Genomic DNA, 57671 nt, shown 5'->3' on the forward strand with positions numbered 1-57671 from the left:
AACGGACACTTCCTTCAGGCCGCCTTCCAGCGGGCCCTCCGGGCGCTTCGTTCTTTCGTGTTTCAAGCTTATCAGATGTTTTCCGCTCCGTTTTCTGGAGTTTCATTTACCTGATCGGCTTTCGCCTTTCGGCGCTCCCGAACTCTACCAGAGTTTCTCGGGCCGTTTTCCGCGGTCATTCTCGAATTCGCATTCGAGAGACTTCCTGCGGGGCCGTCCCGTGGGGCAACCCGGAGAACATTACGCACCGGGCTGCCCCACGTCAAACCAGCCGCCGGAGGCTCAGACCTCGACGACGACCGGCAGGATCATCGGCCGGCGGCGGTAGTTGTCCGCCACCCACTTGCCGACGGTCCGGCGGACCAGCTGCTGGACCAGGCGGGGCTCCAGCACGCCGTCGCTCGCCGAGCGGTCCAGGGCCTCCTGGAGCTTGGCGGCGACCGGCACGAACGCGTTGTCGTCGATGCCGGAGCCGCGGGCCTGGAAGGTCGGGCCGCCCACGATCTTGCCGTTGGTCGAGTCGACCGCGACGAAGACCGAGATGAAGCCCTCCTCGCCGAGGATCCTGCGGTCCTTGAGCGAGGCCTCGGTGATGTCGCCGACCGAGGCGCCGTCCACGTAGACGTACCCGGCCTGTACCTTGCCGACGATCCGGGCGACGCCCTTCTCCAGGTCGACGCAGACGCCGTCCTCGGCGATGACCACGCGGTTGCGCGGAATGCCGGTGGCGATGCCCAGGTCGGCGGCGGCCCGCAGGTGGCGCCACTCGCCGTGGACCGGCATCAGGTTGCGCGGCTTGCAGATGTTGAAGAAGTACAGCAGCTCGCCGGCCGAGGCGTGGCCGGAGACGTGCACCTTGGCGTTGCCCTTGTGCACGACCTTGGCGCCCCAGCGGGTGAGGCCGTTGATCACCCGGTAGACGGCGTTCTCGTTGCCCGGGATGAGCGACGAGGCCAGGACGACGGTGTCGCCCTCGACGATGCGGATCTGGTGGTCGCGGTTGGCCATCCGGGACAGCGCCGCCATCGGCTCGCCCTGGGAGCCGGTGCAGATCAGCACGACCTCCTTGTCCGGCAGGTCGTCGAGCTGCTTGACGTCGACGACCATGTTGCCGGGGACCTTCAGGTAGCCGAGGTCGCGGGCGATGCCCATGTTGCGGACCATCGAGCGGCCGACGAAGGCGACCTTGCGCTTGTACTCGTGCGCGGCGTCCAGCACCTGCTGGATGCGGTGCACGTGGCTGGCGAAGGAGGCGACGATGATGCGCTTGTCGGCGTTCGCGAAGACGTTCCGCAGCGCGGCCGAGATGTCCCGCTCGTGCGGGATGAAGCCGGGGACCTCGGCGTTGGTGGAGTCCACCAGCAGCAGGTCCATGCCCTCTTCGGCCAGCTTGGCGAAGGTCGGCAGGTCGGTCAGGCGGCCGTCGAGCGGCAGCTGGTCCATCTTGAAGTCGCCGGTGGCCACGACCATGCCCGCGGGGGTGCGGACGGCGACCGCCAGGGCGTCCGGGATGGAGTGGTTGACCGCGATGAACTCGCAGTCGAAGGGGCCGATGCGCTCGCGCTCGCCCTCCTTGACCTCCAGCACGTACGGCCGGATGCGGTGCTCGGCCAGCTTGGCCTCGATCAGGGCGAGGGTCAGCTTGGAGCCGATCAGCGGGATGTCCGGGTTCTCCCGCAGGAGGAACGGGACGGCGCCGATGTGGTCCTCGTGCCCGTGGGTGAGGACGATGCCGTCGATCTTGTCGAGGCGGTCCCGGATGTAGGTGAAGTCCGGGAGGATCAGGTCCACGCCGGGCTGCTCGTCCTCGGGGAAGAGGACGCCGCAGTCGACGATCAGGATGCGGCCCCCGTATTCGAAGACCGTCATGTTGCGGCCGATCTCGCCGAGACCGCCGAGCGGGGTGATGCGGAGGGCGCCCTCCTTCAGGGCCGGGGGCGCGCCGAGTTCGGGGTGCGGGTGACTCAAAAGACTCTCCTCACGACGCACGCCATATGCCCGGGGTCCTCCCCCTGAAGACATATGGCGTGCGTACTCAGTGTCGTTTTTCCTACTGGGTCGGTGCTCTCGCGCCGTCGGTCCGGTCCAGCGGCGGGCCCGTGAGGGTCCGGCGAGCCGGGGCGCGCACGTCTTCGTCTGTTACAGGTGTACCCCGCCGGCGGCGAGATCCTTCGTCAATCGTGCGATCTCCTCGGGAGTCGCGCCGACCAGCGGCAGCCTCAGCGGGCCGGCCGGCAGTCCCTGGAGCTCCAGCGCGGCCTTGGCGAGGATGACACCCTGCGTGCGGAACATACCGCTGAACACCGGGAGCAGGCCCTGGTGGATCGCCGTGGCCTTGGCCACATCGCCGGCCAGGTACGCCTCGATCATCGCACGCAGTTCGCCGGCCACGACGTGTCCGACGACGCTGACCACTCCGGCGGCTCCGACCGACAGCAGCGGCAGGTTGAGGATGTCGTCGCCGGAGTACCAGGCGAGGTCGGAGCGGGCGATGGCCCAGGCGGCCGCGCCGAGGTCGCCCTTGGCGTCCTTGTTGGCGACGATCCGCGGGTGCTCGCCGAGGCGGACCAGCGTCTCGTGGCTCAGCGCGACGCCGCTGCGGCCCGGGATGTCGTAGAGCATGACCGGCAGCCCGGTGGTGTCCGCGATGTGCACGGTGTGCCGGTACAGGCCCTCCTGCGGGGGCTTGCTGTAGTACGGCGTGACGACCAGCAGGCCGTGGGCTCCGGCGGCCTCCGCCTGTCGCGCCAGCTCGGCACTGTGGTGGGTGTCGTTGGTGCCGACGCCGGCCACCACGTGGGCGCGATCCCCGACCGCCTCCACCACGGCGCGGACGAGCTGGGCCTTCTCGGCGTCGCTGGTGGTCGGGGACTCACCGGTGGTGCCGTTGACGACGAGGCCGTCGTTGCCGGAGTCCACGAGGTGCGTGGCGAGGCGCTGGGCGCCGTCGAGGTCGAGTCCGCCGTCGGCGGTGAACGGGGTGACCATCGCGGTCAGGACCCGGCCGAACGGCGTCTGGGGGGTGGAGGTCGGAGCCATGCGTCCAAAGCTACTCGTAGGCGGTGGGGCGGTACCCACACCGGTCCAGTGTTCGGACAGGGGCATACCACGCGAAGCGGCGGAAACAGGCGGTGACATGGGATTCCGGTGCTGCCCGCTCGGGGGTTCGGGCAGCACCGGAATCCGTGTTCATGAATGTAGGGAGCAGCTAGAAAAGCCGCAATCCAGACATGCGTGACACTCCGCCCATATGCCTATCGTCCCAGGTCAGGGAGCGACCCGGCCGTGCTTCTCGAAGGCCGCATGGGTGAGCGGCATGAGCCGCGCCCACTCCTGCTCCATCTGCTCGGCGACCATCTCGATCTCGCGCTGCGGGAAGGACGGCACCGCCGAGTGCTCCCGCTTGGTCCGCAGCGACAGGAAGTGCATCAGCGAACGGGAGTTGCAGGTCGCGTACATCGAGGAGAACAGGCCGACCGGCAGCACCGCCCGGGCCACCTCGCGGGCCACGCCGGCCGCCAGCATCTCCTGGTAGCGCGCGTAGGACTCGCGGTACGCGGCCTCCATCGCCTCGGTGGTGGTCCTGTGCTGCTCGGGGGTGCCGTCGACGAACTCGTAGCGGCCCGGGCGGCCCTGCTGGACGAGCTTGCGCTCCTCCGCCGGAACGTAGAAGACCGGCTGCAGCTCGCGGTAGCGGCCGGACTCCTCGTTGTAGGACCAGCCGCTGCGGTGCCGGTGGAACTCCCGGAACACGAAGATCGGCGCGCTGATGAAGAAGGTCATCGAGTTGTGCTCGAAGGGGGTGCCGTGCCGGTCCCGCATCAGGAAGTTGATCAGGCCCTTGGACTTCTCCGGGTCCTGCTGGACCGCCTCCAGGGACTGCTCCCCCGCGGTCGAGACGCGGGCCGCCCAGATGACGTCCGAGTCGGCGGCCGCGCTGCGGACCAGCTCGACCGTGACGTCGCTGCGGAAGCTGGGGGCCGTCGGTTGGTCGCTCACGCGTTGCTCCTTGCGGGTTCGGTGCTGTGCAGCTTGATGGCGTGCTGCATGGTCTTGCGGGCGCGCGGGGTGTCGCCGGCGTCGGCGTACGCGACCGCGAGGCGGAACCAGACCCGCCAGTCGGCCGGCGCGGCCTCCGCCTCGGTCTGCCGGCGGGCGAACACCGCGTCGGCCGAGGCCCGGTCGATCCGCCCGCCGGTGGTGCGCTGGAGCTCGTCCACCGGCAGGCCGCCCTCGGCCTCCAGCTCCCGGGCGAGCTGCTCGCTGGCCCGGCCGAACCGGATGGTCTGGCGCAGGAACCAGACGCCGATCACCGGGATGACGAAGGCGCACAGGCCGATGCCGATGCCGAGCGGCTTGCCGGTGGCGACCAGCTGGACGCCCTCCCCGACGCAGAGGAGGGCGACCAGCAGCAGCACGCCGGACAGGACGAAGAATCCGGTACGGGACGTCATGCCGGGCTCACAGGTCCAGGAAGTGTTCGAGGCCCAGGGTGAGCCCCGGCGTCTCCACGACCTTGCGCACACCGAGCAGGATGCCCGGCATGAAGCTGCTGTGGTGCAGCGAGTCGTGCCGGATGGTGAGCGTCTCACCGGTGTCGCCGAACATCACCTGCTGGTGGGCGAGCAGCCCACGCAGCCGGACGGCGTGCACCGGCACCCCGTCCACGTCGGCGCCGCGGGCACCGGGCAGGCTGTGGGTGGTCGGGTCCTGCTGCTGCGGGCGGCCGGCCTCGGCGCGGGCGGCCGCGATCAGCTGCGCGGTACGGGTGGCGGTGCCGCTGGGGGCGTCGGCCTTGCGGTCGTGGTGCAGCTCGACCACCTCGACCGACTCGAAGTACTTCGCCGCGGTCTGGGCGAACTTCATGCCGAGCACCGCACCGATGGAGAAGTTCGGCGCGATCAGCAGGCCCAGCTCGGGGGCCTGGTCGAGCCAGCCGCGGACGGTGGCCAGCCGCTCGTCCGTCCAGCCGGTGGTCCCGGTGACCACGTGGATGCCGTGGTGCAGGCAGTAGTCGAGGTTGCCCATCACCGAGTCCGGGTGGGTGAGTTCGACGGCGACCTGGACGCCGGCCTCGGTCAGCTCCGCCGGCTCGGACCCGCGGCCCAGGGTGGCCACCAGTTCGAGGTCCGGCGCGGCCTCGACGGCCTTGACCGCCTCGGAGCCGATCCGACCGTTGGCACCGATCACGGCGACACGCAGCGTCATAGCGAAATGTCCTCTCACACCAGCAGATCGGCGAGCTTGGCGGCCCGCTTGTCGTTGACCGGTCCGATCAGCGCCAGCGACGGCCGGTACGCGCCCAGCACATCACGGGCCACCGCGTGGACGTCGTCCAGGGTCACGGCCGCGATCCGCGCCAGCATCTCGTCCACCGACAGGTGGTGTCCGTAGCTCAGCTCGGCCTTGCCGATCCGGTTCATCAGCGAGCCGGTGTCCTCCATGCCCAGCACGGTGGAGCCGGAGATCTGGCCGATCGCGCGCCGCAGCTCCTCTTCGGTGATGCCCTCGGCGACCACCTTGGCCAGCTCCGCGCGGCAGATCCGCAGCACCTCCTCGACCCGCTTGGGCTGGCAGCCGGCGTAGATGCCGAACAGGCCGCTGTCCGCGTAGGACGAGGAGTACGAGTACACCGAGTACGCCAGGCCGCGCTTCTCCCGCACCTCCTGGAACAGCCGGGAGCTCATCCCGCCGCCGAGGGCCGCGTTGAGCACGCCCATCGCCCAGCGGCGCTCGTCGTGCCGCGGCACCCCGGGCACGCCCAGCACCAGGTGGGCCTGCTCGGTGGAGCGGTTGAGCACCTCGACCCGGCCGGCCGTGCGCAGCGCCTTGACGCCGCGGCGGGCCTCGGCGGGGGCCGCGTCGGAGCGGGCCAGCACCGCCGCGAAGGCCTGCTCGACCTGCTTGACCACCGTGTGGTGGTCGAGGTTGCCGGCGGCCGAGACGACCAGGTTCTCGGGCCGGTAGCGGCGGCGGTAGAAGCCGGCGATCTGCTCCCGGGTGAGCACCTTGATGGTCTCCTGGGTGCCCAGGATGGGGCGGCCGAGCGGGCCGCTGCCGAAGATCACCTTGGCGAACAGGTCGTGCACCACGTCGCCCGGGTCGTCCTCGGCCATCGCCATCTCCTCGAGGATGACGCCGCGCTCGGCGTCGACGTCCTCGGAGCGGATCAGCGAGCCGGTGACCATGTCGCAGACCACGTCGATGGCCAGCGGCAGGTCGGTGTCCAGGACCCGGGCGTAGTAGCAGGTGTTCTCCTTCGCGGTGAAGGCGTTCATCTCACCGCCGACCGCGTCCAGGGCAGCCGAGATGTCCAGCGCGCTGCGCCGCGCGGTGCCCTTGAAGAGCAGGTGCTCCAGGTAGTGGGTGGCGCCGTTGAGCTGCGGGGTCTCGTCCCGCGAGCCGACGCCGACCCAGATGCCGAAGGTGGCTGAGCGCACCGTCGGCAGGGTCTCGGTGACGACCCGAAGGCCGCCGGGGAGGACGGTGCGGCGCACCGTGCCGGCGCCGTCGGCGCCCTTGAGCAGGGTCCGGGTGGAGCCGGGGCGCTGCTTCGCCGCCGGGGCCTGAGCCACGGGGGGTACCTCCAGAGGAAACACGCGTGGGAACGCATGGACGAACGCGGGGGCAACAGGGTGCGGCCCGCACGCCGGGAGGCGTACGGGCCGCAAGGGTCAGCTAGCGGCGCTTCACTCGGAAGCGGTCTCGCCGGCTTCCTCGCCCTCGACGACGGGGATGAGGGAGAGCTTGCCGCGCGGGTCGATCTCGGCGATCTCGACCTGCACCTTGGCGCCGACACCGAGGACGTCCTCGACGTTCTCGACGCGCTTGCCGCCGGCCAGCTTGCGGATCTGCGAGATGTGCAGCAGGCCGTCCTTGCCCGGCATGAGCGAGACGAACGCGCCGAACGTCGTGGTCTTCACCACGGTGCCCAGGTAGCGCTCGCCGACCTCCGGCATGGTCGGGTTGGCGATCTGGTTGATCGTGGTGCGGGCGGCCTCGGCGGCCGGTCCGTCGGCGGCACCGATGTAGATGGTGCCGTCGTCCTCGATCGTGATCTCGGCGCCGGTGTCCTCCTGGATCTGGTTGATCATCTTGCCCTTGGGGCCGATGACCTCACCGATCTTGTCCACCGGGATCTTGATGGTGATGATCCGCGGGGCGTTCGGGGACATCTCGTCCGGCGTGTCGATGGCCTCGTTCATCACGTCGAGGATGTGCAGACGCGCGTCCTTGGCCTGCTTCAGCGCGGCGGCCAGCACCGACGCCGGGATGCCGTTGAGCTTGGTGTCCAGCTGCAGGGCGGTGATGAAGTTGCGGGTACCGGCGACCTTGAAGTCCATGTCGCCGTACGCGTCCTCGGCACCGAGGATGTCGGTCAGCGCGACGTAGTGGGTCTCGCCGTCGATCTCCTGGGAGATCAGGCCCATGGCGATACCGGCGACGGCGGCCTTCAGCGGCACACCGGCGTTCAGCAGCGACATGGTGGAGGCGCAGACCGAGCCCATCGAGGTGGAGCCGTTGGAGCTCAGCGCCTCGGAGACCTGGCGGATGGCGTACGGGAACTCCTCGCGCGAGGGCAGCACGGGGATGATCGCCCGCTCCGCCAGCGCGCCGTGGCCGATCTCGCGGCGCTTGGGCGCACCCACGCGGCCGGTCTCGCCGACCGAGTACGGCGGGAAGTTGTAGTTGTGCATGTAGCGGCGGCGCGTCTCCGGGGAGAGCGTGTCCAGCTGCTGCTCCATGCGCAGCATGTTGAGGGTGGTGACGCCCAGGATCTGGGTCTCGCCACGCTCGAACAGGGCCGAGCCGTGCACGCGCGGGATGGCCTCGACCTCGGCGGCCAGGGTGCGGATGTCGGTGACACCGCGGCCGTCGATGCGGACCTTGTCCTTGATGACGCGCTCGCGGACGACCTTCTTGGTCAGCGCGTTGTAGGCGGCGCTGATCTCCTTCTCGCGGCCCTCGAACTCGGGGAGCAGCTTCTCGGCGGCCAGCGCCTTGACGCGGTCCAGCTCGTTGTTGCGCTCCTGCTTGCCCGGGATGGTGAGGGCCTGGGCGAGCTCGTCCTTGACGGCGGCGGTCAGCGCGGCGAGGACGTCGTCCTGGTAGTCCAGGAAGACCGGGAACACGCCGGTCGGCTTGGCGGCCTGGGCGGCGAGCTGCGACTGGGCGGCGCACAGCACCTTGATGAACGGCTTGGCGGCGTCCAGACCGGCGGCGACGACGTCCTCGGTCGGCGCCTCGGCGCCGCCCTCGACCAGCTTGATGGTCTTGTCGGTGGCCTCGGCCTCGACCATCATGATCGCGACGTCGCCGTCCGGCAGGACGCGACCGGCGACGACCATGTCGAAGACGGCCGACTCCAGCTCGCTGTGGGTCGGGAAGGCCACCCACTGGCCGTTGATCAGCGCGACGCGGACGCCGCCGATCGGGCCGGAGAACGGCAGGCCCGCCAGCTGGGTGGAGGCGGAGGCGGCGTTGATGGCCACCACGTCGTACAGGTGGTCGGGGTTGAGCGCCATGACGGTGCAGACGACCTGGACCTCGTTGCGCAGGCCCTTGACGAAGGACGGGCGCAGCGGGCGGTCGATCAGGCGGCAGGTGAGGATCGCGTCCTCGGAGGGCCGGCCCTCACGACGGAAGAACGAGCCGGGGATGCGGCCCGCGGCGTACATGCGCTCCTCGACGTCCACGGTCAGCGGGAAGAAGTCGAAGTGCTCCTTCGGCTGCTTGGACGCGCTGGTGGCCGACAGCACCATGGTGTCGTCGTCCAGGTAGGCCACGGCGGAGCCGGCAGCCTGACGGGCCAGACGGCCGGTCTCGAAGCGGATGGTACGGGTGCCGAAGGAACCGTTGTCGATCACGGCCTCGGCGTAGAACACGTTCTCTTCCACCTGGAAGATCTCCTCTTTCGTACGTCTCCGGGAGAGCGTCCCCGCGCTGCCTGCCTGCCGGCTGGCCCTGGCCCTCCTGGCAAGGAGGACGGCAGTCGGGCCGGTCTTCGATCGAAGCCTCCGGGGTGCTCCGCTCGGTCTGCGGGGCTTCCGGGGGCCACTACCGAGGACCGGCGCCTCACGGCTGCCGGGCCGGGACGGGCGGTCCGCGTCTGGACGCTCTCTCGGATGCGGGCGGCTTCCGTTTGAAGCCTTCGGCCCGCGGGGGGTTCGGGTTCGTCTGCCCGGGTGGCGCGCTGGTGCGCCATCACCGGGCATGCCCACAACCCTACGGTGCAATCCTCGGCCACCTGGGGAGGTACGCGCGAGTTGTTATGTCCGGGCGCCGCGGCTCGGGGTGTCCGCGGCATACGCGCGAGGGGCGGCTCCCCGGTGTGGGGAGCCGCCCCGAGCGGCGGTCTTAGCGGGCGCCACCGGCGGCACCGCGGCGGATGCCCAGGCGGTCGACGAGCGTACGGAAGCGCTCGATGTCCTTCTTGGCCAGGTACTGCAGCAGGCGGCGGCGCTGGCCGACCAGGATCAGCAGGCCACGACGCGAGTGGTGGTCGTGCTTGTGGATCTTGAGGTGCTCGGTCAGGTCCGCGATGCGGCGGGAGAGCATGGCCACCTGGACCTCGGGGGAACCGGTGTCGCCCTCCTTCTGGCCGAACTCGGCGAAGATCTGCTTCTTGACGTCAGAGGCGAGAGCCACTGCAACTCCTTCAGGGTGTACCGAGCGGTCCTGGTCGACAACACAGGACTCATGAGGACTCGGTGTCGTGACGGAGCGCGGCCGGCGGTCTGCGACCCACCGGAGGCGGACACACGGCTGCGCTCGAAGGCCAAGGGTACCAGTGCCGCCCACCCGGCCGGTCGGCGGGCCGGACGGGCCGAACGGGGCGGGCGGCACGGGCCGGCCGGTCAGCTGGTGGCGCCGCGGACCAGCCGGTAGACGTCCAGGACGGCGAGCGCCAGCGGGACGAGCGAGATCAGGGTCAGGCTGTCGACCAGGTCCAGGATGCGCCCCCAGAACGGGGAGACGCCGAGCCGGGGCACCACCAGCGCGATCGCGGCGAGCAGCGCCGCGCCGAACGCGATGGAGGCGGCCAGCCAGACGGTGCGCAGGTCGACCTCGGCGGAGCTGGCGGCGCGCAGGATGAACTGCGGGGTGTGCAGGGACAGGCCGATGATCAGCAGGGCCAGACCGAGCAGCCCGGCGATGGTGAGGCTGAAGACCTGCGCGGTGTAGCGGAACAGCCGGGCGCGCAGCATCGTGGCCAGGCCCAGGGCGAGCGCGAGCAGCTCGGGGAACGTCCGGTCGGTGAAGCCGAGGACGGCGCAGGAGCCGACCACGACCGCGGCGCAGCCGCCGACCAGGCCGACCAGGACCTCGTGGCCGCGGCGGGCCTGGTGGGCGATCCGCTCGTACTGGACGGCCTCGGCGCGCTCGGCCTCCTCGTCGTAGTCGCGGCTGCGGGTGCGGGTCTGGCCCGGTGCGCTGAAGCCGACGGGCAGCCGGGCGAAGCGGGCGGAGAGGCCGGGCAGGAAGCCGACGGCCGCGACGGCGGTGATGCCGGTGACGGCGGCGATGTGCCCGGCGGGGGTGTCCGGCAGCAGGACGGCGGCGAAGGTGGCGAGCGCGCCGGCGGCGGCGACCAGGGCGGCGGCGACGAACACCGCGTCCTTCTCGGGGAGCAGTCCCACCAGCAGCACGGCGACCACCAGGACGGCGACGCAGCCGGCCAGGAACTGGAGCCGGCCGGGGCCGTCCCACGGGTGGGCGACGGCGAGGACGCCGCTGCCGCCGATCATGGCGTGCGGCAGGGCGCCGAGGCCGAGCGCGAGGGCGGCGTGGGCGTCCTGGTAGACCCGGGCGCGGACGCCGGCCAGCGCGGTGAGGACGACGGCGGTGACGCCGGCCAGGACGCCGGGCAGGCCGTGCATGTCGTGGCGCAGGTCGGCGAACCAGAGCGCGAAGCCGAGCAGGACGAGCAGCAGCGCGGCGCCGATCAGGCCGAAGGCCCGCATGAGTTCGGCGCTCCAGAGCCGGCGGTCGGTCTCGACGGCGCTGGCGATCGCGTCGGCGACGTCGTCGTAGACGGCCGGCGGGAGGGACTCGGCGAAGGGGCGCAGCGCGAGCAGGTCGCCGTCGCGGACCTGCTGGGCGGCGAGCGGCAGGCCGCTGTCGAGGACGGTGCCGTCGCGGCGCACCAGGTGGAAGCCGGTGGGCGCGCCGTCGGGCTGGCTCTGGTTGGCCAGGCGCAGCACCTCGGGGTAGACGTCCGCGAGCGGGACGTCCTCGGGCAGGGCGACGTCGATCCGGCGGTCCGGGGCGACGACGGTGACCCGGCAGTAGCCGGTCGCGGCGGTGTTGCTCATCGCCGCACCTCGGTCCTTCGACGCACTGGGCGCTCCCCCTTGTTGACGGTGCCGCGGCACGGCGGCGCTCGGTGTGGCAGTGGAACCGGCCCGACCGGGCCGCGAGTTGGCGCGGCGTTACCCTACCCGCTCGGTTCGTGCCCGGCCCCGGTGCGGGCCGGGCCCCCGGCGGGGGGTGCGGCCGCGGGCCTGGCGGGCGGTGCGGGGGCGACCGTTAGGATCGGCCCCTGCGCGCGGTACGGGGGGCGGCGCCGTGTGGCGCGTCCTCGCCCTGGCGAAACCCGTACGAGCCGTACGAGTCGTACGAGTCCAGTTGCGTGAGGGCTGATGCCGAAGTGATCGATCGACGCCGCGGGGTGGATGACACATGGGTGTGATCACGGTCAAGCGCCCGGGCCGGGCCTATCCGCCGGCGGTGCCGGACGAGCCGGTGGAGCTGGTGACCCCGCCCGAACTGCCCCGGCAGGGCGGCGAGGACTGGCTGATGAGCATCCTCCCGATGCTCGGCATGGGCGGCTCGGCGGTGTTCTTCTTCGCGCCGGGCGCGGCGGCCCCGATGAAGGTCATGGGCGGTCTGATGGTCGCCTCGACGGTCGGCATGGTGCTGGCGCAGATCATGCGGGCCCGCAAGGGCGGTTCGACCGCGATGGCGGACGAGCGGCGCGACTACCTCAAGTACCTGCAGCAGATGCGCCGCCAGGTGCGCCGCACGGCGGAGCGCCAGCGCGGCGCGCTGCTGTTCCTGAACCCGGCGCCGGACCAGCTGTGGTCGATCGTGGCGGACGGCCGGCGGCTGTGGGAGCGCCGCACCGGGGACGGCGACTTCGCGCAGATCCGGGTGGGCCTGGGCCCGGTTCAGCTGTCGACGCCGCTGGTGGCGCCGCAGACCGCGCCGATGGACGAGCTGGAGCCGCTGTCGGCGGCCGCGATGCACTCCTTCCTGAAGGCCCACGGCACCTTGCAGGACCTGCCGCTGGCGGTGTCGCTGCGCGCCTTCTACCACGTCACGGTGTGCGGGGACGCGGACTCGGTGTACGGCAACGTGCGCGCGATGATCGCCCAGCTGACCACCCTGCACTCGCCGGACGACCTGCTGGTCGCGGTGGCCGCGGCGCCGGGCGCGGCGGAGGAGTGGGAGTGGACCAAGTGGCTCCCGCACAACCAGCACCGCAGGGAGGCCGACGGCGCGGGCTCGCGCCGGCTGATCGCCACCGACCTGGGCGAGCTGGAGTTCCTGTTGCAGGACGAGCTGGCCGGCCGCCAGCGGTTCGTGCGGGACGCGGCGCCCGCGCCGGACCAGCCGCACCTGGTGGTGGTGATGGACGGCGCCGGGGTGCCGCCGAACTCGCTGCTGGCGAGCCCCGAGGGCGTGCAGGGGGTGACCGTCATCGAGGTGGTGCCGGGCGACCTCGACGAGCCGAGCGGGCACCTGATGGTGACGGTGAGCCCGCAGGAGCTGGTGCTGCGCTCGGCCTCCGGGGCGACGTACACCGGCACGCCGGACCTGCTCTCGGTCTGGCAGTCCGAGGCGCTGGCACGGCAGTTGGCGCCGTACCGGCTCTCGGCCGGCGGGGACGACGAGCCGCTGCTGTCGAACCTGGACTTCACCGACCTGATGAACTCGGGCGACCCGGGCTCCTTCGACGTGACGCGCAGCTGGCGCCCGCGCGCCCAGCACGAGCGGATGCGGGTGCCGATCGGGGTCGGCGCGAACGGCGAGCACGTCTACCTGGACATCAAGGAGGCCGCGCTGGAGGGCATGGGCCCGCACGGCCTGTGCGTGGGCGCGACCGGCTCCGGCAAGTCGGAGCTGCTGCGCACCCTGGTGCTGGCGCTGGCGATGACGCACTCCTCGGAGATCCTGAACTTCGTCCTCGCCGACTTCAAGGGCGGCGCGACCTTCTCCGGCATGGCGGACATGCCGCACACCTCCGCGGTGATCACCAACCTGGAGGGCGAACTCACCCTGGTCGACCGCATGCGGGACGCGATCGAGGGCGAACTGCACCGCCGCCAGGAGCTGCTGCGCTCGGCGGGCAACTACGCCAACATCCACGAGTACGAGCGGGCCCGGGCGGCCGGCGCGGCGCTGGACCCGCTGCCCTCGCTGGTGCTGATCATCGACGAGTTCTCCGAACTCCTCACCGCCAAGCCGGACTTCATCGAGATGTTCATCCAGATCGGCCGGATCGGCCGGTCGCTGGGGGTGCACCTGCTGCTGGCCTCGCAGCGCCTGGAGGAGGGCAAGCTGCGCGGCCTGGACACCTACCTCTCCTACCGGATCGGTCTGCGCACCTTCTCGGCGGCCGAGTCGCGGGCGGCGATCGGGGTGCCGGACGCCTACCACCTGCCGCCGGTGCCGGGCGTCGGGTACCTCAAGTTCGGCGAGGACGTGATGGACCGGTTCAAGGCCGCGTACGTCTCGGGGCCCTACCGGGCGCCGGGGCAGCAGCGGTCGACCGGCGGGCGGCGGGTGAACGCCCGCCCGGTGCTGTTCACCGCGGCCCGGGTGGAGCCGCCGGAGCCGGCGGTGGAGGAGGAGGCGCCGCTCGCCCCGGAGCAGGACGACGCGCTGGTCGACACCGTGCTGGACGTGTTCGTGCAGCGGATGACGGGCCAGGGCCCGGCCGCGCACCAGGTGTGGCTGCCGCCGCTGGAGGAGGCGCCGAGCATGGACCACCTGCTGCCGCCGCTCCAGGTGGTGCCGGAGCGCGGGCTGACCGCGCCCGGCTTCCCGGCGGGCCGGCTGCGGGTGCCGATCGGCATCGTGGACAAGCCGCGCGAGCAGAAGACCGACGTCCTGGAGGTCGACTACGCGGGGGCGGCCGGCCACGGCCTGGTCGTGGGCGGCCCGCGCTCGGGCAAGTCGACGGTGGTGCGCACCACGGTGGCCTCGTTCGCGCTCACCCACACCCCGCGGGAGGTGCAGTTCTACCTGCTGGACTTCGGCGCGGGCAGCTTCCAGTCGCTGGCCGGGCTGCCGCACGTCGGCGGGGTGGCCGGGCGCCTGGACGTCGACAAGGTGCGCCGGATGGTCTCCGAGGTGCACGGGGTGCTGAACCGGCGCGAGGAGCTGTTCCGGGCCGCCGGGATCGACACCATCGGCACCTACCGGGCCCGCCGGGCGGCCGGGCAGCTGCCGGACGAGGCGTTCGGCGACGTGTTCCTGGTGATCGACGGCTGGAACACCTTCAAGCAGGAGTTCGAGGTGCTGGAGCCGGTGATCGGCGACATCGCCCAGCGCGGCCTCGGCTACGGCGTCCACCTGGTCATCACCGCGGCCCGGTACGCGGAGGTGCGCCCGGCGCTGAAGGACCTGCTGCAGAACCGGACCGAGCTGAAGCTCGGCGACCCGATGGAGTCCGAGGTGGACCGCCGGGTGGCGCAGAACGTCCCGCCGCTGGCCGGGCGCGGCATCACCCCGGAGCGGCTGCACTTCCTGTCCGGCCTGCCGCGGCTGGACGGCTCCTGCGCGGTGGACGACCTCCAGCACGGGGTGGCCGGCCTGGTCGCCGCCGTCGACGGGGCCTGGACCGGGCCGCGCGCGCCGCAGGTGCGGATGCTGCCGGCCGTCCTGGACGGGAACTCGCTGCCGAAGGGCTTCGAGCGCCCGGAGCGCGGGATCGCCTTCGGCGTGGACGAGGCCGAGCTGGCACCGGCCTTCGTGAACTTCGAGACCGACCCGCTGTTCATCGTCTTCGGCGACACCGAGTCGGGGAAGTCGGCGCTGCTGCGGATGCTGGTCAAGCAGATCACCGAGCGGTACACCCCGGACCAGGCGGGCATCGTGGTCGGCGACTACCGGCGCGCGCTGCTGGGCGCCGTGCCGCCGGAGTACCTGGTGGAGTACGCGGCCGCGCAGCCGGCCATGGCGGCCATCGTGGACATGCTGCGCGGGGCCTGCGCGCGCCGCCTGCCCGGCCCGGACGTCACCGCCGAGCAGCTGCGCAACCGCAGCTGGTACAGCGGCAAGGACATGTTCGTGATCGTGGACGACTACGAGCTGGTCGCGACGGGCTCGGGCAACCCGCTGGCGCCGCTCGCGGAGTTCCTGCCGTTCGCCCGGGACATCGGCCTGCGGGTGATCGTGGCCCGCAGCGCGGGCGGCGCCGGCCGCTCGCTGTACGAGCCGGTGCTGCAGCGGATGCGCGAGCTGGGCGGGCAGGGCGTGATCCTCTCCGGCAACCGGGACGAGGGCGCGCTGCTGGGGACGGTCAAGCCGATGCCGCTGCCGCCGGGGCGCGGGGTGTACGTGTCGCGCCGGGCGACCGGCGGGCAGATGGTCCAGACGGGCTGGCTGCCGCTGGTGTGAGGGCACCGGCGCACCGCGCCGGCGGCTACGGACGGTGATCGAGGGGTCTGGCTCGCGGGAGCCCGGCCCCTTTCGCGTCCCAGGTGTCGAAACGTTACCTAGATCTTTCCGGCGCGGGGCTGCGGTTCCCGCACCCCGCCCGGGGGTTGCGGCCGCACAGGGGGGCGCCTGGGCGTATCGCCGTCCGACTCCACGGACACCTTTGAAAGGTGGCTTGCAACACTCTGTTCACCTTGGATTCAGTTGCAATGTGGCAGAGGTAACAAGTCGGGCAAAGCTCGCAATGACCGTACGTGATCATCGGATCGCATGTCTATGCCCTTCCGCGCAACGGATTCCGAAGCATTTCGGCCATTGACGCAATCAATACGCCCAGGTTCCATTGCGACCCAGGAGCGACCCCACCAGAACCCCGAGCAGACAGCCAGCGGAGGCGATACCGCTCCCACCCACAGGACCGCACAGAGCCGATCGGAAGCCACATGACCGACACGCTTCGCCCGCCACGCGCCGCGACCCCCGCGACGGCCGACACCGCCGTCGCCGCCGCGCCCCAGCAACTCAAGCGCTCGATCGGCGTGGTGGGCGGCACCCTGCTCACACTGTCCTGCGTCACCCCGGCCTCCACGCTCTTCGTGATCGTCCCGGAGCTGTTCTCCAGCATCGGCAGCGCCACCGCCCTGGCCATCGCCATCGGCACCGTGCTGTGCGTCGCCGTCGCGTTCTGCTACTCCGAGCTCGGCACCCTGATCCCCAGCGCCGGCGGCGAGTACGCGATGGTCGGCACCCTCGCCGGGCGGCTGGCCGGCTGGCTGGTCTTCGTGCTCTCGCTGATCGTCGTGATGATCGTCCCCTCGGTCATCGCCCTCGGCACCGCCGACTACCTCGCCCCCGTGCTGCACCTCGACAAGGCCATGACCGGCGCCGCCGTGATGCTCGCCGCCACCCTGGCCGGCCTGCTCGACCTGCGCGCCAACGCCTGGCTCACCGGCGTCTTCCTGGTGCTGGAGGTCATCGCGGCCGGCGTCGTCTCCGTGCTCGGGTTCTCCCACGCCAACGGCGACGCCCCCAGCCTGCTGCACGGCGTGGTCACCGGGGACGGCGGCGCCACCACCACGGTGAGCATCGGCGCCATCGTCGGCGCGCTCGGCATCGCCCTGTTCATCACCCAGGGCTTCTCCACCGCCGTCTACCTCTCCGAGGAGCTGGAGAACCCCCGCCGCAACGTCTCGCGCACCGTGCTGTGGACGCTCGGCATCTCCTCCGCCGTCATCCTGGTCCCGGTCGTCGCCATCACCATGGGCGCCCCCGACCTCCAGACCCTGAGCTCCGGCGACATCTCCGGCATGGTCACCGCCTGGAGCAACTCCGCGGTCGGCACCTTCATCAGCCTCTGCGTCGCGCTGGCGATCATCAACGCCGGCATCGTCATGGTCATCCAGAACTCCCGGGTGCTGTTCGCCTCCGCCCGCGACAAGGCCTGGCCCGAGCCGGTCAACAAGGCCTTCGGCACCCTCGGCCGGTTCGGCTCCCCGTGGGTCGCCACCCTGGCCGTCGGCCTGCCCGGCGCCGCGCTCTGCTTCGTCAAGGGCGCACTGCTCAGCAACATCACCGGCGTCGCCGTCACCGGGATGTACCTGCTGGTCGCGATCGCCGCGCTGCTCTCCCGCCGCGCCCACCACAAGCACGCCGCCGCCTGGCGGATGCCGCTGTGGCCGGCCGTCCCGGTGGTGCTGATCGCCGTCCTCGTCTACGTGATGACCCAGCTGGACACCGAGCCCCTGCTGTGGACCGGCGGCATCACCGCCGCCGCCACCCTCTACTGGCTGTTCTACCTGCGCCCCCGCCAGGACACCCGCTGGGTGATCAGCCTCCCCGAGGACCAGCAGCCCTGACCCCCACCCCTCCCCCACACGGCAGTGCCCCGGGCTCCCCCTCGCCCGGGGCACTGCCACGTCCGCACCGCTACTTCTTCAGCTTCCACACCGGCGCGGTGGCGATCGCCTTCAGCTGGTCGTTGCTCAGCGCCGGGGTGCTGCGGGTCGCCGGGGTCTGCTGGGTGCCGCTGTTGAACGCGCTGATCACCACCCGCAGGCCGTCCGCGTGCAGGGTGTCGACGGTCCACATGCCCGGGTTGGAGCCCCGCTTGCCGACCACCACCCTGGTGCCGTCCGGCTGTGCCCGGGCACTGCCGAACAGCTCCTCCTTGGTCTTGTCGTCGCGGGACCAGTCCTGCACGTTGATCTCCACCATGGACTTGCCCTTGCCGTCGTCGACCACGAAGTTCGCGTAGCCAGGCTGTCCCCCGGTCTCCGTCTCGGTCAGCCCGGACGGCAGCAGCTTGGCGACGATCGCCAGGATCTCGTCCTTGCCGTACTCCTTGCCGTTGTCCGGCCCCGGCTCCGGCCGCGGCTCGGGGAACTTGGCGATGATCCCGTCCCAGGCCTTGTCGGTGACGACCGCCCTCAGCTGCTCCGGCGACAGCGGCGGCGTCCGGCGGCTGTCCGGTGCGCCCTTCTCCGCCTCGGCGTTCCACTCCGTCAGCTCGATCACGCGGCCGTCGGCGCCGCCCAGCCAGGCGGACCACCTCTTGGTGCCGGCCTGCTTGTTCGGGTACTCGTAGCCCTGGAACAGGGTCAGCTTGCCTCCGCCCGGCAGGCCCGCGCTGGTGCAGGCGTCGTACGGGACGAGCTTCCGGTCCGGGCAGCCGTTCTCCGTCAGGACCGGGCTGCCGGCCCCGACCCGGTTGACCGAGACCGCCATCGCGGCCCTGCCCCGACCGTCGTCGAAGACCAGCGTGCCGCCCTGGCGTTGGCCGGCGTTCTCGTCGCTGGTCCGGCCGCCCGGCAGCAGGCCCCGCAGGGTGGCCAGCACCTCCTCGCCGGTGACCTCGCCCGGCTCCGCGGAGGAGGCCGCCGCGACCGGGGCCGCCGAGCCGCTCCCGCTGCCGCCGGCGGTGCTCGGGGCGGCCGCGGGCACCGCACTCGGGCGCGGCGAGGAGCCGGTGAGGTACACCGCGCCGGTCCCCACCAGGGCCAGCGCGGCCGCGCCGCCCACCACCGCGGCGGTCGAGCGGCGGCGCCAGCGTCGGCGTCCGCGCTGGTACCCGCCCGCGAGCAGGTCGGACGGCTCGGTGCGGAAGCCCTCGCCCGTACGGGTGAGGGCGTAGAGAAGATCGTCCTCGAACTTGTCCGGTTCGGACATGGGTGGTCACCGTCTCCTTGCATCACGAAATTGCGTCACGGGTTGCGTCACGGGTTGCGTCACGGACTACGAGCAGTGGTCAGCGGGCGGCGAGCTCGGCCAGCGAGTCGCCGAGCAGGCCGCGCAGCCGGGCCAGCGCCCGGGTGGTGCGGGTGCGGACCGCCCCCGGGGAGGAGCGCAGCACCTCGGCGGTCTCCGCGACGCTGCGGTCCTCCCAGTAGCGCAGCACCAGGACGGCGCGGTCCTTGGGCGGCATCCGGCCGAGGGCGTCGAGCAGGGTCATCCGCAGCGCGCCGTCCGCCTCCCGCGCCTCCGACTCGGGCACGGCCCCGATGGGGCGCTCGGTGCTGGAGCGGCGGCGCTGCTGGGCGAGGAAGGTGCGCACCATCACCGTGTGGGTGTAGGCGGCCGGGTTGTCGATCCGGTTCCGGCCGCCGGTCCAGGCGCTGCGCCGCCAGAGCACGTACATCCGACTGAGGGCCTCCTGGACGAGGTCCTCGGCGTAGTGGGTGTCGCCGCTGGTCAGCAGGCAAGCCGAGCGGTACAGGTGGCCGGTGCGGCCGGACACCAGCTCCAGGAACCCGGCGTCCTCGGCCTCCCGGCCCGCCCCGATCCACCCCATGCCCGCCGCTCCCCCGTGTCCGTGCTCCCCGACACTTCTTGGATGCGGTGAGCGGCCCACGACGTTACAGCCGTTCCGGAGGATTCTTCCGCGCACCCCCCCCCAGGCACCGGTCGGGTGCTGCGCACACGGATCAGTCGGCGGACCTGCGGCGCAGGTCGCGCAGGACGACGCCGCCGCCGATGAGCAGCGCGACCAGCAGCGCCCCGATGCCGAGGACGTACGTCGCGGTGCGGCCGTCGCGGTCGGCCTGGGTCTCGCCGAGGCCGACCGGCCGGGGCACGATCGGGGCGGCGGCCAGTCGGACGGGGGCGTCCGGGGTGGCGGTGAACGGCGCGCTCTCGGGGGCCTTGGTGACGGCTCTGACCGGGTCGACCACGCCCCAGCCGATGAACCGGTCCGGATCGCGCTGGGTGCGCTGGGCGGTCTGCTCGATCCAGGCCCGCACCTGGGCCGGCTTCCAGTTCGGGTGGGCGCCGACCAGCAGCGCGACGAGCCCGGACACGTACGGGGCGGAGAAGCTGGTGCCGTTGTCGACGCACTGGCCGCCCCTGGGGACGGTGGAGAGCATGTCGACGCCGGGTGCGGCGACCTTCACGAAGGAGCCGTACTGGGAGAACGGGGCGCGCTCGTTGTTGCGGTCGGAGGCGCCGACGGCGAGCACGGTCGGGAACGCGCCGGGGTAGGTGTCACCCTCCTTGCCGTCGTTGCCGGTGGAGGCGACCACCACGACGCCGCTGTCCTCGGCGGCCTGGACGGCGGCCTTCAGCTCCTGGTACCCGCCGAAGCCGGCGGCGCCGGCACCGCGGACGTCCTGGGAGATGTTGATGACCTTGGCCTTGGCCCTGACCGCCTCGTTGACGGCCTGGACCAGGGTGGAGACGTCGCCGTTGCCGTCGCTGTCGTTCTGGCGGATCGACAGGACGGTGGCGTCGGGGGCGAGCCCGACGAAGCCCGTCCGGTCGTAACGGCGGGCGGCGATGATGCCGGCCACCTTGGTGCCGTGGCCGACCGGGTCCTCCTTGGAACTGCCCGGGACCTTCTCCTTGGTCTCCCGGTTCACCACCAGGTTGGAGCCCTCCAGGACCTTGCCGGCCAGCTGCGGGTTCTGGTCGTCCACGCCGGTGTCGATGACCGCGACGGTCACCCCCGCGCCGGTGGTCCGACCGCCCTGCCACAGCTCGTCCAGCAGCAGGCGCTGCAGCGACCACGGCACGGTCGGCACGTCGGGCGCGTTCTTCGGGCAGTCGCCCGCGGCGGCCAGCCCTGGTCCGCTGTCCGCGTGCGCCGGGGCGGCGAGCGGGCCGCCCAGCACGGCGAGCGCGGCCAGTGCCGCGGCCGCCTTCCGGTACCCGCGTCCGGACACCCTGCCACCCCTCATGTCGTCCACCCGTGCCGCGCGCCGAAGGGCGGGTGCCCGGAGTCCGAGCACCCGCCCCCTCACGTTCCCGCTGGGGAACGCGTGGTCAGCTGTTCCCCCACAGCTTGGCGTTGTTGTTCTCGGTCGTCCGGTAGCTCTGCGCGGCGCCGTCCAGCGAGGAGGCGATCTGCGTGCAGACCTTCTGCAGGTCGGCGGCGCGCGCGTCCCACTGGGTCTGGTGGGCCTGGTAGCCCTGCTGGGCCGCGCCCTGCCAGCTGGACGCGATGCGGTTGACGTCGCCCTTGAGGTCGTTCAGCAGGTGGTCGATGCGACCGGCCGAGGCGCGCACTTCCTCGGCCGCGTGGTGGACGGTCTCGAAGTTGACGAGGATGTGGTCGGACACGATGTCTCCCTTGACGAGGATGCGGAGCACCCCGCGCTCAGCCGCGGGCGCCCCACCGAGCGGAAGGTCGGAACAGAACGGTGATCAGCGCGGTGCGGCTGATCAGCCCTGGGCGTTGGAGAACAGCGCCTTCTGCTCTTCCTCGGTGCTCGCGTAGTGCTTGGTGGTCAGCTCGATCGCGTGCTGGATCGCGGTCAGCGACTCCTTCAGCTTCGCGATGTCGGTGTTGACCTGGTCCTGCAAGGCCTTGTAGGCGTTCGCCGCCTGGCCCTGCCAGCCGCCGGTGATGCCATCGACCGTGCTGATGAGCTTCTGCCGCTCAGCCTCGATCTTCCCGATCGCGTCCTCGATCCGCTTGGCGAAAGCCAGCATCTCCTGAGCCGTCATCGTGAACTGACCCTGAGCCATGCTCCACCATCCCCCATGAGACAGACATTGCGTGTACGGAGGGCAGCGCGGCCCGACCGTCCCATCACCCTAGTGATGTCCAGGAGCACTGTAGTCGGCACACGCAGCTCACCCAACACCGAACTCGGCGCAGTTACCAGACCATGACACTGAGGCCAATTCCGTTGCCGGGCTTGGTCGATCATGCGTTCTGCGGCTGGGCGGCACTCTTCGCCGTCAGCGGCGGGCCGGCCGGGACGAGGTCCGACCACTCGTGCGGCACCGGGAGCGGCTGGAGCTCCTTGTAGCCCAACCGGGCCTGGTTGGCGCCCGATTCGTCCTGCGGCGGCTGCTGGTCCGGCGTGGTGGCGCCCGGCTGCGGGGTGGGCGTCTTCGGGGCGCCGCCCTGGCCCGGCTGCGCGCCCTGGCCCGGCTGTCCGCCCGCACCCGGCTGCGCGCTCTGGCCCGGCTGCGCGCCGGGCGGGGTGGTGACGCCGCGACCACCGTCGCCGTTGGCCGGCACCGAGTAGCGCAGACCGGTCTCGGTGATCAGGAAGTCGGTGCCGGAGCCGCCCGCCGCGTTGTCCAGCGCGCGGTAGAAGAGGCCGTGCCCGGGCGTCACGTACGCGGCGCCCGCGCCGTTGTTGTACGGCGCCGGGTAGGACGTCCCGGCCCAGACGCTGCGCCGGGGCGTGCGGCCGTCCTCGGCGACGCCGTCGAAGGTGCTGCACACGACCAGGCGCGCGTCCTGCCGGTCCTGCCAGTTGTTGGCCGGCGCACCGGACTTCAGCGGCCAGTCGTCCCCGGTGCTCGGCAGCCGGACGTCGTTGCCGAGCTTGGCGTGGTCGGCCGGGGTCATCTCGTCGCTGCGCGGCCGCGTGTCGCCGTCGTACTTGTAGAGGTCCTGGTAGTCCGGGTTCTGCCGGATCAGCTCCGCCTGGAACGGCGTCACCAGGTAGAGCCGGTCCTTGCCGACCACGTAGTGGCGGTCCTGGTAGTGCACCAGCCGGCCGATCCGGCGGTCGGCCTGGTTGCCCAGCTCCACCGAGGAGTTGGGGTTCGGGCTGTCCGCCACCCCGTCGACCTTCGGGAAGGTGATCGGGCTGCCGGTCACCAGGGTGTCCAGCCACTCGCGCTTGACGCGCTGCGGCACCGCGTTGGGCCCGAAGACCGCGGTGATCAGCGACTTGCGCTCCTTGTCGTCCGCCTGCGGCGAGCCGATGCCGTGCTTGCGGCCCTGCGCGTCGACCAGGAACACCTTCGCGTCACCCGGCCTGGCCGCGGGCTGGCCCGGCGCCGGCTGCGCGGAGACCTGCTGCTCGTCCGCCTGCTGCACCAGCAGCAGCTGGTCCTGGCCGAGCATCCGGTCCTTGCCCGCCAGCGCCGCCGCGTCCGGGCCCGCCGCCACGAACACCGCCTGGTTGACGGTCTCCTGCTTGTCGTCCGAGCCCGGGCGGTCGCAGACCGACCACTTCATCGGCTTGTCCGCGTTGTCCCTCGTCGGCAGCTTGTCCGGCGCGTACGGGATGCCGATCGTCGGGCCGTGGTTGGGGTAGCTGTCGAGCACCCCGTCGTCGACCACCACCACCTTGGCATCGGCCGGCAGCACCAGCCGCGCCGAGGACATGTTGAGCACCTGGTGCAGCCGCTTGGTCCGGCCGTCCGGGTCGGTCAGCACCACGTACCGGGTGGTCGACTTCTTGCCCTGGACGACGTTCTTGCCGTCGTCCCAGTGCAGCGGCGCACTCGGCTTGAACACCCCCCACAACCCGAACCCGGCGACGATCACCGCCCCCGCCAGCACGCTCGGCAGCACCGCCTTCACCGGGCGCGGCGCGTCCTCGTCGCTGCCGCCGCCACCGGGCAGCAGGAACGCCCCCACCGTGCGCTTGCGGGCGAAGGTGTACGCGTTCAGCTCGTCCCGGCGCGATGCCATCCTCGTCGTCCCCCTCGTCAGACACTGTCGGACCGGCCTGCACCGCCCCCCGCACCCGCCGGGCGGGAACCCGTACGAACCCTCTACGATGCGGCAGCAGACGGTGAGTACGGTACGGGTACGGTCCGCGCACCGGCCAGCCGGGCCGCGGCAACTGATCAGAGAGGGTCACCCGGGGGATGCCAAGCCAGACCGCTCCAGGACGCCGCGGACCGGCAACGGGCGGGAGGTCGCGCCGCTCCGGCCGGGCGCAGCGCGGCGGCCCCGCGTCCGGGACCGCGCCCGGGCAGCCACTGCCGCCCGCCGGCGAGAGCAGCGGCCGTGACGAAGGCGGTCGCGGGCCCGTCCTGCTCCGGATCAACCCCCGGCCCGGGCTGCTCGGCGGCCGGCTGAGGCTCCAACAGCTCGTCCTGGTCGAGGTCGCGGCCGCGCTGGCCGCGGTGGGCTGGACGATCAGCCGGCCGGTCGCCGCCGGCTTCGGCGCGGTCTCGCTGGTCCTGGTGGTGCTCGCCGTGATCCCGCTGCGCGGCCGGACCATCCCCGAACTGCTACGGGTGCGCGCCGCCCTCAAGTCCCGCCGCCGGCGGGCCCGCGGCACGCTGCCGCCGGCCGGCACCGACCCGGCGCTGGCCCCCGCCCTGGAACTCGAACCGGCGCTGCGCACCTGCACCCACGCCACCGAGGCCGACCTGGGCGGCCGCCCGGTCCGCCGGGAGACGGGCATGGTCGGCGACGGCACCTTCCTCAGCTCGGTGCTGCTCGTCCAGGCCAAGGACCAGCCGCTGCGTCCGGTGCGCACCGCGCTGCCGCTGCCCCTGGACGTCATCTGCTCGGCGCTCCAGGTCGACGACATCACCCTGGAGTCGGTGCAGCTCGTCCAGCACACCCAGCCGGCCCCGGCCCCGCACCTGCCCGAGCAGTCGCTGGCCGCCCGCGCCTACCGGGAGCTGCCGGACGGCACCGCCACCCCCGGGCTGCGGCTGACCTGGGTGGCGCTCAAGCTCGACCCGGAGCGCGCCGCGGCCGCCGTCCGGGCCCGCGGCGGCGGCGAGGAGGGCGCCCGCAAGGCGCTGCAACGGGTGACCGACCAGCTGGCCGGGCGGCTCAACAGCGCCGGGTTCAACGCGACCGTGCTGGACGAGCGCGAGCTGATCGCCGCGCTGGCCATCTCCACCTGCGCCAACCCGCTCGCGGTGGCCGGGCGCCAGGGCACCGGCAGCGGCGGCGGCACCACCCGCCGCACCCAGGAGGGCAGCCGGTTCTGGCGGATCGACGACCGCTGGCACAGCACCTACTGGATCTCCCGCTGGCCGCAGCTCAGCCGCCCCGGCGGCTCGCCCGGCCGGATCGCCGCGCCCGACCTGGTCAACCTGGTCACCGGCTCCCCCGCGCTGGCCAGCACCTTCAGCCTGACCGCCGGGCGCGGCACCGGCGGCTCGGTGACCGTCAGCGGGCACCTGCGGGTGACCGGGCGCAGCGAGAGCGAGGTGACGCAGGTCGGCCGCCAGGTGGAGGCGCGGGCGCAGGGCGCCGGACTCGGCCTGGTCCGGCTCGACCTGGAGCAGGCCCCCGGGGTGCTCGCCACCCTGCCGCTGGGAGGAGCGTCCTGATGGCGTACCAGACCTATCCGGCCCCCGGCCCGCAGCACGGCGCCGAACGGCCCCGGGCGCGGTCCCGGATCCTGCCCGGCTTCGGGCTGCGCGGCCCGCGCCGGGAGAAGCACGTGCTCGACGCCGCGGACCTCGGGGCGCTGGCCTTCCCGGTCGGCGACGACGGCGTGGTGATCGGCGTCGACCCGCAGGGGCTGCCCGCGGTGCTCGGCCTGTTCCGGCCCAGCGCGTACGACCTGGTGCTGGTCGGCGGCGTGTGGACGGCGCAGGTCATCGCGCTGCGGGCGGCCGCGATCGGCGCCCGGGTCGCGGTGGAGACCGCGCGCGGGCAGCTGTGGGGCCCGCTGGCGCAGGCCGCGGGCGGCGGGCAGCCGTGCGTGACGGTCCACCAGGTCGGCCGACTCGGCCCGCAGGGCGCCTCGGTGGCCTCGCCGGTCCTGGTGGTGCGCGACCTCGGCGCCCGCCCGCCGCGCAGCCGGCTCTCCGCCGCGCCCTGGCAGACCACCCTGACCCTGCTGCCGTACCTGGGCCCGAACGCGGCCCGGGTGCTCAACGCGGCCGACCTGGTGGGCGTGCAGCGGGTCTCCCCGCAGGAGGCGGAGCTGACCGGCCGGGTGCTGTCGCTCCCGCCGGAGGACGTCGCCTCGCTGCCCACCCTCGGCGACGACCTCACGCTGTGGGCCACCCGGATGCGGCGCCAGTACGTGCGGGCCGTGGCCGGGCAGGCCGAGCAGCAGGTTCTCGGCGGTCCGCGCCGGATGGACTGAGCGGCGGCGCCGGGCCCGGGGGGCCGCTCCGGATCCGACGCCGCCTTCAACGGGGGTTGCCGCACGGCCTAGTCTTTGATGCGGCAACGGCACCGCTGAACAAGCGGCGGCGAACACGAGGGAGCCCTAGTGAGCAGCGATCGGGACGGCGTCTACGTCGGCGACAACGCGGCAGAGGACGACGACGACTGGTCCGACGCGCCCGACTACACTCCCCCGTCCTGGTACGTGCAGACGGACGCCTCGGCGGCCCCGGCGGTGCAGGCTCCGACGGCCCCGGCCCCGGCCCCGGCCGTGCAGGCTCCGACGACGGCGCAGGCTCCGCAGGCCGCCGCTCCGGCGCCGGTGCCCGCCCAGGCTCCGGCCCCGACGCCGGCTCAGGCGCCCGTTCCCGCGCAGCCCGTACCCGCGCCGCCCGTGCCGCCCGCACAACCCGTCCAGGCCGAGGCGCAGCACGTCCCGTTCCCGGCGTCCGCCCCTGCCCAGACCCCCGCCCCCGCGTTCGAGCAGCGACCGGCCGTCGCCCCGGGCTGGCCGGCGGAGGTCCCGGCGCAGCCGCAGCCCGCCCCGGCCCCGCCGCAGACGTACCCGCAGCCGTACCCGCAGACGTCCGCGCAGCACCTGCCCCCGCAGCAGCCGCTGCCGCCGCAGGACGCGCAGTCCGCCGCCGCGTGGGCCGCCCAGCAGGCCGCCGCCCAGCCGCAGCCCGCACAGCCGCAGCAGCCGGCCCCGCAGGCCGCGCCGGTGGATCCGCGCCAGGGCGGCTGGCCGCAGCCCCCCGCCTACCCGCAGTCGGCCCAGCCCCAGCCGCACGAGTACCAGCCGTTGCTGCCGGGCTCGCCGCACGAGCAGTCCGGCGGGGTGCAGCCGTGGCCGCCGCAGAGCGCCGTCGCACCGCCGCCGGTCGCGTTCCCGCATTCCGCCGCCCCGCAGCCGCCCGTGGCGCACGGTGCGCCACTCGGCTACACCGCCGCGGTCGAGCTGTCCTCGGACCGGCTGCTGCGCAGCCAGCCCAAGCAGCAGCGCCAGCAGCCGCGGTTCCAGTTCGGCGGCAAGGCGGCGGCCGCCGAGAAGTCGCGCAAGCTGGAGATCATCCGCACCCCGGTGCTGAGCTGCTACCGGATCGCCGTGATCAGCCTCAAGGGCGGGGTCGGCAAGACCACGACCACCACCGCGCTCGGCGCGACCCTGGCCAGCGAGCGCCAGGACAAGGTGATCGCGATCGACGCCAACCCGGACGCCGGCACCCTGGGCCGCCGGGTCAAGCGCCAGACCGGCGCGACCATCCGCGACCTGGTGACGGCCATCCCGCACCTGCGCAGCTACATGGACATCCGTCAGTTCACCTCGCAGGACCTCAACTCGGGCCTGGAGATCCTGGCGAACGACGTCGACCCGGCGGTCTCGACCACGTTCAACGACTCGGACTACCGCCAGGTCATCGACGTGCTGGGCCGCCAGTACCCGATCGTCCTGACCGACTCCGGCACCGGCCTGCTGTACAGCGCGATGCGCGGGGTGCTGGACCTCGCCGACCAGCTGATCATCGTCTCCACCCCCAGCGTGGACGGCGCCTCCAGTGCCTCGACCACCCTGGACTGGCTCTCCGCGCACGGCTACGCGGACCTGGTGCAGCGCAGCATCACGGTGGTCTCCGGGGTGCGCGAGACCAGCAAGCTGATCAAGGTCGAGGACATCGTCGCGCACTTCCAGACCCGCTGCCGCGGGGTGATCGTGGTGCCGTTCGACGAGAGCCTGGCGGCCGGCGCCGAGGTCAACCTCGACATGATGCGGCCCAAGGTCCGCGAGGCCTACTTCGAGCTGGCCACCCTGGTCGGCGAGGACATCGTCCGGGCCCAGCAGGCCGCCGCCCAGCAGTCCGGGTGGCAGCAGCAGGCGCAGGCCACGCCGTACCCGCCGCAGCCACAACCGCAGCCACAGCCGTATCCGGGTCAGGCCGGTCAGGCCGCTCAGCCCGCCCCCGGGGCGCCGTGGGCGCCGCAGCCCGGCCAGGCCCCGCCGCCGCCCCCCGGCTACGGCTACCCGCAGCAGCCGCCCGCCCCCACGGCCTGGCCGCAGCCGGGCGCCCAGCAGCAGCCGGCCCCGCAGCCGGGCCCGGGCTACGGCTACCCGCCCGCCCAGGGCCAGCCGCCGCAGCCCGCCCCGCCGTCCCCGCCCGCCTCGCCGTCCCCGCCGGACGGCTACCAGCCGCCGCCCGGCTACGGCCACCCGCCGCAGCCCCCGCAGTGACGCCGAAGGGCCCGCCGACCAGGTCGGCGGGCCCTTCCCCGTGCTGCGGCAGTGCTCAGACGCCGTCGGTCAGCTCGCGGGCCTGCTTGACGTCGTCGGCCATCCGGTCGAGCAGCGCGTCGATGGAGTCGAACTTCTCCATCCCGCGCAGGTAGGCCAGGAAGTCCACGGCCACGTGCAGCCCGTACAGGTCCAGTCCGACCCGGTCGATGGCGTACGCCTCGACGGTGCGGGCGGTGCCGTCGAAGGTCGGGTTGGTACCGACCGAGATGGCGGCGGGCATGCGCTCGCCGTCGGCGGTCAGCCAGCCCGCGTACACGCCGTCGGCCGGGATCGCGCTGTGCGGCACGGTCTCGACGTTGGCGGTGGGGTAGCCGAGCTCGCGGCCGCGCTGCGCTCCGCGCACCACCACGCCCTCGACCCGGTGCGGGCGGCCCAGCACCTCGCCGGCGCCGGCCATGTCGCCGGTCTCGACCAGCCGCCGGGTCAGGGTGGAGGAGAACGGCTCGCCGGCCCCGGCGGCGCCGCTCACCTGGAGGTCGACCACCTCGACGTCGAAGCCGGCCGAGCGGCCCAGCTCGGTGAGCAGCGCGACGTCCCCGGCGGCCCGGTGCCCGAAGCGGAAGTTGGGGCCCTCGATGACGGCCCGGGCGTGCAGGGCGTCGACCAGGACCTGCTGGACGAAGGTCTCCGGCGACTCCTGGGACAGCTCCGGGGTGAACGGCAGCACCAGCACCGCGTCCACGCCGAGGCCCGCGATCAGCTCGGCGCGGCGCGCCTGCGGGGCGAGCAGCGGCGGGTGGCTGCCCGGGCGGATGACCTCGCGCGGGTGCGGGTCGAAGGTCACCACCACCGCGGGGAGGCCGAGTTCGCGGGCCCGCTCGACCGCCCGACCGATGATCAGCTGATGCCCGCGGTGCACCCCGTCGAACGAGCCGATGGTGACGACGCTGCGTCCCCAGTCAGCGGGGATCTCCTCCAGGCCACGCCAGCGCTGCACCCTGACCGCTCCTTGTTCCGTACGGCGCGTACCCTCTGTACGCTCAAACGCTCAAACCCGAACCCCTATAGCGTGCCATGCGCCTGCTCCTGCTCCGGCACCGGAATACGGGTTGGGCGCACCGGCGGGTGCGCGGCGCGCCCGGGCACGGTCCGCTCCGCCTCGGCGGCCGCGTACTGCGGGTCGCGGCCGGCCGCCGCCAGGGCCCGCATCCGGGCCAGCCGGGGACCGTCCGGCGCGGTCGGGGCGGCGTCCCGCGGCCACTGGGCGAGCAGCTGCGCGAACGCCGCCGAGCGGCCGGCGCAGCGCACCAGCAGTTCGTCCGCGCCCGGCAGGCCGGGGGTCGCCCGGGCCAGCACCGCGCGGGCCCGGGCCGGGTTCTCGGCCGCGCAGTGCTCGGCCAGCCGTTCCACGGCCGCGGTCAGCACCGCCGGGTCGGTCTCGATGGCGAGCAGGGTGTCCAGCAGTTCGCAGCGCAGCGCGTCCGCCGCCGGGTCGGCCACCGGGACGGACAGCACCTGGGCGAACGGCCGCCGCACGCCCGCCGTCCGGGCGGCCAGCGCGCCGCCGAGCAGCACCCGCAGCTCCAGCCGGGCGGCCGGGCCGCCGGTCGCGGCGCGCTCCAGGCGGCGGCCCAGGTAGTCGACGGCGACCGGGCCGGCCAGGGCCGGGTGCTCGCGCAGCAGCCGGGCGGCCAGTTCGGCGCCCCGCCGGGTGGCCACCGGGGTGCGGGCGTCGGCGAGCACCCGCAGGGTCTCGGCGGCGGCCGCGCCGGGGGACGCCAGCCGGTCGGCGAGCGCGGCCAGGACGGGTTCCGGGTCGCTCTCCAGGGCGGGGGCCAGCGCCCTGGGGGTGAGGAAGGCGTCGCCGCCCGCCCGGTGCAGGGACAGCGCGGCGGGGAGGTGCTCGGCCCTGGTCGCCGGGTCGCCGACCAGCAGGGCGAGGGCGGCGCCGTGCAGGCCCGGTTCGTCCTCGCGGGCGAGCAGGGTCAGCGCGGTGAAACGCAGCAGTCCGGCGGCGGCGCCGACGGCGTGCGGGGCGGCGTGCAGGGCGTGCACGGCGGCGGCGACGTGCCGCTCGGGCCGCCCGTCGTGGCTCCAGCGGTCCACCGCCCGGCAGAGCGCGGAAGGCTCCTCGGTGGCGAGCACGGTGAGCAGTGCGTCCGCCCTCGGGTGCGCGGCGTCGGCCAGGGCGTCGGCCAACTCGTCCAGGGCGAGCCGGCGGTGGGCGTGCAGCAGGTCGTGGGCGAGGTCGGCGACGGTGTGCCCGGGGCGGCCGGGCAGGCCGCGCGGATCGTCGAACCAGGCGCAGAGCAGCGGGAACACCGCGACGGGGTCGGCGCGCAGCCGTTCGGCCACCGCGCCGAGGAACGGCTGCCCGGGCCCGTCGGCGGCCACCAGGCGGCGCAGCAGCGCGAGTTCGGCCTCGGCGGGCAGGCCGAGGCCGGTCCAGAACGCCGGGCCGAACGCGCCGAGCCCGTCCGCCGGGAGCGCGTCCAACCCGCCCTCGGCGACCGCCCGTTCGGCGATCCGACCGGCCAACTGGTCGAGCAGCGCCCGGTGTTCGGCCGGATCGGGGCTGGCGGCCAGCCCGGCGGCGAGCAGCCGGCCCGCCCACCAGGCCGGTTCGCTGCCGGGCGGGCGCAGGTCCAGGGCGCGCCAGAGCCGGTGCAGCCACGGGTCCAGGGCGGGTGCGCCCCAGGTCTCGGCCAGTCGGCGCAGCGCGGCGGCGACCGGGCCGATCCGGTGCCGGGGGACGCCGCGCGGGGAGCCCTCCGCAGGCGCGCCCTCCAGCCCGTTCGCGGGTGAGGAGGGCGTGTCCGCGGCCTCGCCGAGCAGCAGCCCCAGCGCGGCGTCCAGGTCCAGGTGCAGGCCCTGCAGCCAGTCCGCGAACTCCCCGTGCGCGAACCGGAATCCGGGCCCGGCCGGGACGAACAGGCCCTCGGCGAGGACGGCCGTGCCCCAGCCGCCGGCCGCCGGGAACAGCTCCTCGAAGGCGGCCCGGCCCAGGCCGCCCGGCCCGGCGCCGAGCATCCGCCGGGCCGCCTCGTGCACCCGTCCGGCCACCGCGGCCGCCAGCCGCCGCACCCGCCCGTGGGAGGGCCCGGCCGGGCGGGCGGAACTCCGGCGGTGGGCGCCCGGGCGGCGCTGCCGGCCGTCCTCGACCAGCCGCCCGGCCACCCGCAGGCAGCGCAGGTCCAGGTAGGCGGCGAACAGTTCGCCCCGGCGGGCCGGCTCCCCGCGCAGGCCCTCCGCCCACAGCTCGCCGGCCAGCCGGACGGCCAGCGGGTGCCGCGCGTCGGCGTCGGCCGGCCAGCCCGGCGGCAGCCCGTAGCGGCGGCGCACCCGCTCGGCCGCCTCGGCGGGGAGCGGGCCGAGCCGGTGCCCGGCGAGGCTGGGGGCGCCCGGGCCGCCGCCGTCCATCCGGACGGTGGGGGCGCTGGCCAGGTCGCCGCCCGGCTCCGGCGGGTTCGGGTACCGGACGTGGCCGGAGCCGCTGCCCCACTTCTCGGCCGCCAGCCGCACCCAGGCCTCCTCGCCGCAGGCGGTCAGCAGCCGCGCCCCGCAGCCGGTCAGCCAGTCCCCCGCGCCGCGCAGCCAGCGCGGGTCCAGCGGCGCCGGGGCCTCCTCGGGGCCGTCCAGGACCACCAGCAGCGGCCGCCCGGCCGCCGCGCACAGCGCCGCCACCGGTTCCGGCGCGGGCGCCGGGATGCCCAGCTCGGCCGCGACGGCGGCCAGCGCCCGTTCCACCGGGGCGGCGAGCGAGCGGTCCTCGGCGCGCAGGTCGGCGCCGCGCAGCCAGAGGGTGGGCAGCGGCCGGGCGCCGCCGGCGCGGCGGGCGGCGAGGGCGGCGAGTTCGGTGGAGCGCCCGCTGCCGGGGGCGCCGACCAGGGCGGTGACGGTGGCCTGCGGCTCGTCCCCGGCCAGTCCGTCGGGCCGGTCGACCCGGTCGGCGGCGAGCCCGGCGACCCGGCCCGGGCCGGCCCCGGCGGCGGCCAGCTGGGCCGCGGTCAGCCGCAGCACGCCGGCCAGGTTGAGCGCGGGCCCGTAGCCGGGCACGGCCGCGCCGTTGCGCGCCAGCAGTTCGGCCAGCGCCGGCGCGACCGCGACCGCGCCGCCGCCGGCCGGCACCGCCGGGAGCGCGCCGCCGTGCTGCGGCCCGCGCAGCGCGGGCACGGCCAGGGCCACCACGGCGCCGCTGCGGGCGTCCAGCACCGGCGAACCGGCCGGCACCGCGACGCCGGCGACCACCGGCGGGTCGAGCAGCAGCACCCCGCCGACCCCGCCGCACCCGGCACCGGCGGCACCGGCGGCACCGAGCAGACCGCAGCGCAGCGCCACCACCCGCCCGTCCTCGCCGGCCAGCGCGGGCAGCAGCACCGCGCGCCCGGCCCCGAGGGCCGCGACGGGCAGCGGCGGCACGGGCAGCCCGCCGACCGCGTCGGTGCGCAGCAGGGCGAGCCCGTGCTCGGGCAGCGGCAGTACGGCGTCCGGGCCCAGCACCCTGGTCTGCCCGCCGGGGGTGTGCAGGACGATCCGGTCCAGGCCGGTGACGCTCTCGTGGGCGGTGAGGACGGTGCCCTGCGGGTCGGCGACGAACCCTAAGCCGTGCAGTCGCCCGTTGAGGTCGCGGATCCGCAGCAGGTACCGCCCCGGATCTCCCGCCACGCCGTCGCCGTCCAGGAATCCCGGCATTCGCACTGCCCTCCCCGCAGGCCGGACGGCCCGGGGGCGGGCTCGTCACGGCGACCTGCTCGCCGCCGGGGAGCCTGCCCGCCCGGGAGGCGGCCCCACCGCGCCTGCGCCGCTCACCACGGGCGTTCACCTCGCGCGCTCCCCCGGGCGGGTGACCCCTCCCTCGCCGGAACGAACCCCCGGACCTCGCCGGAACACCCCCTGAACGAGCGAAGCCCCTCCCGGGACGCCCCCCGAACGAGCGAAACCCCCGCCGGAAGACTCCCGACGGGGGTGACGCGTGCGCTGCGGGGAGTCAGCCGACGAAGACCGCGACCGGCTTCGCCTGCCCGCCCGTCTCCTCGACCAGCGCGAGGAAGCGCCCGTCCGGCCCGAACACCGCGATCGGCCCGTCCACGCCCAGCCCGGGCGCCTTGAGCCGGGCACCGTGCGACAGCTTCTCCGCCGCCGACTCGTCCAGGTCCCAGCGCGGGAAGGCGGCGGCCGCGGCCTCCCCGATCGGCAGCACCTGCAGCCCCGTCGGGGACTCGCCGGTGACCGCGGCCTCCAGCTGCTCCAGGGTGTGCGCCGACTCCACCGAGTACGGCCCGACCCTGGTGCGCCGCAGCGCGGTGAGGTGGCCGCCGACGCCGAGCCCGGCGCCCAGGTCACGGGCCAGCGCCCGGATGTAGGTGCCGGAGGAGCACTCGACGGTCACGTCCAGGTCGATCACCGGCGTGCCGTCCTCGGCGAGCGCCGCGCGCTGCCCGTGCACGGTGAAGGAGTGGATCGTGGTGGGCCGGGCCGCGAGCTCGAAGTCCTCGCCCTCGCGCACCCGCGCGTACGACCGCTTGCCGTCGATCTTGATCGCGCTGACCTTGGAGGGCACCTGCATGATCTCGCCGGTGAGCGCGGCGATCCCGGCGTCGATCGCCTCCCTGGTCACCCCGTCGGCCGGGGCGGACGCGGTGACCTCGCCCTCCCGGTCGTCGGTGACGGTGGTCTGGCCGAGCCGGACGGTCGCCTCGTACGTCTTGGCGGTGAGCATCAGGTGGCCGAGCAGCCGGGTGGCCCGCTCGACGCCGATCACCAGTACGCCGGTGGCCATCGGGTCGAGCGTGCCGGCGTGCCCGACCTTCCGCGTCCCGGCCAGCCATCGCAGCTTGGCGACGACCCCGTGGGAGGTGATGCCCTCGGGCTTGTCGACGATCACCAGGCCGTCCGGGCCGGTGCCTTTGCGCTTCATCAAGTTCTTTCTCTAAAAAGCGGTCAAGAGATGATCAACGTACCGGTCGCAGCGCGCTCCGGAACCGTTCGACCACCGCGGCCACGTCCTCCCGGGCGCTGAACCCGGCCGCGAAGACGTGCCCGCCGCCACCCAGCTCCGCGCAGGCGGCGGCGACGTCCACCGCGCCCTTGGAACGCGAGGAGCCCCGCAGCGTGCCGTCCGGGTCCTGCTTGAGCACCAGTGCCACCTCGGCCTCGGCCGGGCGGCGCAGGATGTCGATCAGCCCCTCGATCTCCTCGACCGTGACGCTGAACAGCACCAGGTCCTGGTACGGCACCCAGGTCCACACCAGGCCCAGCCCGCCGGCCGCGTCCGGCTCGTAGACGGCCCGGTCGAGCGCGCCCGCGAGCACCTTGAGGTAGCCGAAGGAGGAGGTGTCCCACAGCTGCCGGGAGATCAGGTCGTGCCGGATGCCGGTGGCCAGCAGCCGCCCGGCGAGTTCGTGGGTGGCGGGCGTGGTGGCCCGGTACTTGAACGAACCGGTGTCGGTGGCGACGCCGGTGTACAGGCAGGTGGCCAGGTCCTGGTCGAGTTCGACGCCGAGCCGGCGCAGCAGTTCGTCGACCAGGACGGCGGTGGCCGGCGCGGTCGGGTCGATCAGCTGGTGGGTGCCGAAGCCCGGATTGGAGGCGTGGTGGTCGATCACCACCAGCACCGGCGCGGCGAAGGCCTTGCCGTGCAGCAGGCCGAGCCGGCTCTCCGCGGCCACGTCGAAGCACAGCACCAGCTCGGGGACGTCCGGCACCTCGACGGCCGGCACGATCAGCTCCTGGCCGGGCAGGAAGGCCAACGACTCGGGCACGATCTGCGGGTCGTCGCCGAAGGAGACCCGCACCCGCTTGCCGAGCCCGCGCAGCGCCAGCGCGGCCGCCAGCGAGGAGCCCAGGGCGTCGCCGTCCGGGCAGATGTGGCAGATCAGGTCGATCGAACGGGCCCGCCCGATCTCCGCCACCACCTGCTGCCAGAGCAGCTCGAAACCGCTCTCCTCGGTGCGCGGCCCCGGGAGCGCCACGAGGGCGTCCTCCACCGTGCTGGTGGAAGACGCCCCCGTGGTCGAACCGGCTCGCGAGGCGGCCTTCGCCGGCTCACCCGCCATGACTACTCGTCCTCGTCGTCACGCTCGGCCGCCGGAACCTTGTACGGGTCCGCCTCGCCGGCGTAGGTCGCGCCCGCGGCGGTGGTGCGCACCGCCGCGTCGATGGCCTTGGCCCGGTCGAGCAGGTCGTCGATGTTCCGGGCGTTGTCCGGCAGCGCGTCCGCGACGAAGGTCAGCGTCGGGGTGAAGCGCACCCCGATCTTGCCGACCTCGGAGCGGATCACGCCCTTGGCGCTCTCCAGCGCGGCGGCCGTGGCCTCGCGCTCGGTCTCGTCGCCGAAGACGGTGTAGAAGACGGTGGCCTCGCGCAGGTCCCCGGTCACCCGGGTGTCGGTGATGGTCACGAACCCCAGTCGCGGGTCCTTGATCCGCCGCTCCAGGGTCTGGGCGACGACCACCTGGATGCGGTCGGCGAGCTTGCGCGCCCTTGCGGTGTCGGTCACGTTGCCTCCTCGTGCAGTGGGTCCGGCATTCGGGTGAGCTACGCACCCTTCGGGGCCCACGCCCCAAAGTACCGGCCCGCGCCCGGCCTTGCGGGCGCTCTGGGTCCTGATCCGTGTGAGAACGGCGACTTCCGCCGATCGTCTCCACGGCTCTCATTCGTCGTCGTCGTTGTGGTACCTCCTCCTCGCGGAGAGGAGCTGCACCTCGGGGCGGCCGGCGACCAACCGCTCACAGCTGTCCAGGATCTCGGTGACGTACCCGGCATCGCCGGCCACCACCGCGAGGCCGATCTCGGCCCTGCGGTGCAGATCCTGGTTCCCGGTCTCGGCAGCGCACACGCTGTACTTGCGCTGCAGTTCGGCCACGATGGGCCGCACGATCGAACGCTTCTCCTTGAGCGAGTGGACGTCGCCCAACAGCAGGTCGAAGGTGAGTGTTCCCACGAACATGTATGACAGGTCTCGCCGACCTGGAAGGCCTCGGGGGGGCAGCCCTGAACCGGGCTGCCGGTGCTACGTCTGAACGCTGCTGCATCTCGACTACCCCGGACCCTACACAGCGAGACCGGGGCCGGTCGACGGAAATACCACCCGTCGACCGGCCCCGGCTTTCACCGACTACGAACGCGGCTTCTCGCGCATCTCGTAGGTCTCGATGATGTCCTCGACCTTGATGTCGTTGAACGACCCCAGGGTGACACCGGCCTCGAAGCCCTCGCGGACCTCGGTCGCGTCGTCCTTGAAGCGGCGCAGACCCTCGATGGTGAGGCTCTCCGCCACGACCTTGCCGTCGCGGATGAGGCGGGCCTTGGCGTTGCGGCGCAGCAGGCCCTCGCGGACGATGACACCCGCGATGTTGCCGAACTTGGAGGAGCGGAACACCTCGCGGATCTCCGCGGAGCCGAGGCGCACCTCCTCGTACTCGGGCTTGAGCATGCCCTTGAGGGCGTTCTCGATCTCCTCGATCGCCTGGTAGATGACCGAGTAGTACCGGACGTCCACGCCTTCCTTGTCGGCCGCGGTACGCGCACGGCCTTCGGCGCGCACGTTGAAGCCGATGATGATGGCGTCCGAACCCATCGCCAGGTTGACGTCGGACTCGGTGATCGCACCCACACCGCGGTGCAGGATGCGGAGCTCGACCTCCTCGCCCACGTCCAGCTTGACGAGGGCGTCCTCGAGGGCCTCGACCGAACCGGAGACGTCACCCTTGATGATGAGGTTGAGCTGCTCGATCTCGCCGGCGGCGATGGCCTTGTCCAGGTCCTCCAGGGACACCCGGACCCGACGCTGCGCGAAGGCGGCGTTGCGGTCGCGGGCCGAGCGCTTCTCGGCGATCTGACGGGCGGTGCGGTCCTCGTCGACGACGATGAAGCTGTCGCCGGCGCGGGGCACCGAGGTCAGACCGAGCAGCAGCACCGGGCGGGACGGGCCGGCCTCGGCGAGGCTGTTGCCGTTCTCGTCCAGCATCGCGCGGACGCGGCCGTAGGCGTCGCCGACCACGATCGAGTCGCCGACGCGGAGGGTACCGCGCTGCACGAGCACGGTCGCCATGGCGCCGCGGCCCTTGTCGAGGTGGGCCTCGATGGCGATACCCTGCGCGTCCTGCTCGGGGTTGGCCCGCAGGTCGAGCGAGGCGTCCGCGGTGAGGACCACGGCCTCCAGCAGCTGCTCGATGTTGAGGCCCTGGCGCGCGGAGATGTCGACGAACATGGTGTCGCCGCCGTACTCCTCCGCCACCAGACCGAACTCGGTCAGCTGACCGCGGACCTTGGTCGGGTCGGCGCCCTCGACGTCGATCTTGTTGACGGCGACCACGATCGGCACACCCGCGGCCTTGGCGTGGTTCAGCGCCTCGACCGTCTGCGGCATGACACCGTCGTTGGCCGCGACCACCAGGATCGCGATGTCGGTGGACTTGGCACCACGGGCACGCATGGCGGAGAACGCCTCGTGACCCGGGGTGTCGAGGAAGGTGATCGGGCGCTGCTCGCCGTTCACCTCGGTGACGACCTGGTAGGCACCGATGTGCTGGGTGATGCCACCGGCCTCGCCGGCCACCACGTTGGACTTGCGGATGGCGTCCAGCAGGCGGGTCTTACCGTGGTCGACGTGACCCATGACGGTGACGACCGGCGGGCGCGGGGCCAGCTGGTCCTCGTCGCCCTCGTTCGCACCGAAGTCGATGTCGAACGACTCCAGCAGCTCGCGGTCCTCGTCGTCGCGGCTGACGATCTCCAGGATGAAGCCCATCTCGCCGGCCAGCAGCTCGAGGGTCGCGTCGGAGACCGACTGCGTCGCGGTGACCATCTCACCGAGGTTGAACATGACGGAGACGAGCGCGGCCGGGTTGGCGTTGATCTTCTCCGCGAAGTCCATCAGCGAGGCGCCGCTCGACAGGCGAACGGTCTGGCCGTTGCCGCGAGGCAGCATCACACCGCCGACGGACGGGGCCTGCATGGCCTCGTACTCCTGGCGCTTCGCCCGCTTCGACTTGCGGCCACGCGCCGGGCGACCGCCCGGGCCACGACCGAAGGCGCCCTGCGTGCCACCACGGGCACCCGGGCCGCCGGGACGACCACCGAAACCACCGGGACGCGGGCCGAAGCCGCCGCCACCACCGGGGGCACCGCCACCGGGACGCGGACCGCCGAAGCCGCCGCCACCGGCCGGACGCGAGCCCGGACCGGCCGGACGACCCTGGAAGCCCGGACGGGCGCCACCGGCACCCGGACCACCCGGACGGCCACCGGGGCCACCGGGGCCACGGCCGCCGGGGCCCGGACGCGGGCCCGGAGCCGGACGCTGCGGCATCATGCCCGGGTTCGGGCGCGGCATGCCGGACGGGGACGGGGCGCCGGGGCGCGGACCGGCCGGACGCGGCATGCCGTCGGGACGCGGACGGTCGCCACCGGGACGCGGGGCGCCACGGTCGGCGCCGGGAGCACCGGCGGGACGCGGACGGTCGCCACCGGGACGCGGGGCGCCACGGTCGGCACCGGGAGCACCGGCGGGACGCGGACGGTCGCCACCCGGACGCGGACGGTCGCCACCCGGGGCGCCCTGACCGGCCGGACGCGCACCCGGCGCGCCCTGACGGCGGTCGCCGGGGCGGGCCATACCGGTCGCGCTGCCCGAGGTGAACGGGTTGTTGCCCGGACGCGGACCGGCCGGACGCGGACCCGGACGGGCACCGCCGGCGGCGGGACCGGCCGGACGCGAGGCCTGCGGGGCCTGCGGAGCCTGCGAGGCCTGCGGAGCCTGACGCGGGGTGTCACCGGCCGGAGCCGGCGAGGAGAACTCGGCCGCGGGCGCGGCCGGGGCCGCCGGAGCGGCGGGACGCGCCGCCGGGCGCGGGCCCGGGGTCGGGCCACCCGCCGGCTTCGCGGCGGCGGGGGCCGCCGGGGCGGCGGGCGCGGCCTGGGCCGCAGGGGCCGCGGCCGGGGTGGGACGGGGACCAGGGGTCGCGCTGGGGCGCGGACCCGGGGTCGGAGCACCCGGCTTGGGTGCACCCGCGGCGGCGGAGCCACCCGCGGGCTGGGGCGCCGCGCTCTTGCGCGGGCCCGGCTTGGCAGCGGAACCACCACCGGTGGGGGCCACACCAAGCGCGTCAGTCAGCTTACGTACGACCGGCGCCTCAATCGTCGAGGACGCCGAACGGACGAACTCACCGAGCTCGGTGAGCTTGGCCATGACGGCCTTGCTCTCCAAGCCAAGTTCCTTGGCGAGTTCATAAACCCGGACCTTAGCCACTTCACTCCTGTCTATGAGTCCGGGGTGTCTCGTCCGCCGGACCGTCGCTACTTCATGGGCGTACCCATCGCGTACTCATCGCGTACTCATCGAGAGCTCATCGCAATCTCGACCTACTTCCACATCGCGAGGTACCTGACTGGTGGCACGGCACGCGGCTGCCCGCGAACCGTGCTTGTTGCGGTGGTTCTCCCGCCGCACTGAGCGGCGGCCGTTGCGGGCGTCGCCCCACCGGGCGGCCTGAGGGACTCAGGGCGCCGGGGTGTCGACGGTCCGCTCCCCGATGAACTCGCGGAGCCGCTCCGTGTCGAGCGTCCCCTGGAGGCGGAAGGCCCGGGGAAACGCCCGACGGCGGACCGCGAGGTCGAGGCAGGCCGGATCGGGGTGCAGGTGAGCGCCCCGGCCCGGCAGTGCGCCACGGGGGTCGGGGACGCAGACGCCCTCGACCGCCGTGACACGCAACAGCTGGTGCTTGGCCGCTCGCTTGCGGCAGCCCACGCAGGTGCGTTCCGGGCGTGCTCGGACGTGCGTCCGGCCAGACGAAGGCAAGTCTACCCCTCCGAAGGGACATGGCGCCGCCCCGCCGATCCCGGGCGGAACGGCGGGGGGCTTTGACGGGGCGAACGGCCGGTCAGCGCCGCGCTCAGCGGTCGGTGTCCCGACCGCCGTCCTCGGGCTGGCCCTCGGTGTCCGGCCGGATGTCGATCCGCCAGCCGGTGAGGCGGGCGGCGAGGCGGGCGTTCTGCCCCTCCTTGCCGATCGCCAGCGACAGCTGGTAGTCCGGCACGATCACCCGGGCGGAACGCTGGGCCAGGTCGACGATCTCCACGCTGGTCACCCGTGCGGGGGACAGCGCCGCGGCGACCATCTCCCGGGGGTCCTCCGACCAGTCGACGATGTCGATCTTCTCGCCGTGCAGTTCGCCCATCACCGCGCGCACCCGGCTGCCCATCGGGCCGATGCAGGCGCCCTTGGCGTTCAGCCCGGCCCGGCGCGACCAGACCGCGATCTTGGTGCGGTGGCCGGCCTCACGGGCGATCGCGGCGATCTCCACGCTGCCGTCCGCGATCTCCGGGACCTCCAGCGCGAACAGCTTCTTCACCAGGCTCGGGTGCGTCCGCGACAGCGTCACCGAGGCCCCGCGCACACCGCGGCGCACCGCCACGACGTAGCACTTCAGCCGGGTGCCGTGCCGGTAGTCCTCGCCCGGGACCTGCTCCTGCGGCGGCAGGATGGCCTCCAGCTTGCCGATGTCGACCAGCACGTTCTTCGGGTCGTTGCCCTGCTGGACGACACCGGTGACGATGTCGCCCTCCTTGCCCGCGTACTCGCCGAAGGTCTGGTCGTCGGCGGCGTCGCGCAGGCGCTGCATCATCACCTGGATGCCGATGCTGGACGCGATCCGGCCGAAGCCGTTCGGGGTGTCGTCGAACTCCTTGGGCTCGACGCCCTCGTCCAGCTCGGCCGGGTCCTCCGTCGCCCACACGGTGACGTGGCCGGACTTGCGGTCCAGGTGCACCCGGGCGCGGCGGCGCGAGCCCTCGGTGCGGTGGTACGCGGTGAGGAGGGCGGACTCGATGGACTCGACCAGCAGGTCGAAGGGGATGTTCTTCTCGTTGACCAGCGTGCGCAGGGCACTCATGTCGATGTCCACGGCTACGCCTCCTCGTCTTTCTTCGTCACGTTCGTCATGGTCCGGGCGGTGCGCAGGTCACAGCGCACCGTCGTCCCCCTCCTCGGAGGCGTCGTCGTCCGCGTAGTCCGCGGCCTCGTCGAGGAGCTTGTCGTCCTTGCGGTTGAACTCGACCTGCACGCGCGCCCGATCCACCTCGGCGTACGCCAGCCGGCGCTCCTTCGGACGGCCGCGGCCCTTCACCGGCTGCACCTCGACCAGCGCGCCGTCCTCGTCCGCCTCCAGCACCCGGGCGACGATCTCCCCGCCGTCGACCAGGTGGATCTTGGCCAGTCGGCCCTCCGCGCGACGCCAGTGCCGGGGCAGGTCCAGCGAACGCTCAGCGCCCGGCGAACCGACCTCCAGCAGGTAGGGCTCGTCGCCCATCAGGTCCGACTCGTCCAGAGCCTCACCGACCACCCGGCTGAACTCGGCGATGGCGTCCATGTCCACGCCGCCGTCGGTGTCGACGTCGATCTGCACCTGGCGGCGGCTGCCGGCCTTGGTGACCTTGACGTCCTCCAGGTCCAGACCGGCCTGCACGGCCAGCGGCTCCAGCAACGCGCGCAGCCGGTCGGTGTGGGTGGTGCTCATCCGGGTGGACTCCTCGGCCGCGTCTGCTGTTGTCAGAAGGTCGCTCCGCACCCTCCGGCGCCGGTCCGGCGCACACCGGGTCACGGCAGCTCGGCCCAAAGCCTAGCCGGTGAAGCCGCGAACCACCGATTCCGGACCACCCCCGACCGGGCGCACGCCACCCACTGCGAGCAAGCTCACACCCGCTCCCGGGGCGCCCCTGGATCCGAATCCCCGCCCGGAATCGTGGGGATTCTGTAATCATTCACGCCTACGAAGGGCAGGCGGGGAGGCCGCCCTCCCGCACACGCCCCGGAGTGACACCCATGCAGCCGCCCAGCCGACGGACGTTCCTGGCTCTCGGGCTGCTCGCCCTCACCGCCCTCACCGCCTGCACCGGCTCCCACGGCGGCAACGACACCACGCCCGGCAACCGCGGCCCGCTGCCGAACCCGGACGAACCGGTCATCCTGCGCTCGATCGCCGCCACCGACACGCTGCTGGCCGGCTACGACGCGCTGCTCGCCGGCCCGGGCGGCGCCCAGGCCGCCGTGCTGCAGCCGCTCCGGGCCGAGGTGGCCCAGCACCGCGCCGCCCTCGCCTACGGGCTGCCGGCCGCCTCCATCCCCCCGGCGTCCCCGGCCACGTCCTCGGCCGGCCCGGGCGGGACACCGAGCGCACCGCCGAGCGGGACGGCGAGCGGGACGGCGAGCGGGACGGCGAGCGGGACGGCGAGCGGGGCGCCGGTCGGCACCCCCGCCGCGCTCGCCGCACTCGAACGGCAGACCGCCCAGGCCCGCCTCGCCGACCTGGCCGCAGCCCGGCCGCCGCTGGCCCGGCTGCTCGCCTCGGTCGCCGCCTCCGACGTGCTGCACGCCGTCGCCCTCGGCGACACCGCCCCGCCGGTCGCCCCGCCCCCTGCCGCCACCACCCCCACCGAGGCGCCGACCGCGCCCCCGAGCGACCAGCCCACCGCTTCCCCCTCCGCCGGGCCGTCGGCCGACCCCGCCGCCGCCGCGGCGGTGACCGCCCTCCAGGGCGCCCTCGGCGCCGAACACGCTGCCGTCTACGGCTACGGCGTGGTCGGCGCCCGGCTCCCCGAGGACCAGCAGCGCACCGACGCCCGCACCGCCTACGCCGCCCACGAGGCCCGGCGGGACGCCTGGCAGCGGCTGATCGGCTCCCTCGGCGCCACCCCGGCCGCCGCCGCCGGCGGCTACCAGCTCCCGTTCGCCGTCACCGACGCGGCCGGCGCCACCAAGCTCGCCGCCCACCTCGAAACCCGGCTCACCACCGTCTACGCCGACCTGGTCGCCGCCGTCCCCGGCCCCCAACGGGGCACCGCCGCCGACGCCCTGCGCGACAGCGCCCTGCGCGCCCACCGCTGGGGCGCGGCCGACCCCGCCTTCCCCGGCATTCCCGAGCCCCTCCCCACCCCCACGGCCGCCACTCCCTAGGGCCCGCAGCGCTGACCTGCGGTTTCCCGTTCATGGCCGACAATGGACGGGTAACACCAACGGGGGAGCGTCAACCGGAAGGCCGGCATGTCGGGAGCAGCACCGCAGATCACCGTCCCCGCCTGGCTGGCGCGCGGCGTCGCGGCGAGCGAGGGCGAACCGGGCCGGCAGTGGCTGGCCGGACTGCCCGCGCGGGTGGCCGCCCACCTGGCGCGCTGGGACCTCACCCTGGAGCGGGTGCTCGATCCCGGCGGCAGCCTGAGCCTGGTCGCCTACGTCCACCGCGACGACCTCTCCCCCGCCGTCCTCAAGACCGGCCTGCGGACCCCCGAGACCGCGCTGGAGCACGCGGCGCTCGCCCACTGGGCCGGGCGCGGGGCCGTCCTGCTGCTGGACGCCGACCCCGCCGAGGGCGTCCAACTGCTGGAGCGGCTGCACGGGGACATCCCGCTGCGCTCGCTCGCCGAGGCGAAGGCGATGCTGGAGGCGACCAGCCTGCTGCACCGGCTCTGGAGCACCCTGCCCGAGGACCACCCGTTCCCGACCCTCGCGGCCCGGACCGCCGACACCGCGGAACGGCTGCGCGGGCACCGCGCCCTGCCCGGCGCCGCCGAGGCCGAGCCGCTGATCGCCGAGGCGCTGGACACCGCCGACGGCCTGGCCGGCTCCGCCGCCGAGACCTTCCTGCTCCACGGGGACTTCCACCACGGCAACGTGCTCGCCGCCGACCGGGCGCCCTGGCTGGCGATCGACCCGCGCCCGCTGGCCGGCGAGCGCGCCTTCGACCTGGCCCGGCTGGCGCTGGACCGGGCGGACACCCTGGTCGGCTCCCCCGGCGTGGCCGCGGCCGTCCGCCGCCGGCTGCACCAGCTCGCGGACGCGCTGGAGGTGGACCGGGAACGGCTGCGCGGCTGGACGCTGTTCCGGGCCGTCGACCTCGCCCTGCGGGCCCTGGCGGCCGGCCGCCGGGAGGACGCCGAGCTCTACCTGGAGTTCGCCGGGGCGCTGTAGGGCGAGCCCTACGCCTCGCCCGGCCCGCGCAGCGGAAGCCGGGCCCCCATCACCGCGTACAGCCGGTCCGTGGCGGGAAAGCGCACCGCACGGGCGAGGTCCTGGTAGCCGAGCGCCCGGTAGAGCCGCCGGGCGGGGGTCTCCGCGTCGATCGCGGAGAGGATGCTGCGCTCCAGCCCGGAGCGCTCGCAGAGGGTGCGGATCAGCCGGGAGCCGACGCCCTGGCCCTGGTACTCGGGCAGCACGTGCAGCTCGGTGACGGCGAACACGTCGTCCAGCCAGGCGTCGTGGCCGCGTGCGTCCAGGTAGGGCTCGATCACCGTGCTCCACCAGTGGTCGCGCTGGTTGGGCATCCCGTAGCCGAAGCCGACCAGCCGGCCGCCGCTCATCGCGCCGAGCGCGATCACCCCGGGCTGGTGGGCGTGCCGGCCGACGATGTGCAGCCGGACGGCGACCTCCTCGGCCGTCAGGCCGAACGCCACCGCCTGGACCTCCAGCGCCTGCGGCGCCCAGGCCGCAAGGTCGATGGCCTCGATCGTCACCCCGGTCAGCTGATCCATGCCTCGGACGTTACTACCCGTGGGCCGCCGGCGCGGGCGAAGATCGGAACCGAACTCCCGGGGTGCGGACTCAGAACAGCACGCTCATGAACGCGCCGACCTCACGGAAGCCGACCCGCCGGTAGGCGGCCCGGGCCCGCAGGTTGAAGTCGTTGACGTAGAGCGAGACCACCGGGGCGATCTCGCGCAGCGCGAGGTCGAGGACGGCGGCCATGCCGGTCTCGGAGAGGCCCCGGCCCCGGTACCCGGGGGCGACCCAGACGCCCTGGACCTGACAGGCGCCCTCGGTGACGGCGCCGATCTCGGCCTTGAAGACGACCTCGCCGTCCTCGGTGAAACGCGCGAACGACCGCCCGGCGGAGACGAGTTCGGCGACCCGAGCCTGGTAGAGCAGGCCGCCGTCACCGGCCAGCGGGGAGACCCCGACCTCCTCGGTGAACATCGCCACGCAGGCGGGCATCAGCGCGTCGATCTCCTCCCGCCGCACCCGCCGCACCAGCGGGTCCGGCGCGATCTCGGCGGAGGGCACGGCGGTGGCCAACAGCGGCTGGTGGGCGCGGACTTCGCGGGCCGGGCCCCAACTGCGTTCCAGCAGCGCCCAGAAGGCGGCGGTGGCCCCGGCCGGGCCAACGATCGAGGAGCAGCGGCGGCCCTGCCGGCGGGCCCGCTCGGCGAAGGCGGCGACGGCCTCCGGCCCGGCGTCGACCAGGACGAGGTTGGCCCCGGCGTAGCAGAGCGCGGCGAGGGCGCCGTCCCCGTCGTACCAGCCCCACATCTCGCCGCCGAGCCGCCAGGGGTCCAGACCGACGGCCTCGACCCGGGTGGCGACGAAGGAGTTGGCGACCGGGTCGCGGTGGAGGATCTCCAAGGCGTCCGCGAGGTCGGGGGGCTCCAACACGCGGGTGGTGGCCAGGGCGCGGGCGGCCTGGAACGAGCCGGGGAGCATCACACCTCGATCGAGCATCGAGACAGCACCTCACTGAGACGAATCTGGCCGCACCCTACTCCGTGGCCCCACCCGGCTACGGCCGCGGGGCCGTCCGCGAACGGACGGCCCCGCTTCCGGAAGACTGCGCGCGGCGCACCGCGCGGACCCTGCGTGGTCAGTCGGCCGCGACGACGGTCGGCGTACCGGCCTCGACGCCCGCCTCCTGCATCTGCTCGGCGAGCTTGAGCGCCTCCTCGATCAGGGTCTCGACGATCTTCGACTCGGGGACGGTCTTGATGACCTCGCCCTTGACGAAGATCTGGCCCTTGCCGTTGCCGGAGGCGACGCCGAGGTCGGCCTCGCGGGCCTCGCCCGGGCCGTTCACGACGCAGCCCATGACGGCGACGCGCAGCGGCACCTCCATGCCCTCCAGGCCGGCGGTGACCTCCTCGGCCAGCTTGTAGACGTCGACCTGGGCGCGGCCGCAGGACGGGCAGGAGACGATCTCCAGGCCGCGCTGGCGCAGGCCGAGCGACTCCAGGATCTGGTTGCCGACCTTGATCTCCTCGGCCGGCGGGGCGGAGAGGGAGACCCGGATGGTGTCGCCGATGCCCTCGGCGAGCAGCGCGCCGAAGGCCACCGCGGACTTGATGGTGCCCTGGAAGGCGGGGCCGGCCTCGGTGACGCCGAGGTGCAGCGGGTAGTCGCAGGCGGCGGCCAGCTGGCGGTAGGCGTTGATCATCACGACCGGGTCGTTGTGCTTGACCGAGATCTTGATGTCGCGGAAGTCGTGCTCCTCGAACAGCGAGCACTCCCAGAGCGCGGACTCGACGAGGGCCTCGGGGGTGGCGCGGCCGTACTTCTCCAACAGGCGCTTGTCGAGCGAGCCGGCGTTGACGCCGATCCGGATCGGCACGCCGGCGTCCCTGGCGGCCTTGGCGATCTCGCCGACCTTGTCGTCGAAGGCCTTGATGTTGCCCGGGTTGACGCGGACCGCGGCGCAGCCGGCGTCGATCGCGGCGAAGACGTACTTCGGCTGGAAGTGGATGTCGGCGATCACCGGGATCTGGGACTTCTTGGCGATGATCGGCAGCGCGTCGGCGTCGTCCTGGGTGGGGACGGCGACCCGGACGATCTGGCACCCGGATGCGGTGAGCTCAGCGATCTGCTGCAGCGTGGCGTTGATGTCCGAGGTCACGGTGGTGGTCATCGACTGCACCGAGACGGGAGCGTCACCGCCGACCGGTACGTTGCCGACCATGATCTGCCGGGATACACGGCGCTTGGCGAGCGGCTTGAGCGGCAGGGACGGAATACCGAGCGAGATCGCGGTCATGTGCGCAGGGTTCCCCGGGGTTGAGGTGTGGTCGACCGCCCGGCCAGTGGGACGGCCGAGGCCGGGCGCGCCTCGATCGCGCACCCGGCCTCCACGGTACGGCACGGCGCCGGACCCCAGCACACCCGCCGTACCCGAACGCTCTAGCTGATCTTCACCGGGTTCACCAGGTCGGCGACCATCACCAGCAGGGTGAAGCCGATGAAGACGCTGGCCACGACGTACGCCACCGGCATCAGCTTGGCGACGTCGAAGGGCCCGGGATCGGGCCGCTTGAACAGCTGAGCGAATCGGCGGCGGACCGATTCCCACACCGCGCCCGCGATGTGGCCGCCGTCCAGCGGGAGCAGCGGCAGCATGTTGAACAGGAAGAGCGAGAGGTTGATCCCGGCCAGCAGGTTGACGAACATCGCCACCCGCTGGCTGGCGGGCAGGTCCATGCTCACCAGTTCACCGCTGACCCGGGCGGCGCCGACCATGCCGATCGGCGAGTCCGGGTCACGCGGGGAGTCCCCGACGACGGCGTTCCACAGACCGGGGATCTTGCCCGGCAGCGCGGCCAGCGACTTCACCCCGTTCTCGGCCATGCCGACCATCCGGTCCAGGGACTGCCCGAAGCTCTGCTGGACGACCCCCTGCTTGGGGGTGAAGCCGAGGAAGCCGGCCTGCACGGTCTGGCCCTTGAGCGGCACGCCGTTGCCGTCGTACTTCTGCACGTCGTTGACGGCGATGACGGGCTTGAGGACGAGTTGCTGCCCGCCCCGGTCGACCAGGATCTCGACCTGCTGGCCGGCCGACTTCCGGATGTCCGCCTGGAGCTGGTCGTAGTCGCGGATCCGGTCCCCGCCGAAGGAGAGGACCTTGTCCCCCTGCCGCAGCCCCACCTCGTTGGCGGGGGTCTTGGGCGCGTCCGCGGGGCACACGTCGGTCGGCGAACCGGCCTTGACCACGCACTGGGCGACCGAGCCGATGGTCGGCACCGCCGTCGAGACGCCGAAGCCCATCAGGACCGTCAGGAACAGGCCGAACGCCAGGACCAGGTTCATGAACGGCCCGGCGAACATGACGATGACGCGCTTCCACGGCTTGCGGGTGTAGAACAGCCGGTGCTCGTCGCCCTCCTGGAGCTCCTCGTAGGAGGCCTCCCGGGCGTCCTCGATCATGGTGCGCCAGGGGGAACTGCTGCGCTTGGTGATCCGGCCGTCCGCACCCGGCGGGAACATCCCGATCATCCGGATGTAGCCGCCCAGCGGGATCGCCTTGAAGCCGTACTCGGTCTCGCCCTTCTTCCGCGACCAGACGGTCGGGCCGAAGCCGACCATGTACTGCGGCACCCGGATGCCGAACAGCTTGGCCGTCGAGAGGTGGCCGAGCTCGTGCCAGGCGATCGAGACGAGCAACCCGACCGCGAAGACCAGGATGCCGACCACCGTCAAAACCATTGCCACCGCTGGCCCTCCGTCATGCCGCTCCGCTCGTCGTCTTGTCTTACCGCAGTCACGCCCGGCCGGACACCCGGTACGGGTACACCCGGCCGGAAACGGCCCACGCCGTCAACCCGCCGCCGTCAGCCCGCCGCCAGCTCGCGGGCCCGGGCGCGGGCCCAGTCCTCCGCGTGCAGGACGTCCTCGACCGTCAGGGAAGTTCCCGGCACGGGCGTGCCGTGCTCGGCGACGACCTTGGCAACAGTGTCCACGATTCCCGTGAAAGCGAGGCGCCCCTTCAGGAACGCCTCCACGCACTCCTCGTTGGCCGCGTTGAAGACCGCCGGCGCGGTACCGCCCAGGGTGCCCACCTCGCGGGCCAGCTCCACCGCCGGGAAGGCCTCGTCGTCCAGCGGGAAGAACTCCCAGGTCGCGGCCTTGGTCCAGTCGCAGCCGGGGGCGGCGTCCGGCACCCGCTCCGGCCAGCCCAGACCCAGCGCGATCGGCATCCGCATGTCCGGCGGGCTGGCCTGCGCCAGCGTCGAACCGTCGGTGAACTCCACCATCGAGTGCACCACCGACTGCGGATGGACCACGACCTCGATCCGGTCGAAGGGCACGTCGTACAGCAGGTGCGCCTCGATCACCTCCAGGCCCTTGTTCACCAGGGTCGCCGAGTTGATCGTGACCACCGGGCCCATCGCCCAGGTCGGGTGCGCCAGCGCGTCCTGCGGCGTCACCCCGGCCAGCTGCTCACGCGTCCGGTTGCGGAACGGACCGCCGCTGGCCGTCACCACCAGCTTGCGGACCTCGGCCCGGGTACCGCCCGCCAGCGCCTGGAACAGCGCCGCGTGCTCGGAGTCCACCGGCACGACCTGCCCCGGCCGCGCCACCGCCTTCACCAGCGGGCCGCCGACGATCAGCGACTCCTTGTTGGCCAGCACCAGCACCCGGCCCGCCCTCAGCGCGGCCAGCGTCGGCCGCAGCCCGATCGACCCGGTGATGCCGTTCAGCACCGAGTGGCACTCCATCGCGGCCAGCTCGGTCGCCGCGTCCGGCCCCGCCAGCACCGTCGGCAGCGCAGCGCCCGCCGCCTTCGCCGCCAGCGCCGCGCGCAGCGCCGGCTCGGCCGCCGGGTCCGCCACCGCCACCGTGTGCACGCCCAGCCGCAGCGCCTGCTCGGCGAGCAGCTCCACCCGGCCGCCGGCCGCCGACAGGGCGACCACCCGGAACCGGTCCGGGTTGCGGAGCACCACGTCGATGGCCTGGGTGCCGATCGACCCGGTCGAACCGAGGATCACCAGCTCCCGGGCGCCGGAAGGGTCCTGCACAGTGGGCGTGAACCGCAGCTGCGGGTGGGCGAGCGAAGTCATGCGCCCATTGTGTCCTGCCCGGGGCCACGCGCAGCACGCCTCCCGACAGGACGCCGGTCCGCGCCCCGGGCTACCGTCGGAGCCATGCGTACCGTCATCGCCGGGGGCCACGGACAGATCGCGCTGAAACTCGAACGGCTGCTCGCCGCGCGCGGCGAGCGGCCCGCCGGGATCATCCGCCGCCCCGAACAGGCCCGGGACCTCACCGACGCCGGCGCGGAACCGCTGCTGCTCGACCTGGAGTCCGCCACCGCCCCGCGACTCGCCGAACTGCTCGCCGGCGCCGACGCGGTGGTCTTCGCCGCCGGCGCCGGACCGGGCAGCGGCGCCGCCCGCAAGAACACCGTCGACCGCGACGCCGCCGTGCTGCTCGCCGACGCCGCCGAACTCGCGGGCGTCCGGCGCTACCTGATGGTCTCCTCGATGGGCGCCGACGCCCACGCCCAGCACCCCGCCGACGAGGTCTTCGAGACCTACCTGCGGGCCAAGGGCGCCGCCGACGACGCCGTCCGGGCCCGCACGGCGCTGGACTGGACGGTGCTGCGCCCCGGCCGCCTCACCGACGGCCCCGGCACCGGCCTGGTCCGGCTCGCCGCCTCGGTCGCGCGCGGCGCCGTGGACCGGGCCGACGTCGCCGCCGTCCTCGCCGCGCTGCTGCGCGCACCGGGCACGGCCGGGCAGACGCTGGAGCTGGTCGCCGGCGACACCCCGGTCGAGGAGGCCGTCTCCGTCGCGGGCGGACACAACGGCTGACGCGGGCGGACACGACGGCTGGGCCGACCGGGCCCCGGAACGGGCGAAGGGCCCGGTCACCGGACCGGGCCCCTCACTCACGGGTTCGCTCAGAGGTCGAGGCCGCTGAGGACCAGGACCTTCTCGACCGTGTAGTCGTCCATCGCGTACCGGACGCCCTCACGGCCGACGCCGGAGTCCTTGACGCCGCCGTACGGCATCTGGTCGGCGCGGTAGGACGGCGCGTCGCCGATGATCACACCGCCGACCTCCAGCTCCCGGTGGGCGCGGAAGGCGGTCTGCAGGTCGTGCGTGAACACGCCCGCCTGAAGGCCGAACGCCGAGTCGTTGACGGCCGCGAAGGCCTCGTCCACACCGTCCACCCGGTGCAGCGACAGGACCGGGCCGAACACCTCGGCCTTGGCCAGGATCGCATCCGCGGGCAGCTCGGCCAGCACGGTCGGCGCGTAGGTCGCACCCTCGCGGCCCCCGCCGGCGAGCACCTTGGCGCCCTTGGCGACCGCGTCGTCCACCCAGGACTCCACCCGCTTCGCGGCGTTCTCGTCCACCAGCGGGCCGACGTCCGTCGCGTCGTCGTTCGGGTCACCGGTGACCTGGGCCTTGACCTTGGCCACGACCTTCTCCACCAGCGCGTCGTACACCGACGCGTCGGCGATCACCCGCTGCACCGAGATGCAGGACTGGCCGCCCTGGTAGTTGGCGAACATCGCGATCCGGGTGGCCGCCCAGTCCAGGTCGGCCTCCGAGGACCAGTCGGCGAGCACCACGGCCGCGGCGTTGCCGCCCAGCTCCAGGGTGCAGTGCTTGCGCGGCACCGAGTCCATGATCTGGTAGCCGACCTTGTCCGAACCGGTGAACGAGATCACCGGCAGGCGCTCGTCCTGCACCAGCGCCGGCATCCGGTCGTTCGGCACCGTCAGGATGCTCCACGAACCGGCCGGCAGGTCGGTCTCGGCCAGGATCTCGCCCAGCACCATCGCCGACAGCGGCGTCGCCGGGGCCGGCTTCAGGATGATCGGGGCACCGACCGCGATCGCCGGGGCGACCTTGTGGGCGACCAGGTTCAGCGGGAAGTTGAACGGGGCGATCCCCAGCACCACACCGCGCGGGAAGCGGCGCACCACCGCGAAACGGCCCACGCCGCCCGGGTCGGTGTCCAGCCGCATCGTCTCGCCGTTGGTCCGGCGGGCCTCCTCGGCCGCCCAACGGAAGACCGACACCGCGCGGCCGACCTCACCACGGGCCCACTTGATCGGCTTGCCGTTCTCCGCGGTGATCAGCTGGGCGAGCTCCTCGGTGCGCTCGGCCAGGCGCTTGGCCACGTGGTCCAGCGCGGCCGAGCGGACGTGCGCCGGGGTGGCGGCGAACACCGGCAGCGCGGCGACGGCGGCGTCCAGCGCCTCCTCGACCTGGGCGTCGGTCGGGATGCTCACCTTGCCGACCAGACGGCCGTCCCAGCTGTTGTGCACCTCGAAGTCGGCGTCGCCGCTCGCCCGTCGGCCGGCCAGCCAGAAATCGTACGTGGTGGTCACCGTGGTACCGGCCCTCTCCTCGTCGTCATCGGGCCCACGGGTGTGGGACCCGAACCCGAGGGTAGGTGGGGCGGCGCACCGACCGGATTGGCCGACTCGGAGCGTTCGCCCCCGACGCTGCTCCATCCCGTCCAGGGCCTCCCGGGCTGAGCCCGGACGGGGCCCGGTCCGGTGCGGCTCGGTGCGGCCCGGTGCGGTGCGGCCCGGTGCGGTGCGGTGCGGTGCGGCCCAGTGCGGCTCGGGTGCGACCTACTCCTCGCCGGAGCGCAACGCCAGCCACAGCTCCATCCGCACGTCGGTGTCGTCCAGCGAACGCCCCAGCAGCTCCTCGACCCGCCGCATCCGGTAGCGCAGCGTGTGCCGGTGCACCCCGAGATCGGCCGCCGCCGCGTCCCACTGCCCGTGCCGGGACAGCCACGCCCGCAGCGAGGCCACCAGATCGCCGCGGGCCGTCCGGTCGTGCTCGCGCAGCGGCCGCAGCAGCCCCTCGGCGAACGCCGTCACCGCGTCCTCGCCGAGCAGCGGCAGCAGCGACCCCGCACCGACCTCCTCGTGGTCCACCGACCGCCGGCCACCGCGCAACGCCACCGCCAGCGCCCGCTCGGCCTGCGCGTGCGCCGTCCCCGCGTCCTCCAGTGCGGCCGGCGCCGACACGCCCAGCGACAGACCCTCGTGCTCCTCCACCGCACCCAGACAGGCCCGGTGCACCGCCCCGTTGTCCAGCGCCAGCACCATCAGCCGCGCCCCGTGCGCGCCGTCCTCCCGCGCCACCAGCAGCTTCTCGCCCACCCGGGCACCCGCCTGCTCGGCCCGGTCCCCCAGTTCCCCGAGCGCCTCCGCGGCCTCCGCGTTCGGCCCGGCCCCGGCCACCAGGACCCGTATCGTCCCCTCCGGCATACCGCCGAACAGCCCCACCGCCACCTGGCGGGCCGTCGCCACCTCGCCCGCCAGCACCATCCGCAGCAGCGCCGCGCCCATCCGCTCCTCAGCCTGGCGCAGCTCGCGCGAGCGCTCCAGCGTCAGGGTCAGCAGCGCCACCGCCGCGTTCAGCACGTACCGCTCGGTCGGGGTGATCCGGTCCTCGGTGCCCACCGCCAGGAAGCCCCGGGCCCTCCGGTCCGCCCCCAGCGACTGGACCACCACGTAGTCCTCGTCCGCCGTGTCGATCCCCGGCGCCCGCCCCTGCAACGCGGCGCTCGACGGCGCCGGACGCCGGCGCAGCCGGTCCACCTCCGCCGCCAGCCGCCCCGCCCGGCGCGCCGCCCAGTCCGGCGCCACCACCGACAGCGCCCCCGAGCCGTCGTACAGCGCCGCCCAGCCGCCCAACCGGGCCGCCAGCCGGCGCACCACCGCCGTCGTGCCGTCCTTGCCCAGCGCGGCCCGGGTCAGCTCCTCCTGCGCCTCGAAGGAGGTCGTCACCGCCTCGTACTGCTCCGCGGCCAGCGCCGCGGACACCACCTTGCTGATCGCGATGAACGGCGTCGGCTCCGGCACCCGCAGCAGTGGCAGCCCCCGCTGCGCGGCCGCGTCCACCAGCGGCTGCGGCACCTCCGTGTGCGACAGCCCCACCCCCAGGCCCAGCCCCACCACCCCGGCATCGGCCAGCCGGTGCACGTACGCCTGCAACTGGGCCGCCGTACGGCCCAGCTTGATCCCGGTGGTGAGCAGCAGCTCGCCACCCTCCAGGAACGGCGTCGGGTCGTCCAGCTCGCTGGTGTGCACCCAGCGGACCGGCCGCTCCAGGTGGTCCGCGCCGGCGAGGACCGTCAGATGGAGCGAACTGTTGCGGACAACGGAGGCGAGTGTGGGGGGCATGGCACCTTCGGGGGATCGACCTGACCGCGCCGTTGCGGCCGGGCGAGGAGAGGGCAATGGGACAAGTGAGAGTCTCTCCCCCTCATTATGGACGCTCCGGACAACCGGCACTGCCGAATCCACCGTGACGGCGAGCTTCCGCCCCTCGCCCCGTCAGCCCCGAAGATCCACCAGCAACGGCGGCACCTGCTCCCCCGACACCGCGGTCAACGACACCACCGCGTGCCCCGCCGGCAGCGCGTGCGCCAGATCCGACGGCGACCAGCGCAAGCGCTCCACGTCCCGCGTCGTCACCGACTCCGTCTGCGCCGCCGTCCCCGACAACGCCCGCCGCCCCAACCGCCCGGCCCGCCGCACCACGCCGCCCGAGGTGTCGGGCGTGTGGGTCACCGCGGTCTCCTGCACCAGGTGCGTCCCCCAGGCCTCCGAGAACAGCCGGCCGTCCCACGGCGCGATCCCCGGGAACGCCATCCGGCAGCCGACCGCGCCGAACAACGGCGCCCGCAGCGCCTCCGGCAGATCCACCAGCGTGCGCAGCAGCAGCACCGCGCCCGCGTTCGCCCCCCGCATCCGCTGCACCCCGCGCACGGCGGTCGCGTCCAGCGCCGCCGAGGCGTCGTCCACCACCAGGCCGGCGAACAGCGAACGGTCCGTACGGGCCCCCGCCGCCTGCACGAACTGCCCCACCACCAACCGGGACAGCATCCGCGCGGCCTCCGGATGGCTGCGCTCCGGCAGCTTCACCCGCACCCGCAACGGATGGTCCAGCACCCGCATCGCGAACGGGGGCCGCCCGGTGCCGTCCGTCGCGAAGGCGCCCTCGAAGGCCGGCCGGTCCAGCAGCGCCAGCCGATCCGCCAGCAGCGCCCCGGGATCGTCCGCCCGGCCGCGCTGACGCTCCCGGTGCTCCAGGTCCCGCTCGTACACGGCCAGCCTGCCCGCCACCCCGAGCGCCTTCACCAGGGCCGCCAGCACGTCCGGCTCACCGGCCAGCAGCGCCCGCAGCTCCCGCACCCCCGGATAGCGGGCGTACGCGGCGTGGAACGGGCCCACCACCTGCTGCAGCGCCGTCCGGGCGTTCTCCGCGCGCGCCGTCAACTCGTCCGGCAGCAGCGCCTCGGCCAACCGGGCGGCCGCCTCGTCCGGATCCTGCGCCGCACCGTAGAGGTCCAGCCCGTACACCGACGCCGGATCACCGGGCGCGATCACCACGTCGTACCAGTCGTCCGGGCCGAGATCCGCGTCCGCCGCCCCCACCACCACCACGCACGCGGTGCCGGCCAGCGCCTGCAGACACAGCGCCTCCGCCACCGGCCGCGCCAGCCGCGCCGTCTTCCCCGTCCCCTCCGGACCCACCGCCAGCAGCGACGTTCCCAGCAGCGCCGGATCCAGCGCGAAACCGGCCGCCCGATGACTCAGCGGGTTCTTCGGCACGTCCTGGGCGGTCCCGAGGCAGACCTGGCCCAGCAGCAGATCGTGCCGCTCGCCCCGGTCCGCCAGCTCCCGCGACTCCGAAGGGTGCGCGAAGGCCGCCCCACCGCGCGCCACCACCTGCTCGACGAAGGCCGGCACGAACGCCGGATCCGCCTGCGCCGACTCCCACGCCCGCTGGATCCGCACGTAGTCGACGTCCCCGACCGCCTCCCGCTCCAGCCGCCCCGCCGCCTCGGCCGCCCCGCCCTGCCGCAGCCCGCCCCACGGGTCCAGCCGCCGCACCACCTGGGCCACCGCCACGCCCTCCTCCGCGGGCTGCTCCTGCGTCACCGCCCGCGACAGCAACGGCGACACGTACCGCCGCCACACCTCGGGCCAACGGCCCATCCGGCCGAAGAGCTTGATGACGACGCCGATCACCAGGACGTTCAGGGTGAGCACGACCGACGTCGCCACCAGCGCCGATTTCGACGGGAGGACGCCGATCATCGTCGTCCCGGCCTCCGCGAGTTCGACACCGTAGACATAGACCAACCACCCCACCACCGCGTTGAGTCCCGCCCGCAGGAGCAGCGGCCAGGCCGCGACCTGGGCCGCCTCCGCCCGCTCCGGGTCGATCGGGCGGTAGCCCAGCCGGTAGACGCCGGGTTCGGCTTCCGGGCGCGGGGCCGCTGCCCAGGTGGGGAGGTCGAAGGCGGGGGCCCCGTCGGTGCGGGTGCCGGGCCGTTGGTGCGGCATGGGGGCCGGGGGTCTGGTGGTGGTCCGATCGGTGTGGTGGTGTGCCCCGTCGTGCGCCATGTACGGCCCCGCTCCCTCGCCCGCCCGGCCCGATCGCCGTCGGTGCCGCCATACCCATGCCGCCGTACCGGCGACACGCCCGCGCTCAATGTAGTGGAGCGGGGCCTGCTGGTAGTCGCACCACCCGCGCTGGCCGTGCCGGACAAGTCGGACGGCTCAGTGCTACCGAGTGGCGCATGCCCGGCCGGGGAGGGCGGCCGTAGCCTGCGAAGCACCGAGCCGAGAAGTCTGGAGAACACCATGAGCGCCGCAACGCCGCTCCCGCAGGAGCGCCGCCTGGTCACCGCGATCCCCGGTCCGAAGTCGCAGGAGCTGCAGGCCCGCAAGCTGGGTGCGGTGGCGGCCGGTGTCGGCACCACCCTGCCGGTGTACGTGTCCCGTGCCAACGGCGGCGTACTGGAGGACGTGGACGGCAACTCGCTGATCGACTTCGGCTCCGGCATCGCCGTGACGAACGTCGGCAACAGTGCCGAGGCCGTGGTGGCGAAGGCGAGCGAGCAGTTGGCCGCCTTCACCCACACCTGTTTCATGGTGACCCCGTACGAGGGTTACGTGGCGGTCGCCGAGCAGCTGAACGAGCTGACCCCGGGTGACCACGACAAGCGCACCGCGCTGTTCAACTCGGGCGCCGAGGCGGTCGAGAACGCGGTGAAGGTGGCCCGCGCCTACACCAAGCGCACCGCCGTCGTGGTGTTCGACCACGGCTACCACGGCCGTACGAACCTGACCATGGGCCTGACGGCGAAGAACATGCCGTACAAGCAGGGCTTCGGCCCGTTCGCCCCGGAGATCTACCGGGTGCCGGTGGCCTACCCGTACCGCTGGCTGACGGGTGCGGAGAACTGCGCCGCCGAGGCCGCCGCGCAGGCGATCGAGGTCATCAACAAGCAGATCGGCGCCGAGAACGTCGCCGCGATCATCATCGAGCCGATCCAGGGCGAGGGCGGCTTCATCGAGCCGGCCAAGGGCTTCCTGCCGGCGATCGTGGAGTACGCGAAGGCGAACGGCATCGTGTTCGTCGCGGACGAGATCCAGACCGGTTTCTGCCGTACCGGCCAGTGGTTCGCCTGTGAGGACGAGGGCATCGTCCCGGACCTGATCACCACCGCGAAGGGCATCGCCGGCGGTCTGCCGCTGGCGGCGGTGACCGGTCGCGCCGAGATCATGGACGCCGCGCACGCGGGCGGTCTGGGCGGCACCTACGGCGGCAACCCGGTGGCCTGTGCGGCCGCGCTGGGCGCCATCGAGACGATGAAGGAGCAGGACCTCAACGGCAAGGCGCAGCGGATCGGCGAGATCATGCTGGGCCGCCTGCGGGCGATGCAGGAGAAGTTCGACATCATCGGCGAGGTCCGCGGCCGCGGTGCGATGATCGCCGTCGAGCTGGTGAAGCCGGGCGGCAAGGAGCCGAACGCGGAGGCCACCGCGGCCATCGCGAAGGCCTGCCACGCCGAGGGCCTGGTGGTGCTGACCGCCGGCACCTACGGCAACGTGCTGCGCTTCCTGCCGCCGCTGGTCATCGCGGAGCACCTCCTGGCCGAGGGCCTGGACATCCTGGAGGGCGCTTTCGCCGCCGTCTGAGCGG

General features: G+C 73.6%; 42 protein-coding genes. 9 read left to right on the plus strand and 33 right to left on the minus strand.

Annotated features, from left to right (window positions below):
* Positions 1-282 precede the first annotated feature (282 nt).
* The 9 genes from AB0O19_RS33280 to eccD form a co-directional block, all read right to left on the minus strand.
* Positions 283-1968 carry a ribonuclease J gene (locus AB0O19_RS33280; RefSeq protein WP_363624925.1) on the minus strand — a complete coding sequence of 562 codons (1686 nt, stop codon included), beginning with the start codon at positions 1966-1968 and terminating at the stop codon, positions 283-285.
* A 171-nt stretch (positions 1969-2139) separates the two neighbouring features.
* Positions 2140-3039 carry a 4-hydroxy-tetrahydrodipicolinate synthase gene (gene dapA, locus AB0O19_RS33285; protein ID WP_063347602.1) on the minus strand — a complete coding sequence of 300 codons (900 nt, stop codon included), beginning with the start codon at positions 3037-3039 and terminating at the stop codon, positions 2140-2142.
* Positions 3040-3267: 228 nt separating this feature from the next.
* On the minus strand, positions 3268-3999 hold the full coding sequence (gene thyX / locus AB0O19_RS33290; RefSeq protein WP_363586537.1) for an FAD-dependent thymidylate synthase: 732 nt from the start codon (positions 3997-3999) through the stop codon (positions 3268-3270).
* The gene (locus tag AB0O19_RS33295) at positions 3996-4454 is read right to left on the minus strand and encodes a tetratricopeptide repeat protein (RefSeq protein WP_363624927.1); all 459 of its coding nucleotides are present in this window, start codon (positions 4452-4454) and stop codon (positions 3996-3998) included. Before AB0O19_RS33295 ends, thyX begins: the two co-directional genes overlap by 4 nt.
* 7 nt (positions 4455-4461) lie before the next feature.
* Positions 4462-5208, minus strand: a complete 747-nt coding sequence (dapB, locus tag AB0O19_RS33300) for a 4-hydroxy-tetrahydrodipicolinate reductase (protein WP_063347605.1) — start codon at positions 5206-5208, stop codon at positions 4462-4464.
* 14 nt (positions 5209-5222) lie between these two features.
* Complete coding sequence (locus tag AB0O19_RS33305; protein ID WP_350887436.1) at positions 5223-6575, minus strand: pitrilysin family protein; 1353 nt, start codon at positions 6573-6575, stop codon at positions 5223-5225.
* A gap of 114 nt (positions 6576-6689) precedes the next feature.
* The gene (locus AB0O19_RS33310) at positions 6690-8897 is read right to left on the minus strand and encodes a polyribonucleotide nucleotidyltransferase (protein WP_363586535.1); all 2208 of its coding nucleotides are present in this window, start codon (positions 8895-8897) and stop codon (positions 6690-6692) included.
* A gap of 460 nt (positions 8898-9357) precedes the next feature.
* Entirely contained in the window at positions 9358-9648 is a 291-nt protein-coding gene (gene rpsO / locus AB0O19_RS33315; protein WP_363586534.1) for a 30S ribosomal protein S15, read from the minus strand.
* A gap of 209 nt (positions 9649-9857) precedes the next feature.
* Complete coding sequence (gene eccD, locus AB0O19_RS33320; RefSeq protein WP_363624929.1) at positions 9858-11315, minus strand: type VII secretion integral membrane protein EccD; 1458 nt, start codon at positions 11313-11315, stop codon at positions 9858-9860.
* Positions 11316-11682: 367 nt separating this feature from the next.
* Between eccD and eccCa the strand changes: the two genes are divergently transcribed.
* Positions 11683-15627, plus strand: coding sequence for a type VII secretion protein EccCa (gene eccCa / locus AB0O19_RS33325; protein ID WP_363624931.1), 3945 nt, complete (start codon positions 11683-11685; stop codon positions 15625-15627).
* Between the two features lie 482 nt (positions 15628-16109).
* Complete coding sequence (locus AB0O19_RS33330) at positions 16110-17522, plus strand: APC family permease (RefSeq protein WP_363624933.1); 1413 nt, start codon at positions 16110-16112, stop codon at positions 17520-17522.
* Positions 17523-17592: 70 nt separating this feature from the next.
* Here the strand turns inward: AB0O19_RS33330 and AB0O19_RS33335 are convergent, their stop codons facing one another.
* From AB0O19_RS33335 to AB0O19_RS33360, 6 genes are all read right to left on the minus strand, one after another.
* The gene (locus AB0O19_RS33335; RefSeq protein ID WP_363624935.1) at positions 17593-18831 is read right to left on the minus strand and encodes a hypothetical protein; all 1239 of its coding nucleotides are present in this window, start codon (positions 18829-18831) and stop codon (positions 17593-17595) included.
* Between the two features lie 79 nt (positions 18832-18910).
* A complete protein-coding gene (locus AB0O19_RS33340; protein WP_363624937.1) occupies positions 18911-19453 on the minus strand; it encodes a SigE family RNA polymerase sigma factor in 543 nt (180 codons plus the stop codon).
* Positions 19454-19586: 133 nt separating this feature from the next.
* Positions 19587-20819 (minus strand): type VII secretion-associated serine protease mycosin, encoded by a 1233-nt coding sequence (gene mycP, locus AB0O19_RS33345; protein ID WP_363624939.1) that lies wholly within the window; start codon positions 20817-20819, stop codon positions 19587-19589.
* A gap of 100 nt (positions 20820-20919) precedes the next feature.
* On the minus strand, positions 20920-21216 hold the full coding sequence (locus tag AB0O19_RS33350; RefSeq protein WP_363586526.1) for a WXG100 family type VII secretion target: 297 nt from the start codon (positions 21214-21216) through the stop codon (positions 20920-20922).
* Positions 21217-21318: 102 nt separating this feature from the next.
* On the minus strand, positions 21319-21624 hold the full coding sequence (locus AB0O19_RS33355) for a WXG100 family type VII secretion target (protein WP_350885676.1): 306 nt from the start codon (positions 21622-21624) through the stop codon (positions 21319-21321).
* 181 nt (positions 21625-21805) lie between these two features.
* On the minus strand, positions 21806-23539 hold the full coding sequence (locus AB0O19_RS33360) for a type VII secretion protein EccB (RefSeq protein ID WP_363624941.1): 1734 nt from the start codon (positions 23537-23539) through the stop codon (positions 21806-21808).
* Between the two features lie 179 nt (positions 23540-23718).
* Here AB0O19_RS33360 and eccE point away from each other — a divergent pair, with 179 nt between their 5' ends.
* The 3 genes from eccE (at position 23719) to AB0O19_RS33375 (ending at position 28166) form a co-directional block, all read left to right on the plus strand.
* Positions 23719-25149: a type VII secretion protein EccE gene (eccE, locus tag AB0O19_RS33365; RefSeq protein ID WP_363624943.1), complete on the plus strand. Its 1431-nt coding sequence runs from the start codon at positions 23719-23721 to the stop codon at positions 25147-25149.
* On the plus strand, positions 25149-25916 hold the full coding sequence (locus AB0O19_RS33370) for a hypothetical protein (RefSeq protein WP_363624945.1): 768 nt from the start codon (positions 25149-25151) through the stop codon (positions 25914-25916). Before eccE ends, AB0O19_RS33370 begins: the two co-directional genes overlap by 1 nt.
* 129 nt (positions 25917-26045) lie before the next feature.
* Positions 26046-28166, plus strand: coding sequence for a MinD/ParA family protein (locus AB0O19_RS33375; protein WP_363624947.1), 2121 nt, complete (start codon positions 26046-26048; stop codon positions 28164-28166).
* 55 nt (positions 28167-28221) lie between these two features.
* Here the strand turns inward: AB0O19_RS33375 and AB0O19_RS33380 are convergent, their stop codons facing one another.
* The 10 genes from AB0O19_RS33380 to rimP all read right to left on the minus strand — a co-directional run bounded on the left by AB0O19_RS33380 (position 28222) and on the right by rimP (position 41686).
* On the minus strand, positions 28222-29166 hold the full coding sequence (locus tag AB0O19_RS33380; RefSeq protein ID WP_363586521.1) for a bifunctional riboflavin kinase/FAD synthetase: 945 nt from the start codon (positions 29164-29166) through the stop codon (positions 28222-28224).
* 65 nt (positions 29167-29231) lie between these two features.
* Positions 29232-32861, minus strand: coding sequence for a serine protease (locus AB0O19_RS33385; protein WP_363624949.1), 3630 nt, complete (start codon positions 32859-32861; stop codon positions 29232-29234).
* Between the two features lie 295 nt (positions 32862-33156).
* Positions 33157-34086 (minus strand): tRNA pseudouridine(55) synthase TruB, encoded by a 930-nt coding sequence (gene truB, locus AB0O19_RS33390; RefSeq protein WP_363624951.1) that lies wholly within the window; start codon positions 34084-34086, stop codon positions 33157-33159.
* 34 nt (positions 34087-34120) lie between these two features.
* The gene (locus tag AB0O19_RS33395) at positions 34121-35224 is read right to left on the minus strand and encodes a bifunctional oligoribonuclease/PAP phosphatase NrnA (protein ID WP_363586518.1); all 1104 of its coding nucleotides are present in this window, start codon (positions 35222-35224) and stop codon (positions 34121-34123) included.
* Positions 35225-35226: 2 nt separating this feature from the next.
* A complete protein-coding gene (rbfA, locus tag AB0O19_RS33400; protein ID WP_350885658.1) occupies positions 35227-35667 on the minus strand; it encodes a 30S ribosome-binding factor RbfA in 441 nt (146 codons plus the stop codon).
* A gap of 153 nt (positions 35668-35820) precedes the next feature.
* Positions 35821-36117, minus strand: coding sequence for a DUF503 domain-containing protein (locus AB0O19_RS33405; RefSeq protein ID WP_063347622.1), 297 nt, complete (start codon positions 36115-36117; stop codon positions 35821-35823).
* A gap of 168 nt (positions 36118-36285) precedes the next feature.
* Positions 36286-39420, minus strand: coding sequence for a translation initiation factor IF-2 (gene infB / locus AB0O19_RS33410; protein ID WP_363624953.1), 3135 nt, complete (start codon positions 39418-39420; stop codon positions 36286-36288).
* Between the two features lie 249 nt (positions 39421-39669).
* On the minus strand, positions 39670-39918 hold the full coding sequence (locus AB0O19_RS33415) for a YlxR family protein (RefSeq protein ID WP_063347625.1): 249 nt from the start codon (positions 39916-39918) through the stop codon (positions 39670-39672).
* A 145-nt stretch (positions 39919-40063) separates the two neighbouring features.
* A complete protein-coding gene (gene nusA / locus AB0O19_RS33420; RefSeq protein ID WP_063347626.1) occupies positions 40064-41074 on the minus strand; it encodes a transcription termination factor NusA in 1011 nt (336 codons plus the stop codon).
* Positions 41075-41131: 57 nt separating this feature from the next.
* The gene (rimP, locus tag AB0O19_RS33425; RefSeq protein WP_350885651.1) at positions 41132-41686 is read right to left on the minus strand and encodes a ribosome maturation factor RimP; all 555 of its coding nucleotides are present in this window, start codon (positions 41684-41686) and stop codon (positions 41132-41134) included.
* 305 nt (positions 41687-41991) lie between these two features.
* Between rimP and AB0O19_RS33430 the strand changes: the two genes are divergently transcribed.
* Both AB0O19_RS33430 and AB0O19_RS33435 read left to right on the plus strand, forming a co-directional pair.
* Positions 41992-43122 (plus strand): ferritin-like domain-containing protein, encoded by a 1131-nt coding sequence (locus AB0O19_RS33430; protein WP_363624955.1) that lies wholly within the window; start codon positions 41992-41994, stop codon positions 43120-43122.
* A gap of 87 nt (positions 43123-43209) precedes the next feature.
* Positions 43210-44133, plus strand: coding sequence for an aminoglycoside phosphotransferase family protein (locus AB0O19_RS33435; RefSeq protein ID WP_363624957.1), 924 nt, complete (start codon positions 43210-43212; stop codon positions 44131-44133).
* Between the two features lie 8 nt (positions 44134-44141).
* On the opposite strand, the gene AB0O19_RS33440 is transcribed toward AB0O19_RS33435, so the two are convergent.
* The 5 genes from AB0O19_RS33440 to dxr all read right to left on the minus strand — a co-directional run bounded on the left by AB0O19_RS33440 (position 44142) and on the right by dxr (position 49754).
* On the minus strand, positions 44142-44693 hold the full coding sequence (locus AB0O19_RS33440) for a GNAT family N-acetyltransferase (protein ID WP_063347629.1): 552 nt from the start codon (positions 44691-44693) through the stop codon (positions 44142-44144).
* 70 nt (positions 44694-44763) lie between these two features.
* On the minus strand, positions 44764-45639 hold the full coding sequence (locus AB0O19_RS33445; RefSeq protein WP_350885688.1) for a GNAT family N-acetyltransferase: 876 nt from the start codon (positions 45637-45639) through the stop codon (positions 44764-44766).
* Positions 45640-45796: 157 nt separating this feature from the next.
* Positions 45797-46957, minus strand: a complete 1161-nt coding sequence (ispG, locus tag AB0O19_RS33450; RefSeq protein ID WP_363586514.1) for a flavodoxin-dependent (E)-4-hydroxy-3-methylbut-2-enyl-diphosphate synthase — start codon at positions 46955-46957, stop codon at positions 45797-45799.
* A gap of 143 nt (positions 46958-47100) precedes the next feature.
* Positions 47101-48405 carry a site-2 protease family protein gene (locus AB0O19_RS33455; RefSeq protein WP_363586513.1) on the minus strand — a complete coding sequence of 435 codons (1305 nt, stop codon included), beginning with the start codon at positions 48403-48405 and terminating at the stop codon, positions 47101-47103.
* 119 nt (positions 48406-48524) lie between these two features.
* Positions 48525-49754, minus strand: a complete 1230-nt coding sequence (dxr, locus tag AB0O19_RS33460; RefSeq protein ID WP_363624959.1) for a 1-deoxy-D-xylulose-5-phosphate reductoisomerase — start codon at positions 49752-49754, stop codon at positions 48525-48527.
* 84 nt (positions 49755-49838) lie between these two features.
* Here dxr and AB0O19_RS33465 point away from each other — a divergent pair, with 84 nt between their 5' ends.
* Complete coding sequence (locus tag AB0O19_RS33465) at positions 49839-50507, plus strand: NAD(P)-binding oxidoreductase (protein ID WP_363586512.1); 669 nt, start codon at positions 49839-49841, stop codon at positions 50505-50507.
* Positions 50508-50596: 89 nt separating this feature from the next.
* Here AB0O19_RS33465 and AB0O19_RS33470 read toward each other — a convergent pair whose 3' ends face one another.
* From AB0O19_RS33470 to AB0O19_RS33480, 3 genes are all read right to left on the minus strand, one after another.
* Positions 50597-52039: an aldehyde dehydrogenase family protein gene (locus tag AB0O19_RS33470; protein ID WP_363624961.1), complete on the minus strand. Its 1443-nt coding sequence runs from the start codon at positions 52037-52039 to the stop codon at positions 50597-50599.
* Between the two features lie 249 nt (positions 52040-52288).
* Positions 52289-53854 carry a PucR family transcriptional regulator gene (locus AB0O19_RS33475; protein WP_363586511.1) on the minus strand — a complete coding sequence of 522 codons (1566 nt, stop codon included), beginning with the start codon at positions 53852-53854 and terminating at the stop codon, positions 52289-52291.
* 153 nt (positions 53855-54007) lie between these two features.
* Positions 54008-56086: an ATP-binding protein gene (locus AB0O19_RS33480; RefSeq protein ID WP_363624963.1), complete on the minus strand. Its 2079-nt coding sequence runs from the start codon at positions 56084-56086 to the stop codon at positions 54008-54010.
* Between the two features lie 240 nt (positions 56087-56326).
* Here AB0O19_RS33480 and gabT point away from each other — a divergent pair, with 240 nt between their 5' ends.
* A complete protein-coding gene (gene gabT / locus AB0O19_RS33485) occupies positions 56327-57667 on the plus strand; it encodes a 4-aminobutyrate--2-oxoglutarate transaminase (protein WP_363586509.1) in 1341 nt (446 codons plus the stop codon).
* Positions 57668-57671 lie beyond the last annotated feature (4 nt).

Origin of the sequence: Kitasatospora sp. NPDC091276 (assembly GCF_040684355.1) — a bacterium.
Lineage (GTDB): Bacteria > Actinomycetota > Actinomycetes > Streptomycetales > Streptomycetaceae > Kitasatospora.

What these genes read in the sequence shown, in the direction of transcription:
- dapA (WP_063347602.1), bottom strand. Translation starts at nt 3,039, where the DNA reads ATGGCTCCGACCTCCACCCCCCAGACGCCGTTCGGCCGGGTCCTGACC.
- AB0O19_RS33295 (WP_363624927.1), bottom strand. Translation starts at nt 4,454, where the DNA reads ATGACGTCCCGTACCGGATTCTTCGTCCTGTCCGGCGTGCTGCTGCTG.
- dapB (WP_063347605.1), bottom strand. Translation starts at nt 5,208, where the DNA reads ATGACGCTGCGTGTCGCCGTGATCGGTGCCAACGGTCGGATCGGCTCC.
- eccD (WP_363624929.1), bottom strand. Translation starts at nt 11,315, where the DNA reads ATGAGCAACACCGCCGCGACCGGCTACTGCCGGGTCACCGTCGTCGCC.
- eccCa (WP_363624931.1), top strand. Translation starts at nt 11,683, where the DNA reads ATGGGTGTGATCACGGTCAAGCGCCCGGGCCGGGCCTATCCGCCGGCG.
- AB0O19_RS33330 (WP_363624933.1), top strand. Translation starts at nt 16,110, where the DNA reads ATGACCGACACGCTTCGCCCGCCACGCGCCGCGACCCCCGCGACGGCC.
- AB0O19_RS33335 (WP_363624935.1), bottom strand. Translation starts at nt 18,831, where the DNA reads ATGTCCGAACCGGACAAGTTCGAGGACGATCTTCTCTACGCCCTCACC.
- AB0O19_RS33340 (WP_363624937.1), bottom strand. Translation starts at nt 19,453, where the DNA reads ATGGGGTGGATCGGGGCGGGCCGGGAGGCCGAGGACGCCGGGTTCCTG.
- AB0O19_RS33355 (WP_350885676.1), bottom strand. Translation starts at nt 21,624, where the DNA reads ATGGCTCAGGGTCAGTTCACGATGACGGCTCAGGAGATGCTGGCTTTC.
- AB0O19_RS33360 (WP_363624941.1), bottom strand. Translation starts at nt 23,539, where the DNA reads ATGGCATCGCGCCGGGACGAGCTGAACGCGTACACCTTCGCCCGCAAG.
- eccE (WP_363624943.1), top strand. Translation starts at nt 23,719, where the DNA reads ATGCCAAGCCAGACCGCTCCAGGACGCCGCGGACCGGCAACGGGCGGG.
- AB0O19_RS33370 (WP_363624945.1), top strand. Translation starts at nt 25,149, where the DNA reads ATGGCGTACCAGACCTATCCGGCCCCCGGCCCGCAGCACGGCGCCGAA.
- AB0O19_RS33385 (WP_363624949.1), bottom strand. Translation starts at nt 32,861, where the DNA reads ATGCCGGGATTCCTGGACGGCGACGGCGTGGCGGGAGATCCGGGGCGG.
- truB (WP_363624951.1), bottom strand. Translation starts at nt 34,086, where the DNA reads ATGAAGCGCAAAGGCACCGGCCCGGACGGCCTGGTGATCGTCGACAAG.
- AB0O19_RS33395 (WP_363586518.1), bottom strand. Translation starts at nt 35,224, where the DNA reads ATGGCGGGTGAGCCGGCGAAGGCCGCCTCGCGAGCCGGTTCGACCACG.
- AB0O19_RS33405 (WP_063347622.1), bottom strand. Translation starts at nt 36,117, where the DNA reads ATGTTCGTGGGAACACTCACCTTCGACCTGCTGTTGGGCGACGTCCAC.
- rimP (WP_350885651.1), bottom strand. Translation starts at nt 41,686, where the DNA reads ATGAGCACCACCCACACCGACCGGCTGCGCGCGTTGCTGGAGCCGCTG.
- AB0O19_RS33430 (WP_363624955.1), top strand. Translation starts at nt 41,992, where the DNA reads ATGCAGCCGCCCAGCCGACGGACGTTCCTGGCTCTCGGGCTGCTCGCC.
- AB0O19_RS33435 (WP_363624957.1), top strand. Translation starts at nt 43,210, where the DNA reads ATGTCGGGAGCAGCACCGCAGATCACCGTCCCCGCCTGGCTGGCGCGC.
- AB0O19_RS33440 (WP_063347629.1), bottom strand. Translation starts at nt 44,693, where the DNA reads ATGGATCAGCTGACCGGGGTGACGATCGAGGCCATCGACCTTGCGGCC.
- AB0O19_RS33445 (WP_350885688.1), bottom strand. Translation starts at nt 45,639, where the DNA reads ATGCTCCCCGGCTCGTTCCAGGCCGCCCGCGCCCTGGCCACCACCCGC.
- ispG (WP_363586514.1), bottom strand. Translation starts at nt 46,957, where the DNA reads ATGACCGCGATCTCGCTCGGTATTCCGTCCCTGCCGCTCAAGCCGCTC.
- dxr (WP_363624959.1), bottom strand. Translation starts at nt 49,754, where the DNA reads ATGACTTCGCTCGCCCACCCGCAGCTGCGGTTCACGCCCACTGTGCAG.
- AB0O19_RS33465 (WP_363586512.1), top strand. Translation starts at nt 49,839, where the DNA reads ATGCGTACCGTCATCGCCGGGGGCCACGGACAGATCGCGCTGAAACTC.
- AB0O19_RS33475 (WP_363586511.1), bottom strand. Translation starts at nt 53,854, where the DNA reads ATGCCCCCCACACTCGCCTCCGTTGTCCGCAACAGTTCGCTCCATCTG.
- AB0O19_RS33480 (WP_363624963.1), bottom strand. Translation starts at nt 56,086, where the DNA reads ATGGCGCACGACGGGGCACACCACCACACCGATCGGACCACCACCAGA.
- gabT (WP_363586509.1), top strand. Translation starts at nt 56,327, where the DNA reads ATGAGCGCCGCAACGCCGCTCCCGCAGGAGCGCCGCCTGGTCACCGCG.